60 protein-coding genes (1 of these 60 cut by a window edge) are annotated in these 55,441 nt (G+C 72.4%); 21 read left to right on the top strand and 39 right to left on the bottom strand.

The window, feature by feature from the left end; genetic code table 11:
• The 4 genes from AC507J_RS26210 to AC507J_RS26195 form a co-directional block, all read left to right on the top strand.
• Window positions 1-231, top strand: the end of a protein-coding gene (locus AC507J_RS26210; protein WP_496292046.1) for a sensor histidine kinase. The gene continues 1,050 nt to the left of window position 1, outside the view; only the last 231 of its 1,281 coding nucleotides appear in the window; the start codon falls outside the window, past its left edge; its stop codon occupies window positions 229-231.
• Entirely contained in the window at window positions 228-932 is a 705-nt protein-coding gene (locus AC507J_RS26205) for a response regulator (RefSeq protein ID WP_496292044.1), read from the top strand. The genes AC507J_RS26210 and AC507J_RS26205 overlap by 4 nt, the downstream gene beginning before the upstream one ends.
• A gap of 82 nt (window positions 933-1,014) precedes the next feature.
• The gene (locus AC507J_RS26200) at window positions 1,015-1,908 is read left to right on the top strand and encodes an ABC transporter ATP-binding protein (RefSeq protein WP_496292042.1); all 894 of its coding nucleotides are present in this window, start codon (window positions 1,015-1,017) and stop codon (window positions 1,906-1,908) included.
• Window positions 1,905-2,966: an ABC transporter permease gene (locus AC507J_RS26195; protein ID WP_496292040.1), complete on the top strand. Its 1,062-nt coding sequence runs from the start codon at window positions 1,905-1,907 to the stop codon at window positions 2,964-2,966. The genes AC507J_RS26200 and AC507J_RS26195 overlap by 4 nt, the downstream gene beginning before the upstream one ends.
• Window positions 2,967-3,048: 82 nt before the next feature.
• Here AC507J_RS26195 and AC507J_RS26190 read toward each other — a convergent pair whose 3' ends face one another.
• From AC507J_RS26190 to AC507J_RS26175, 4 genes are all read right to left on the bottom strand, one after another.
• A complete protein-coding gene (locus AC507J_RS26190; RefSeq protein WP_496292038.1) occupies window positions 3,049-3,669 on the bottom strand; it encodes a ribonuclease FAU-1 family protein in 621 nt (206 codons plus the stop codon).
• Window positions 3,666-3,839, bottom strand: coding sequence for a hypothetical protein (locus AC507J_RS26185; protein ID WP_496292036.1), 174 nt, complete (start codon window positions 3,837-3,839; stop codon window positions 3,666-3,668). Before AC507J_RS26185 ends, AC507J_RS26190 begins: the two co-directional genes overlap by 4 nt.
• 617 nt (window positions 3,840-4,456) lie before the next feature.
• On the bottom strand, window positions 4,457-5,740 hold the full coding sequence (locus AC507J_RS26180; protein WP_496292034.1) for an MFS transporter: 1,284 nt from the start codon (window positions 5,738-5,740) through the stop codon (window positions 4,457-4,459).
• Window positions 5,737-6,351 (bottom strand): winged helix-turn-helix domain-containing protein, encoded by a 615-nt coding sequence (locus AC507J_RS26175; RefSeq protein WP_496292032.1) that lies wholly within the window; start codon window positions 6,349-6,351, stop codon window positions 5,737-5,739. Before AC507J_RS26175 ends, AC507J_RS26180 begins: the two co-directional genes overlap by 4 nt.
• Before the next feature lie 163 nt (window positions 6,352-6,514).
• Here AC507J_RS26175 and AC507J_RS26170 point away from each other — a divergent pair, with 163 nt between their 5' ends.
• Entirely contained in the window at window positions 6,515-8,785 is a 2,271-nt protein-coding gene (locus AC507J_RS26170; protein ID WP_496292030.1) for a hypothetical protein, read from the top strand.
• A 75-nt stretch (window positions 8,786-8,860) separates the two neighbouring features.
• Here AC507J_RS26170 and AC507J_RS26165 read toward each other — a convergent pair whose 3' ends face one another.
• From AC507J_RS26165 to AC507J_RS26155, 3 genes are all read right to left on the bottom strand, one after another.
• Window positions 8,861-9,610, bottom strand: a complete 750-nt coding sequence (locus AC507J_RS26165) for a YebC/PmpR family DNA-binding transcriptional regulator (protein WP_496292028.1) — start codon at window positions 9,608-9,610, stop codon at window positions 8,861-8,863.
• A gap of 224 nt (window positions 9,611-9,834) precedes the next feature.
• The gene (locus tag AC507J_RS26160) at window positions 9,835-10,131 is read right to left on the bottom strand and encodes a hypothetical protein (RefSeq protein WP_496292026.1); all 297 of its coding nucleotides are present in this window, start codon (window positions 10,129-10,131) and stop codon (window positions 9,835-9,837) included.
• Between the two features lie 2 nt (window positions 10,132-10,133).
• Entirely contained in the window at window positions 10,134-10,748 is a 615-nt protein-coding gene (locus AC507J_RS26155) for an NADPH-dependent FMN reductase (protein WP_496292024.1), read from the bottom strand.
• Window positions 10,749-10,851: 103 nt separating this feature from the next.
• Between AC507J_RS26155 and AC507J_RS26150 the strand changes: the two genes are divergently transcribed.
• Window positions 10,852-11,760, top strand: a complete 909-nt coding sequence (locus AC507J_RS26150; RefSeq protein WP_496292079.1) for a helix-turn-helix transcriptional regulator — start codon at window positions 10,852-10,854, stop codon at window positions 11,758-11,760.
• A 110-nt stretch (window positions 11,761-11,870) separates the two neighbouring features.
• On the opposite strand, the gene pdxT is transcribed toward AC507J_RS26150, so the two are convergent.
• From pdxT to pgsA, 6 genes are all read right to left on the bottom strand, one after another.
• Window positions 11,871-12,479, bottom strand: a complete 609-nt coding sequence (gene pdxT, locus AC507J_RS26145; protein WP_496292022.1) for a pyridoxal 5'-phosphate synthase glutaminase subunit PdxT — start codon at window positions 12,477-12,479, stop codon at window positions 11,871-11,873.
• A 97-nt stretch (window positions 12,480-12,576) separates the two neighbouring features.
• Complete coding sequence (pdxS, locus tag AC507J_RS26140) at window positions 12,577-13,494, bottom strand: pyridoxal 5'-phosphate synthase lyase subunit PdxS (RefSeq protein ID WP_496292020.1); 918 nt, start codon at window positions 13,492-13,494, stop codon at window positions 12,577-12,579.
• A 226-nt stretch (window positions 13,495-13,720) separates the two neighbouring features.
• The gene (locus AC507J_RS26135; protein WP_496292077.1) at window positions 13,721-14,218 is read right to left on the bottom strand and encodes a hypothetical protein; all 498 of its coding nucleotides are present in this window, start codon (window positions 14,216-14,218) and stop codon (window positions 13,721-13,723) included.
• A gap of 35 nt (window positions 14,219-14,253) precedes the next feature.
• Window positions 14,254-15,414, bottom strand: coding sequence for a glycosyltransferase family 4 protein (locus AC507J_RS26130; protein WP_496292018.1), 1,161 nt, complete (start codon window positions 15,412-15,414; stop codon window positions 14,254-14,256).
• Window positions 15,415-15,428: 14 nt separating this feature from the next.
• A complete protein-coding gene (locus AC507J_RS26125) occupies window positions 15,429-16,307 on the bottom strand; it encodes a phosphatidylinositol mannoside acyltransferase (RefSeq protein WP_496292016.1) in 879 nt (292 codons plus the stop codon).
• Window positions 16,308-16,320: 13 nt separating this feature from the next.
• Window positions 16,321-16,953 carry a phosphatidylinositol phosphate synthase gene (gene pgsA / locus AC507J_RS26120; RefSeq protein WP_496292014.1) on the bottom strand — a complete coding sequence of 211 codons (633 nt, stop codon included), beginning with the start codon at window positions 16,951-16,953 and terminating at the stop codon, window positions 16,321-16,323.
• A 246-nt stretch (window positions 16,954-17,199) separates the two neighbouring features.
• On the opposite strand from pgsA, the gene AC507J_RS26115 reads away from it, so the two are divergent.
• Window positions 17,200-19,344 (top strand): elongation factor G-like protein EF-G2, encoded by a 2,145-nt coding sequence (locus AC507J_RS26115; RefSeq protein ID WP_496292012.1) that lies wholly within the window; start codon window positions 17,200-17,202, stop codon window positions 19,342-19,344.
• Between the two features lie 77 nt (window positions 19,345-19,421).
• Here AC507J_RS26115 and AC507J_RS26110 read toward each other — a convergent pair whose 3' ends face one another.
• The 3 genes from AC507J_RS26110 to thrS form a co-directional block, all read right to left on the bottom strand.
• On the bottom strand, window positions 19,422-20,480 hold the full coding sequence (locus AC507J_RS26110) for an aldo/keto reductase (RefSeq protein ID WP_496292010.1): 1,059 nt from the start codon (window positions 20,478-20,480) through the stop codon (window positions 19,422-19,424).
• Window positions 20,481-20,736: 256 nt separating this feature from the next.
• Complete coding sequence (locus AC507J_RS26105; RefSeq protein ID WP_496292075.1) at window positions 20,737-21,249, bottom strand: HIT family protein; 513 nt, start codon at window positions 21,247-21,249, stop codon at window positions 20,737-20,739.
• A 52-nt stretch (window positions 21,250-21,301) separates the two neighbouring features.
• The gene (thrS, locus tag AC507J_RS26100; protein ID WP_496292008.1) at window positions 21,302-23,305 is read right to left on the bottom strand and encodes a threonine--tRNA ligase; all 2,004 of its coding nucleotides are present in this window, start codon (window positions 23,303-23,305) and stop codon (window positions 21,302-21,304) included.
• Window positions 23,306-23,506: 201 nt separating this feature from the next.
• Between thrS and AC507J_RS26095 the strand changes: the two genes are divergently transcribed.
• Window positions 23,507-24,349 (top strand): DUF1775 domain-containing protein, encoded by an 843-nt coding sequence (locus AC507J_RS26095; RefSeq protein ID WP_496292006.1) that lies wholly within the window; start codon window positions 23,507-23,509, stop codon window positions 24,347-24,349.
• 111 nt (window positions 24,350-24,460) lie between these two features.
• On the opposite strand, the gene AC507J_RS26090 is transcribed toward AC507J_RS26095, so the two are convergent.
• The gene (locus AC507J_RS26090) at window positions 24,461-25,381 is read right to left on the bottom strand and encodes an ADP-ribosylglycohydrolase family protein (RefSeq protein ID WP_496292073.1); all 921 of its coding nucleotides are present in this window, start codon (window positions 25,379-25,381) and stop codon (window positions 24,461-24,463) included.
• Between the two features lie 73 nt (window positions 25,382-25,454).
• Between AC507J_RS26090 and AC507J_RS26085 the strand changes: the two genes are divergently transcribed.
• Complete coding sequence (locus tag AC507J_RS26085; protein WP_496292004.1) at window positions 25,455-26,144, top strand: response regulator transcription factor; 690 nt, start codon at window positions 25,455-25,457, stop codon at window positions 26,142-26,144.
• Between the two features lie 29 nt (window positions 26,145-26,173).
• Window positions 26,174-27,574 carry a HAMP domain-containing sensor histidine kinase gene (locus tag AC507J_RS26080; RefSeq protein ID WP_496292002.1) on the top strand — a complete coding sequence of 467 codons (1,401 nt, stop codon included), beginning with the start codon at window positions 26,174-26,176 and terminating at the stop codon, window positions 27,572-27,574.
• A 361-nt stretch (window positions 27,575-27,935) separates the two neighbouring features.
• Here the strand turns inward: AC507J_RS26080 and AC507J_RS26075 are convergent, their stop codons facing one another.
• Entirely contained in the window at window positions 27,936-28,958 is a 1,023-nt protein-coding gene (locus AC507J_RS26075; protein ID WP_496292000.1) for an adenosine deaminase, read from the bottom strand.
• Between the two features lie 43 nt (window positions 28,959-29,001).
• Window positions 29,002-29,790, bottom strand: a complete 789-nt coding sequence (locus AC507J_RS26070) for a trans-aconitate 2-methyltransferase (protein ID WP_496291998.1) — start codon at window positions 29,788-29,790, stop codon at window positions 29,002-29,004.
• 23 nt (window positions 29,791-29,813) lie between these two features.
• On the opposite strand from AC507J_RS26070, the gene AC507J_RS26065 reads away from it, so the two are divergent.
• Both AC507J_RS26065 and AC507J_RS26060 read left to right on the top strand, forming a co-directional pair.
• Window positions 29,814-30,797, top strand: coding sequence for an aldo/keto reductase (locus AC507J_RS26065; protein WP_496291996.1), 984 nt, complete (start codon window positions 29,814-29,816; stop codon window positions 30,795-30,797).
• Between the two features lie 44 nt (window positions 30,798-30,841).
• Window positions 30,842-31,036 (top strand): hypothetical protein, encoded by a 195-nt coding sequence (locus AC507J_RS26060; RefSeq protein ID WP_496291994.1) that lies wholly within the window; start codon window positions 30,842-30,844, stop codon window positions 31,034-31,036.
• 201 nt (window positions 31,037-31,237) lie between these two features.
• Here AC507J_RS26060 and AC507J_RS26055 read toward each other — a convergent pair whose 3' ends face one another.
• The 7 genes from AC507J_RS26055 to AC507J_RS26025 all read right to left on the bottom strand — a co-directional run bounded on the left by AC507J_RS26055 (window position 31,238) and on the right by AC507J_RS26025 (window position 35,562).
• Window positions 31,238-31,441, bottom strand: a complete 204-nt coding sequence (locus AC507J_RS26055) for a cold-shock protein (RefSeq protein WP_011905669.1) — start codon at window positions 31,439-31,441, stop codon at window positions 31,238-31,240.
• Between the two features lie 301 nt (window positions 31,442-31,742).
• Window positions 31,743-32,015, bottom strand: coding sequence for a DUF4235 domain-containing protein (locus AC507J_RS26050; RefSeq protein WP_496291990.1), 273 nt, complete (start codon window positions 32,013-32,015; stop codon window positions 31,743-31,745).
• Window positions 32,012-32,341 carry a DUF3618 domain-containing protein gene (locus AC507J_RS26045; RefSeq protein ID WP_496291988.1) on the bottom strand — a complete coding sequence of 110 codons (330 nt, stop codon included), beginning with the start codon at window positions 32,339-32,341 and terminating at the stop codon, window positions 32,012-32,014. The genes AC507J_RS26050 and AC507J_RS26045 overlap by 4 nt, the downstream gene beginning before the upstream one ends.
• Window positions 32,338-32,772, bottom strand: a complete 435-nt coding sequence (locus tag AC507J_RS26040; RefSeq protein ID WP_496291986.1) for a phage holin family protein — start codon at window positions 32,770-32,772, stop codon at window positions 32,338-32,340. The genes AC507J_RS26045 and AC507J_RS26040 overlap by 4 nt, the downstream gene beginning before the upstream one ends.
• 253 nt (window positions 32,773-33,025) lie before the next feature.
• The gene (locus AC507J_RS26035) at window positions 33,026-34,225 is read right to left on the bottom strand and encodes a mechanosensitive ion channel family protein (protein WP_496291984.1); all 1,200 of its coding nucleotides are present in this window, start codon (window positions 34,223-34,225) and stop codon (window positions 33,026-33,028) included.
• A gap of 93 nt (window positions 34,226-34,318) precedes the next feature.
• The gene (locus AC507J_RS26030) at window positions 34,319-35,140 is read right to left on the bottom strand and encodes a DUF1206 domain-containing protein (protein WP_496291982.1); all 822 of its coding nucleotides are present in this window, start codon (window positions 35,138-35,140) and stop codon (window positions 34,319-34,321) included.
• 59 nt (window positions 35,141-35,199) lie between these two features.
• Window positions 35,200-35,562: a hypothetical protein gene (locus tag AC507J_RS26025; RefSeq protein ID WP_496292071.1), complete on the bottom strand. Its 363-nt coding sequence runs from the start codon at window positions 35,560-35,562 to the stop codon at window positions 35,200-35,202.
• A 78-nt stretch (window positions 35,563-35,640) separates the two neighbouring features.
• On the opposite strand from AC507J_RS26025, the gene AC507J_RS26020 reads away from it, so the two are divergent.
• Window positions 35,641-35,922 carry a GNAT family N-acetyltransferase gene (locus AC507J_RS26020; RefSeq protein ID WP_496292070.1) on the top strand — a complete coding sequence of 94 codons (282 nt, stop codon included), beginning with the start codon at window positions 35,641-35,643 and terminating at the stop codon, window positions 35,920-35,922.
• On the opposite strand, the gene AC507J_RS26015 is transcribed toward AC507J_RS26020, so the two are convergent.
• Entirely contained in the window at window positions 35,906-37,411 is a 1,506-nt protein-coding gene (locus AC507J_RS26015) for a glycoside hydrolase family 3 protein (RefSeq protein ID WP_496291980.1), read from the bottom strand. The genes AC507J_RS26020 and AC507J_RS26015 overlap by 17 nt on opposite strands.
• Window positions 37,412-37,548: 137 nt before the next feature.
• Here AC507J_RS26015 and AC507J_RS26010 point away from each other — a divergent pair, with 137 nt between their 5' ends.
• From AC507J_RS26010 to AC507J_RS25995, 4 genes are all read left to right on the top strand, one after another.
• Window positions 37,549-37,671 (top strand): hypothetical protein, encoded by a 123-nt coding sequence (locus AC507J_RS26010; RefSeq protein ID WP_496291978.1) that lies wholly within the window; start codon window positions 37,549-37,551, stop codon window positions 37,669-37,671.
• 68 nt (window positions 37,672-37,739) lie between these two features.
• Window positions 37,740-38,690: a TIGR03557 family F420-dependent LLM class oxidoreductase gene (locus AC507J_RS26005; RefSeq protein ID WP_496291976.1), complete on the top strand. Its 951-nt coding sequence runs from the start codon at window positions 37,740-37,742 to the stop codon at window positions 38,688-38,690.
• A gap of 73 nt (window positions 38,691-38,763) precedes the next feature.
• The gene (locus tag AC507J_RS26000) at window positions 38,764-40,395 is read left to right on the top strand and encodes a RecQ family ATP-dependent DNA helicase (RefSeq protein ID WP_496291974.1); all 1,632 of its coding nucleotides are present in this window, start codon (window positions 38,764-38,766) and stop codon (window positions 40,393-40,395) included.
• A gap of 97 nt (window positions 40,396-40,492) precedes the next feature.
• Window positions 40,493-40,996, top strand: a complete 504-nt coding sequence (locus tag AC507J_RS25995) for a hypothetical protein (RefSeq protein WP_496291972.1) — start codon at window positions 40,493-40,495, stop codon at window positions 40,994-40,996.
• 159 nt (window positions 40,997-41,155) lie between these two features.
• Here the strand turns inward: AC507J_RS25995 and AC507J_RS25990 are convergent, their stop codons facing one another.
• Window positions 41,156-41,920 carry an ABC transporter permease gene (locus AC507J_RS25990; RefSeq protein WP_496291970.1) on the bottom strand — a complete coding sequence of 255 codons (765 nt, stop codon included), beginning with the start codon at window positions 41,918-41,920 and terminating at the stop codon, window positions 41,156-41,158.
• Window positions 41,913-42,875, bottom strand: coding sequence for an ATP-binding cassette domain-containing protein (locus tag AC507J_RS25985; RefSeq protein WP_496291968.1), 963 nt, complete (start codon window positions 42,873-42,875; stop codon window positions 41,913-41,915). The genes AC507J_RS25990 and AC507J_RS25985 overlap by 8 nt, the downstream gene beginning before the upstream one ends.
• A gap of 64 nt (window positions 42,876-42,939) precedes the next feature.
• On the opposite strand from AC507J_RS25985, the gene AC507J_RS25980 reads away from it, so the two are divergent.
• Window positions 42,940-43,752, top strand: a complete 813-nt coding sequence (locus AC507J_RS25980; protein WP_496291966.1) for a TetR/AcrR family transcriptional regulator — start codon at window positions 42,940-42,942, stop codon at window positions 43,750-43,752.
• 108 nt (window positions 43,753-43,860) lie between these two features.
• On the opposite strand, the gene AC507J_RS25975 is transcribed toward AC507J_RS25980, so the two are convergent.
• A complete protein-coding gene (locus tag AC507J_RS25975) occupies window positions 43,861-44,259 on the bottom strand; it encodes a nuclear transport factor 2 family protein (RefSeq protein ID WP_496291964.1) in 399 nt (132 codons plus the stop codon).
• Between the two features lie 2 nt (window positions 44,260-44,261).
• Window positions 44,262-44,480, bottom strand: a complete 219-nt coding sequence (locus tag AC507J_RS25970) for a hypothetical protein (RefSeq protein ID WP_496291962.1) — start codon at window positions 44,478-44,480, stop codon at window positions 44,262-44,264.
• Window positions 44,481-44,700: 220 nt separating this feature from the next.
• Here AC507J_RS25970 and AC507J_RS25965 point away from each other — a divergent pair, with 220 nt between their 5' ends.
• The gene (locus AC507J_RS25965) at window positions 44,701-44,892 is read left to right on the top strand and encodes a hypothetical protein (RefSeq protein WP_496291960.1); all 192 of its coding nucleotides are present in this window, start codon (window positions 44,701-44,703) and stop codon (window positions 44,890-44,892) included.
• A gap of 61 nt (window positions 44,893-44,953) precedes the next feature.
• On the opposite strand, the gene AC507J_RS25960 is transcribed toward AC507J_RS25965, so the two are convergent.
• The 8 genes from AC507J_RS25960 to AC507J_RS25925 form a co-directional block, all read right to left on the bottom strand.
• The gene (locus AC507J_RS25960) at window positions 44,954-45,937 is read right to left on the bottom strand and encodes a DNA topoisomerase IB (RefSeq protein ID WP_496292068.1); all 984 of its coding nucleotides are present in this window, start codon (window positions 45,935-45,937) and stop codon (window positions 44,954-44,956) included.
• A complete protein-coding gene (locus AC507J_RS25955; RefSeq protein WP_496291958.1) occupies window positions 45,921-46,874 on the bottom strand; it encodes a glycosyltransferase family 9 protein in 954 nt (317 codons plus the stop codon). The genes AC507J_RS25960 and AC507J_RS25955 overlap by 17 nt, the downstream gene beginning before the upstream one ends.
• A complete protein-coding gene (locus AC507J_RS25950; RefSeq protein ID WP_496291956.1) occupies window positions 46,871-47,560 on the bottom strand; it encodes an SDR family oxidoreductase in 690 nt (229 codons plus the stop codon). The genes AC507J_RS25955 and AC507J_RS25950 overlap by 4 nt, the downstream gene beginning before the upstream one ends.
• Window positions 47,561-47,716: 156 nt before the next feature.
• Window positions 47,717-49,138 carry a PfkB family carbohydrate kinase gene (locus tag AC507J_RS25945; RefSeq protein WP_496291954.1) on the bottom strand — a complete coding sequence of 474 codons (1,422 nt, stop codon included), beginning with the start codon at window positions 49,136-49,138 and terminating at the stop codon, window positions 47,717-47,719.
• Window positions 49,139-49,148: 10 nt separating this feature from the next.
• Entirely contained in the window at window positions 49,149-49,823 is a 675-nt protein-coding gene (locus tag AC507J_RS25940; RefSeq protein WP_496292066.1) for a D-sedoheptulose-7-phosphate isomerase, read from the bottom strand.
• Window positions 49,820-51,037: a glycosyltransferase gene (locus AC507J_RS25935; protein WP_496291952.1), complete on the bottom strand. Its 1,218-nt coding sequence runs from the start codon at window positions 51,035-51,037 to the stop codon at window positions 49,820-49,822. The genes AC507J_RS25940 and AC507J_RS25935 overlap by 4 nt, the downstream gene beginning before the upstream one ends.
• Window positions 51,028-51,999, bottom strand: a complete 972-nt coding sequence (locus AC507J_RS25930) for a glycosyltransferase (RefSeq protein ID WP_496291950.1) — start codon at window positions 51,997-51,999, stop codon at window positions 51,028-51,030. The genes AC507J_RS25935 and AC507J_RS25930 overlap by 10 nt, the downstream gene beginning before the upstream one ends.
• Window positions 51,996-53,777 carry an HAD-IIIA family hydrolase gene (locus AC507J_RS25925; protein ID WP_496292064.1) on the bottom strand — a complete coding sequence of 594 codons (1,782 nt, stop codon included), beginning with the start codon at window positions 53,775-53,777 and terminating at the stop codon, window positions 51,996-51,998. Before AC507J_RS25925 ends, AC507J_RS25930 begins: the two co-directional genes overlap by 4 nt.
• 388 nt (window positions 53,778-54,165) lie before the next feature.
• Between AC507J_RS25925 and AC507J_RS25920 the strand changes: the two genes are divergently transcribed.
• Both AC507J_RS25920 and AC507J_RS25915 read left to right on the top strand, forming a co-directional pair.
• Entirely contained in the window at window positions 54,166-54,603 is a 438-nt protein-coding gene (locus AC507J_RS25920) for an SRPBCC family protein (RefSeq protein WP_496291948.1), read from the top strand.
• A gap of 96 nt (window positions 54,604-54,699) precedes the next feature.
• Window positions 54,700-55,441 (top strand): polyprenol monophosphomannose synthase (locus tag AC507J_RS25915; RefSeq protein ID WP_496291946.1); only part of this gene is annotated, 742 nt, incomplete at its 3' end.

The raw sequence follows: 55,441 nt of genomic DNA, 5'->3' as shown, positions 1-55,441 counted from the left end.
GCGAGAATGCTCGACGTACGGATCCGCTATCTGGCATACGAGGTGGAGGTCGAGGTGACCGACGACGGCCGGGCCACCCGCCCGACGAACGCCGATGGGCTGGGCCTGATCGGGATGCGGGAACGGGTCGCCGCGCACGGCGGCGAGTTCGAGGCGGGTCCGCGTACCGGCGGTGGTTGGCGGGTACGGGTCCGCTTCCCGCTGCCGGTCGGGGCGGGGACGCCGGCATGAGCACGGAGAGCGTCGCCGACGCCGGCCGGCCGATCCGGATACTGCTCGCCGACGACCAGCATCTGGTCCGCACCGGTTTCCGGGTCATCCTGGAGGTGGAGGACGACATCGAGGTGGTGGGCGAGGCCGCGGACGGTGACCGGGCGGTCGGCATGACCCGGGCACTGCGCCCGGACGTGGTGCTGATGGACGTGGAGATGCCCGGGGTCGACGGCCTGGAGGCCACCCGACAGATCGTCGCCGACGCGACCGAACCGGGTGGACCGGCGGTGCTGATCCTCACCACCTTCGACCGGGACGACTACCTCTTCGCCGCGTTGCGCGCCGGAGCCAGCGGCTTCCTGCTCAAGAACGGCACACCGGAGTCGCTGGTCGAGGCGATCCGGGTGGTGGCCCGGGGCGACGGACTGCTCGCCCCCGAACTCACCCGGCGGGTGATCGCCACCTTCGCCCGGCCGGGCGGCGCCGCCGTCGGGACCTCGCCGGAGGCGGCCCTGCGCGACCTCACGCCCCGGGAACGGGAGGTGCTGGTGCTGGTCGCCGGGGGTGCCAGCAACGCCGAGATCGCCGGTGCCCTGCACCTCGGCGAGGCGACCGTGAAGTCGCACGTCAGTCGGGTGCTGGGCAAGCTGGGTCTGCGCGACCGGGTGCAGGCGGTGGTCTTCGCGTACGAACACGGGGTGGTCCGGCCCGGCGGGTGAGCGACCTCCGTCGGGAGAGGGAGACCTGATCTCCGTCGGCGGGCGGACGGCAGCTGGCGCTCGGCGACCTAGCGTTTACGCCGTGACCAGTGTGCTCCGCCTCGACGGCGTCGACCGCAGCTTCGGCGACCGTCAGGTACTCAAAGACGTGTCCTTCGACGTCGCCGCCGGCCGGATGACCGGCTTCGTCGGCGGCAACGGTGCCGGCAAGACCACAACCATGCGCATCATCCTCGGGGTGCTCGCCCCCGACGCCGGCCAGGTGACGTGGCGCGGCACGGCGCTGAGCCGGGACGCCCGGCGGCGGTTCGGCTACATGCCCGAGGAACGCGGCCTCTACCCCAAGATGACCGTCCGTGAACAGGTGACCTACCTGGGCCGGCTGCACGGGCTCGGCGCCGAGAGCGCCCGGCGGGCCACCGACAGCCTGCTGGAGCGGGTCGGGCTCGCCGAGCGCGGCGACGACCTGCTGGAGACGCTGTCGCTCGGCAACCAGCAGCGCGCCCAGATCGCCGCCGCGCTGGTGCACGAGCCCGAGGTGCTGGTGCTCGACGAACCCTTCTCCGGCCTGGACCCGCTGGCCGTGGACACCGTCGTCGCCGTGCTGCGCGAACGGGCCGCCGCCGGTGCCCCGGTGCTCTTCTCCAGCCACCAGTTGGACGTCGTCGAGCGGCTCTGCGACGACCTGGTGATCATCGCCGATGGTGCCATCCGTGCCGCCGGCAGCCGGGAGGAGTTGCGCGCCGCGTACACCACCCCCCGGTACGAGCTGGTGGTGGCAGCCGACGCCGGCTGGCTGCGCGACCAGCCCGGGGTGAGCCTGGTCGACCTCGACGGCGCCCGCGCCCTCTTCGACCTGGCACCCGGCACCGACGAGCAGCCGGTACTGCGGGCCGCCCTGGAACGCGGCCCGGTGCGCGCGTTCCGTCCGGTCAGCCCTTCCCTCGCCGAGATCTTCCGAGAGGTCACCCAGTGAACACCTTCGAGGCCACCCGGCTCGTCGCCGCCCGGGAGATCCGGGTCAAGCTGCGCGACCGTACCTTCCTGATCAGCACCCTGATCTTCCTGCTGATCGCCGCGGCAGCGACCATCCTGCCGCCGCTGCTGTCCGGCGGGCCGCCAAGCGTGGCGGCGACCGAGGCGGTGGCCGGTCCGCTGCGCGAGGCCGGCCTGGAGGTGCGTACGGTGCCCGACGACGCCGCCGCGGAGCAGGCGGTACGCGACGGCGACGTGGACGCCGCGGTCGTCACCGGCCCGGCCGTGCTCGCCATGACCGAGGCGCCCCGCGAGGTGGTCTCCGCGCTGAGCAGCTCACCCCCGGTCCAACTGCTGGATCCCGACGCGCTGGACCCGGCGCTGGCCTTCCTCGTTCCGTTCGCCTTCGCCTTCGTCTTCTTCATCACCTCACAGACCTTCGGCGTGCAGATCGCGCAGAGCATCATCGAGGAGAAGCAGACCCGGATCGTGGAGATCCTGGTCGCCGCCGTGTCGGTCCGGGCGCTGCTGGCCGGCAAGATGCTCGCCGGCACCCTCCTGGCGCTCGGGCAGATCGCGCTGGTGGCCCTGGTCGCGGTGGCCGGCGTGGCGTTCGGCGGCGACACCGGGCTGCTCTCGCTGCTCGCCCCGGCGATCGGCTGGTTCATCCCGTTCTTCCTGCTCGGCTTCGTGCTGATCGCGGCCATGTGGGCGGCGGCTGGCGCGCTGGTCAACCGGCTGGAGGACATCGGCGGGGTGTCCATGCCGGTGCAGCTCGCGGTGATGCTGCCGTTCTTCGCGGTGGTCTTCCTCAACGACAACGCGTTCGCCATGCGGGTGCTGTCCTACCTGCCGTTCTCCTCGCCCACGGCGATGCCGCTGCGGCTGTTCAGCGGGGACGCGGCCGGCTGGGAACTGCCGGTGTCGCTGGTCCTGCTGCTGGTGACGGCGGTCGGGTTCCTGCTCGCCGGGGCGCGGGTCTACGAGGGGTCGCTGCTGCGCACCAACGGCCGTACCTCGCTGCGCACCGCCTGGCGCGAGCGCGAGACGGTGAGCTGAGCCCTGCTTGACCTGCCCGTCTTGATCGTCTGCACTTCGGTGACTCGACACGCCGCTGTCGTGGTCACTGAAGTGCAGACGATCATCGGTGCGGCGGGACCGCCGCCCAACCGGCGGGCAGGCGTGGGGTGGGCCAGGTCGGGTCGGGGTGCCAGGCCGCCCAGGACTCGTCCCACCAGCGTTCACCCGCGTCCAGCAGGGCGGCGATCCGGTCGCCCTCGGCGCGGATCGCCGCACCCATCCCCGGGTAACGCCCCTCCACCAACCGCTTGGCGAACATCTCCACGTCCTTAAAGACGTACCGGTCGGCGTCCGCCGCCCACCACAGGTCAAGCTCATGATCGAGGGTGTCCACCCCGATGGGCGTACGCCGGAACGGATCCTGAAGGTTGAAGTACCAGCCGGCGAAGGAGCGCTCCGGGCCGGACCAGAACACGTCGACCGAGTGCGCCTCCCCCGGGCGCTGCAACATCAGCTTGCCGTGCCCGGTCCAGGCGGTGTGCCCGGCGACCTGCCAGGGGTGCCGGCCGCACGGGAAGCTTCCCTCGTCGGGGAAAGCGAACTCGGCCCCCGTCGGCAGGTAGAGCGCGAGCAGTTCGGGCGAATCCTCGACGCAGATCGTCGGGCAGCCGAACCACACCTCACCGCGCAGGATCTCCCGCCGCACGACCACCTCGCCCGGGGCGAAGCGCCCAGTTGTCACTCCCCCGCCAGCTCGGGCCGGTGCTCCCTGATCCACGCCTCCACATCCGACTTCCGCCACACCTTGCCCATGGCCAGTACGGCAAGCGGCTCCGGGAAGTTCCGCTGGTTGGCGATGACGGAGGCACGCTGCCGGGAGACGTTCCCCAGCATCGTCCTGATCTCCGACACGCCTACCAGCTCCACAGGTTGACAATGACAGCGTCAACATCATTCGACTCCGACAACTACGCAAACTGTTGACGCAGACAATACACTTCGTAAGCATGGAGGCATTACCTCATCCGCCCAGCCGCCACCCCGCGACCAGCCGTTGAGTGGGTTGCATCCGGTGCATCGGCATCTGCCGGAGCGGCCTGGGTGGCGGTGTCGGGCGTGTGGCGGGGCCTGGCCGTGCCCGGTGGCTCGGATGTTGCTCCGGGTCGAGTTCGGCGCGGATCGGGTGGGTCTTCCGGTCTACCTGGCCGGGCTTCTCTTCGACGCGACCGGGGACCTGATGCACGAGGCTTTCCCGCCCACGCCGGCGGAGTTGTTCGAGCGCTTCCTGGCCTGGACCACGCCGAGGGCAACCCGCCCGGAAGGTGGCCAGAGCGCGGGGCGGGCGGCAGGCGACCCGAGGGTGGGGCGGCCGGGAGGCGTGTCGTACTGGGCCATCACCTACCCCTACGACCGCCCACTCACCACCTCCGGCTGCACCGTCCTGCGCTTCGACACCGCTGGACTGGTGACCGCATCCCGCGACTACTCCCACACCACCGAAGGCCGCCTCCCCCCACCCCCCACCCTCTTCACCTGTCTTCATCGCTCTCGGGCAGGGCGCGCATGGCGCGCAGCGGGGAGAAGACAACCCAGCACACCCCGAGCAGGGCCCCAAGGCTGGCGATCCAGAGGGCCGGACGTACCCCGATCGCGGCACCGAGGGCCCCGCCGATCAGGGCACCGATCGGCCGGATGCCGTGGTTGACCGTACGTCTGAAGCCGGAGACCACGGCGAGCATCGCCACCGGAGTCGCGGCGATCTGCACTGACCCGACCGCAATGTCCAGCACCATGACGCCCAGTGCGGAGACGAACTCGGCGGCGAACAGCAGCCCGATTACCAGCGGCTGCGGCCCTCCGGCCAGCGGCACGAGGAGCAGTGGGGCCGGAAAGGCGACGAAGCCAAGGAGCACCGCAGGACCGATGCCGATCCGGCGACTGACCGGTCCGGTGACCGCCGCGCCGAGCAGCCCACCGAACGCGCCAGCCCCCATGATCAGGCCCAGCATCCCAGGGGCGACCCCAAGTTCGGTGGTCACGTACAGCACGAAGAGCGCAGCGAACATGTAGTTGAACAGGTTGAGCGTGGTGGTGCCGAGCAGCGTCGCCCGGAGTACCGCGGATCTGGCCACGTACCGCACGCCAGCGGCCATGCCCAGGCTAGCGCCGGCCGGTACGGGATGCTCGGTGACCCTGGTCCGGGCCAGGAAGAGCGCCGACGTCAGGTAGGTGGGCACGCCGGAGAAGAGGGTGACCGGGGCGGTGAGCACCTGCACAAGCAGGCCACCGATGCTCGGGCCGGCAATGTGCGCCATGGCTCTGCTGCCGTTGACCAGGCTGTTGGCCTGCACGTAGTCCGGCCGCTGGACCAGAGCGGCGAACAGGCTGCTGTGCGCCACCTCGAAGAACACCGAGAGGATCCCGATCAGGAAGGCCACGCCGCAGAGCAGCAGCAGGTTCAACGCGTCCATCCACCACAACAGCGGCACGACAAGCAGCAGGGCCGCTCGACCGAGGTCGGCAACGATCATTACTCGACGTCGACGCGGGCGCTGGTCCACCCAGGCGCCGGCCGGCAGGGAGAAGAACAGGTTCGGCAACAGCGAGGCGGCGGTCAGATAGCCCATCTCGGCGGGTCCGGCACCGAGGGCGAGCAGGGCCAGCAACGGTACGGCGAGCATGGTGATCTGGTCGCCGAAGAGCGAGACGGTCTGCGCGGTCCAGTAGCGGCGAAAGGCGGCGTGCTGGAGCAGTCGTGGGATGCCCGGTCGGCCCGGCGGTGCCGGGCCGGTCAGCACGAGCGGTTCGGTCACGCTTCGTCTCCGCCCGTCGACTCCGGCGCGGGTGCGGCTGCCCGTGGTAGTGCCATCTGGACGAACGTCACCGGGCGCGAGCCGGGTGGGCGTTTCGCCGGGTCGGCGACCCGTTCGTCGTACCGGGCCAGCAGCGCGTCGATCTCCTCCGTGACCTGCCGTAGTTCGGCGGCGGTGACGTGCAGCAACGCGTCGCCGAAGCCAGCGGCGGCCCGCCATTCGGCGGGCTCGTCGGCGCGGATCGCGAGATAGTCCTGCGCGCGTTGCAGATAGAGCGCGACCATCACGCCGTTGATCTGGTCCGTGGCGGCCCGCATTGCCGGATCGTCGGAGTCGTCGTCCCAGGACGTGTACTGCGTGGTGGCCCGCCAGGGCCGTTCCCGACCATCCGCCCCGGGAACCCGTTCGGCGAACCCGTACTTCGCGAGTTGGCGCAGGTGGAACGAGCAGTTCGGCACGTTGTCATCGAGCCGAGCTGCCGCCTGCGTCGCGGTCATCGGCCCTTCACCGCGCAGCAGCCCGATCAGACGCATCCGCAGCGGGTGCGCGTACGCGCGCAGGGCGCGCGGGTCGTTGACCTTGATGGAACGCCGGGGCACCTCTTCAGACATACAGTAGAGAATGCTTTAGAAAGCTATCTCTAGCAACTGCCTAAGCTCTGGGTCGGGTCACCCGATCGCCCTCGCGCGGCGCTGAGCTGGGGTTATTCTGCCGATGATCCTTCGGGAAGGTCCCCAGCCCAGCCGAGCCCGACGGTGGCCCGGGAGGAAACTCGTGAGTGGCACGGACTGGAGCGAACGCCTGGACTTCGAGCCCGACGACCGCGAATGGTTGATGCTCGACCAGGTTGCCGGCGGCAAGCGGGCCGAACCCGACGACCAACTCGGCACCGAGGTCGGCGCCACCGCCGTCAGCTACCTCTGCGCAGACCCCGGCGCGCCGGTCAAGGATCGCGTGGTAATCGTCGGCGCCAAGATCCGGGGCCGGTTGGACCTCTCCAGACTCCACCTCTGCCACGGCCTGTCGTTCCGCGACTGCGAGTTTCCCGACGGTGTCGACCTGTCCGGAGCGGTCTGCGACGAGCCGATCCAGTTCCTCCGCTGCCGGATCGACGGTCTCACCGCCGACAGCATCCGTGGCTGCAAGGACATCAGCGCCCTCGAGTGCGACATCATCGGCGTGAGTTTCGCCGACGCCCACCTGGAGCACGACCTGATACTCAGCGGCAGCCGGCTGACCCACCGGCCCAGCTGCGCGGCGTTCCACGGGCCCGACATGGTCATCGAGGGCGGGCTCTTTCTGAACGGTACGACGGTCACCGGCGGCGTCACCCTGGACTCCAGCTACATCGCGGCTGATCTGGACTGCCGGGGCGGGCAGTTCAGCAACGCTCCGGCACCGGCCATCGACGCGACCTGGGTGACGGTCGGCCGGGAACTGCGCTGCGACGAAGGGTTCCGCGCCGACGGGGAGGTCCGGCTCTGCTGGGCGCAGGCGGAACTGGTCTCGTTCCGCAACGCCACCCTGCACAACCCGAACGGGCTGGCGCTGCACGCCGATTCGCTGCGCGTCACCATCGGCTGCTACCTCGATCGAGATTTCCAGGCCACCGGCCCCGTACGCCTGTCCGGTGCGCAGATCGACGGTGAGTTGAGCTGCACCGGCGGGTCGTTCGACGGCCGGGCCGGCGCGGCGATCGAGGCGGAGCGGCTGGCCGCCAGGGACGCGTACCTCGATCGGGGCTTCACGGCCCACGGCGCGGTACGCCTGGTCGGCGCGCTGCTGGCGCGTCAACTCACCTGCACCGGCGGACACTTCGAGAATCAGGCCGACACCGCCCTGGACGCCACCGGGCTGATCTGCCAGGGCAGCGTCTACCTCAACTGGGATCCCAGACTCGAAGCGGGCTTCACCGCCCACGGTCAGGTCCGGTTCTCCGGCGCCAGTGTCACCGAGGCGGTCGTCTGCTCGGGCGGACTCTTCGAGTGCGACAACGGCGTCGCGCTGGACGCGGACGGCTTGACCACAGCTGGGGACGTCATGCTCGACGCCGGCTGCCGGGCGATCGGTGGAGTCCGGCTCGCCCGAGCCACTGTCGGCCGGCAACTCGACTGCCGACGGAGCACCTTCCGGGCAGGGGGACCCATCGCTCTCGACCTGACCGGCCTGGTCGGGCACGGTGACGTGCTGCTCACCGACGACTTCCGGGCAATCGGCGAAGTATCGCTCCGGGACGCGGACATCGCTCGGAACGTGGACCTGGGTGGGGGGCATTTCAGCGAGGTCGGAAGAATGTCGATCAACGCCTTCGGGCTGCGAGCCGGCGGGTCGCTCGTCCTGCCGACCGAGAAGCCGCTCCAGCTCGTCGACCTGCGGTACGCGAGCGTGCGGCGACTCCACGACAGTACGACGAGCTACCCGGAAGACCTCGTCGAACTCGAAGGTCTCACCTACCAGAGCATCGAGAACGACCCGCCGTACGAAGAGCGCATCAAGATACTCAGCCGAATGCGCACCTACTCGCGCCAGCCCTATCTGCAACTCAGCAAGATCTACCGGGAAGCCGGCCAGGAGATCGCAGAACGTGAGGTGGCGGTCGCCGGCCTGAAGCAGCTCCGCAAGAAGGACAAACTTCCGCGCCACTCGAAGCTGTGGAACATCTTCATGTGGTTGACCGTCAGGTACGGCTACCGGCTTTACCAGCCATTCCTGATCGCGCTCCCGTTCGTCCTGCTCAACATGATCTTCTACCACTCAGCCGAGCATCACAACCTCATGGAGCCGGTGGGCGCGCGGACCGCCGAAAGGCCGCACACCGACACCACACACTGCCCCGAGAACTACCCCTGCTTCAATCCGGTCGCCTACTCGGTCCAGTTGCTGGTCCCCGGCGTGAACCTGTATCAGATCGACAAGTGGGTACCCGATGCCAGCAAAGCCTGGGGCACTCCGCTGCTCTTCTGGACCTGGGCCATGATTCTGGCCGGCTGGGTGCTCGGCTTCTCGTTCGCCGCCGCGATCAACCAGGCAATCCGCAAGGAATAGCCACTGCACCTCGAGATAGAAACACCTCCCGGATGACAGTGTCCGGGAGGTGTCCTGCATCCAGGCTGCGGAACGTCAGCCGACGGCGGCCATCACCTCGTCGGAGACGTCGAAGTTGGCGTAGACGTTCTGCACGTCGTCGCTGTCCTCCAGAACGTCGATCAGCTTGAAGATCTTGCGCGCGCCCTCTTCGTCAAGCGGCACGGTGACGCTGGGGATGAGCGAGGACTCGGCCGACTCGTACTCGATGCCGGCGTCCTGCAACGCGGTGCGTACGGTCAGCAGGTCGCCCGGCTCGGAGACCACCTCGAACGCCTCGCCCAGGTCGTTGACCTCCTCGGCGCCCGCGTCCAGCACCGCAAGCATCACGTCGTCCTCGGTGGTGCCCGCCTTCGGCACGATCACCACGCCCTTGCGGGAGAACATGTACGACACCGAGCCGGCGTCGGCGAAGGAGCCGCCGTTGCGGGTCAGCGCGGTGCGTACCTCGGTGGCGGCGCGGTTGCGGTTGTCGGTCAGGCACTCGATCAGCAGCGCGACGCCGTTCGGGCCGTACCCCTCATACATGATCGTCTGGTAGTCGGCGCCGCCGGCTTCCAGGCCGGAGCCGCGCTTGACCGCGCGGTCGATGTTGTCGTTGGGAACCGAGTTCTTCTTGGCCTTCTGGATCGCGTCGTAGAGCGTCGGGTTGCCGGCGGGGTCGCCGCCTCCGGTCCGCGCCGCGACCTCGACGTTCTTGATCAGCTTGGCGAACATCTTGCCGCGCTTGGCGTCGATGACCGCCTTCTTGTGCTTGGTCGTCGCCCACTTTGAGTGGCCGGACATCTGTTACCTCCGTTGCTACCCGCCGGCTGCATCGACCGCACCGCGCACGCCCCCGCTCCCCACCGGCGCACACGGTGGTGCCGGTCAGCTCTGGTGAGAAGCCGTGACGGCCAGATGGCCCTGCCGAATCTCGACAATCCTACCGACGTACGACGGGCGGCCGTCACCCGCCGCACGCCGGCAGTCCTGTGGATCACCGCAGACAGGCGCATAGCGGACGCAGGCTACTCCCCCATGCCGTACGACTCCAGCAGGTCGGCCTCCGACATCTCGAACCGCTCGCAGCGCTCCTCCAGCCCGGCCCGGTATCGGCCGAACGCCGCCAGTGACGGCAGCGGATCGGGCAGGTGCGGGCCGGTCACCACGTCGACGAAGGTGTGCCCGTCATCGAGCCGCAGGGTGAGCTGGCGCAGTCCGGGCGGCCGGGTCCGGGCCAGTTCCTCGTGGACCGCGTCGAGCAGGGTCAGGTGCTCGGCGAGGCGGTCCGGACGGACCCGGTACGTGATCAGCATCGTCGTCATGATCATGCCACCGTCACGACGTCGCGGGCCGCCTCGAGCAGGTCGGTGAGCATCGCCTGCACCGCCGCCGCCCGACCCTCGCCGGGCGCGATCCGTCCCCCCGCCGTCGGGTCGGACGTATCCTCGCCGGACCAGTCGAAGTCGGTGAAGAGCTCCAGCTCGACGTGCTCGCGTACCACCTCCATCCCCACTTCGGTGAGGATGTCCCGCAGGTGACCGGCCGCCCGGCCACCGCCGCGTACACCGTAGCTGAGCATCCCGGCGGGCTTGCCGCGCCACTCGGCGTCCAGATAGTCAATGCCGTTCTTGAGAATGGCGGGGATCGAGTGGTTGTACTCCGGGGCGACGAAGACGAAGGCGTCACACCCCGCCACCACCGCCGACCAGCGGCGGGTGTGTTCGTGCCGGTAGTCGCCGAACCGGGCCGGTACCGGTTCGTCCAGCAGCGGCAGAGGGCTCTCCGCCAAGTCGATGGTCCTGATCGTCGCCGCGCCGGCCCGTACCGCCGGGTGCTCGGCCGCCACCTCGGTCACCCAGCCGGCCACCGTCGGCCCCCGTCGGCCCGGACGGCTGCTGCCCACGATCACGCCGATGACGAAAGGTTGTTGCTCTCTCATGACTCCACCTCACCGGCGGACCGGCCGCCCGGGGAGACCGGCGGGAGGGTAGCCCTGGCGGGGTCACCCTTGCCGGCACTACGCGCGGCAGACTGGGGGCGTGATGGACGGAGAGTTGGGCGCGTTCCTGCGCAGCCGGCGGGAGGCCCTACGCCCCGAGCAGGTGGGACTCCCCGCCGGCCCCCGACGTCGTACCCCGGGGCTGCGCCGGGCGGAGGTCGCCACGCTGGCGCAGGTGAGCGTGGAGTATCTGACCCGACTCGAACAGGGCCGCGACAACCGCCCCTCACCGGAGATCCTCGCCGCGCTGGCCAATGCGCTGCGCCTCGATCCGGCCGACCGGCGGCACCTGCAACAACTGGCGTCGGTCGACCACCGCCGGCAGTTGTGCACGGGGCAGCGTCCGGCGGTCTCGCGTACCGTCCGCCCTGAGGTTCGAGGGCTGCTGGACGCGCTGCGGGACCGACCCGCGTACCTGCTCAACCGGGTCGGCGATGTGCTGGCCTGGAACGATCCGTTCGACCGGCTGGCCCGCCCACTCGGGCTGTTCGACGGCGACCGGCCCAACCTGGTGTGGTTCGTCTTCACCGACGAACGCGCCCGGGTGCACTTTCCCGACTGGGCGGAGCTGGCCGACCAGCAGGTCGCCGAGCTGCACCGGCTGCGCCAGGGCGACCCCGCCACGGATGCCTTCGCCGAACGGCTCGGCAGCATCGTGGGGGCACCGTTCACCTCGCGGTGGCGACGCCGTCCGGTCGCCGCCCGGTCCAGCGCCGTGCGCCGGTTACGGCATCCGGAGGTCGGCCCGCTGCGCCTGGCGTACGAGACCCTGGAACTCCCCGACGACCAGCAGCGCCTCGTCGTCCACCTCCCCGCCGACCCCGCCACCGCAACCGCCCTCACCCGCCTCCTCCTAACCCACTCCTCCTACCCCCACCCCCACCCCTCCCCCCACCCCTCCCCTCACCCCTCCTCTCCCATCCCCCGCACCCTCCGCCCGGTCGCCAGCTGACTCGTTGATCATGAAGTTATTGCCATTCGTCCCGGCGTGTCGGGACAACAACTTCATGGTCAACGGCGCTGGGGGCGGCCGGAGGGTGGGGTGGCCGGAGGGTGGGGCGGTTAGGTGGGGGTGGTGCGGACGAGGTGGGTGAAGTAGCGGTGCAGGCGGAGGTCGTGGGTGAGTTCGGGGTGGAAGGAGGTGGCCAGCAGGTTGCCCTGGCGTACGGCGACGATCCGGCCGGCGGACGGACCCTCGGTGACCGTGCCGAGCACCTCGACGCCCGCGCCGACCCGTTCAACCCAGGGCGCGCGGATGAAGACCGCGTGCAGCGGCCCGCCGTCGATCCCGGTGATCTCCACCGGCGCCTCGAACGAGTCGACCTGCCGGCCGAACGCGTTGCGCCGTACCGTCATCTCGATGCCGTCGAAGCCGCGCTGGTCCGGCCGCCCGTCAAGCACCTCGGTGGCCAGCATGATCATGCCGGCGCAGGAGCCGTAGACCGGCAGGCCGGCGGCGATCCGCTTGTCGATCGGTTCACGCAGCTCGAAGAGGTCGACCAGTTTGCTGATCGTGGTGGACTCCCCGCCCGGGATGACCAGGCCGTCGACCGCGTCCAGCTCCGCCGGGCGGCGGACCGGGCGGGCCTGCGCGCCCGCGCCGGTCAGGGCGGTGAGATGTTCGCGTACGTCTCCCTGGAGGGCGAGCACGCCAATCACGGGTGTTGTCACGTGCCTTCCTTCCCGAGCGCCACCGCTCAGACCTCGGCGTGTTAAGAAGGGGCCCTTCCTCTACCGGAGGCGTTAACAAGGGGCCCTTCCTTGCAAGTCACCAGCCGCGGTCGGCGAGGCGGTGCGGGACGGGGATGTCGTCGACGTTGATGCCGACCATCGCCTCGCCGAGGCCCCGGGAGACCTTGGCCAGCACGTCCGGGTCGTCGTGGAAGGTGGTCGCCTTGACGATGGCGGCGGCCCGCTGGGCCGGGTTGCCGGACTTGAAGATGCCGGAGCCGACGAAGACGCCTTCCGCGCCGAGCTGCATCATCATCGCCGCGTCGGCGGGGGTGGCGATGCCACCGGCGGTGAAGAGCACCACGGGCAGCTTGCCGGTCTCGGCGATTTCCTTGACCAGCTCGTACGGCGCCTGAAGCTCCTTCGCCGCGACGAACAGCTCGTCGGTCGGCAGCGAGGACAACCGGCGGATCTCCTGGCGGATCTTCCGCATGTGGGTGGTGGCGTTGGAGACGTCGCCGGTGCCGGCCTCGCCCTTGGAGCGGATCATGGCGGCGCCCTCGGTGATCCGGCGCAGCGCCTCGCCCAGGTTGGTCGCACCGCAGACGAACGGGACGGTGAACGCCCACTTGTCGATGTGGTTGGCGTAGTCGGCCGGGGTGAGCACCTCGGACTCGTCGACGTAGTCGACGCCGAGCGACTGGAGGATCTGCGCCTCGACGAAGTGGCCGATGCGGGCCTTGGCCATCACCGGGATCGAGACGGCGTTGATGATGCCGTCGATCATGTCGGGGTCGCTCATCCGGGACACCCCGCCCTGGGCGCGGATGTCTGCGGGCACCCGCTCCAGCGCCATCACCGCGACCGCGCCGGCGTCCTCGGCGATCCTGGCCTGCTCCGCGGTGACCACGTCCATGATCACACCGCCCTTGAGCATCTCGGCCATGCCGCGCTTCACGCGGGCGGTGCCGACGACGGGGGTGGCGTCGGGGTTCGGGGAAGTCGTCTCGGACACGGGTTCATCGCTCCTCGGGCAGCTCGGGGCGGGACGGCGAAATGCTACGTCCGGCCGGCGGGCGTTCCGACAGCCAATCGAACCCGTGGTGGCCTGCTCTGTGGCCGCCGTCACCGCAGCGGGCGCGGCGGCGGGGACCATGCCGGGATCGGGCTGTCGCCGGGACGGCGGGGATCATGCCGGCAGCGCGGCGTCGGGGATCATGCCGGCAGCGGGACGGCGGAGATCATCTGGTGGTGACGTCGACGGGCGGCACGGCGAGGGTCGGGTCGTCGATGTCGAAGTAGCGCGGCCAGGAGTGCCGCCGCCCCATCCGCAGCAGGCGGACCAGCGGCCGGCCGCGCGCCGTACGCGCGTCCCGGACCAGGTCGGTGTGCACCTGCCGGGCCAGGGCGAGCCGCCGGCTGGCGGCGATCACCGCCTCGCAGTCCGGGTCGGTGGGGTCCAGCTCGACCGCCCGCAGCTGGCGGGTCAGGTCGTTCTCGGCCGCCTCCCGCTCCTCCGGCTGTGCGTCGAGGGCGATCCGCGCGGCCGCGTACAGCTCGACGCCGTAGCGGCGCTCGGCCAGCACCGCCGCCGCGGCGGCCCGGCGCAGCAGGTGGGCGTCCAGGGCGCGGGCGGCGAGCTGCGCACGGGACTGGAGCCGCTCGACCCGGCCGGCGGTCCAGATCAGGTACGCCGCCACCAGGGCGACGACCACCGTCGTGCCCACCACCCACCACATGCCCGGCATCGTAGTGCTGCTCACGTTCCTCCCGGTCAGTCCGGCCCCACCCACTCCTGGTCGATCACCCGCCCATCGGTCGCCTCGATCGCCGCTGCGTATACCTCCAGAACCCGGCGGGCAACCACGGGCCAGTCGAAATTCGCCACCACCTGGTTACCGCAGGTGGTCAACTCGGCCCGTTGGTCCGGATCGTCAAGCAGTTCGGCGATCGTCCGCCGGAGCGCCACCGCGTCACCTGTGGGAAACAACCGCCCGGCCCGGCCACCGTCGAGCACCCGGCGGAAGGCGTCGAGATCGCTGGCGACGACTGTGGTGCCGGCGGCCAGCGCCTCGGTGAGAATCATGCCGAACGACTCGCCGCCGGTGTTCGGCGCCACGTACAGGTGCACGCTGCGCAGCATGCGCGCCTTCTCCTGCTCGGGTACCAGACCGAGAAAAGTCACCCGATCCCGCAGATCGGGCGGAAACTGGTCGAACAGGTCGTCCGGGTCGCCGGGGCCCGCCACCAGCAGGCGCAGCCCGGCGCGCTGCCGGGCCAGCTCCACGAAGGCGTCGCGCAGGATCGGGAAACCCTTGCGGGGCTCGGTGAACCGGCCCAGGAAACCGAGGGTGCCGCCGCTGCCCGCCGGCGCCTCCCCCGGCCAGCCGGGCAGCGGCTCGACACCGGCGAACTTGGCCACCGCGACCCCGTTGGGAATCTCCACCGCGCCGCCGTCCAGGTGCTCGACCTGCACCTTGCGGGCCAGCGCACTGACCGCGATCCGGGCGGTGATCCGCTCCAGCACGATCTGGAGTACGCCCTGGGCGGCGGCGAGTACCCGGGACCGGGTCATCGCGGTGTGAAAGGTGGCGACCACCGGGCCCCGGGCGGAGAGCACGGCGAGCATGGAGAGGCTCAGCGCCAGCGGCTCGTGCACGTGCAGCACGTCGAAGTCGCCCCGGATGATCCACCGGCGGACCCGGGCGGTGGAGACCGGACCGAAGGCGATCCGGGCCACCGAGCCGTTGTACGGCAGCGGCACCGCCCGCCCGGCCGGCACCACGTACGGCGGCAGCGGCGAGTCCTCGTCCGCCGGGGCGAGCACGCTCACCTCGTGCCCGAGCCCGATCAACGCCTCGGCGAGGTCCATGACGTGGTTCTGTACCCCGCCCGGGACGTCGAAGGAGTACGGGCAGACGATGCCGATCCGCATTGCGCCCGTCCCCCTCAGTCCAGCCACATCCGCTGCAACATGTGCCAGTCTTGCGGATGCCGGGCGATGCCCGCCGCGAGACCGTCGGCGATCCGCTGGGTCAGCGACCGCACCCGTACGTCAAGCGTGCCCTCCTGCGGCCCCGGCACCGGCAGCGGGCCCTCGATCGAGGCGCACGCCGCGTCCGGTTCGTACCACATCGAGGCGACGTAGAGCGGCGCGCCGGTGCGCAGGGCGAGCAGGGCCGGGCCGGCCGGCATCCGGGTCCGGCCGTCGAAGAACTTCACCTCCACCCCGCGGGCGGAGAGGTCCCGGTCGGCGAGCAGCGGCACCACCGCCCCGTCGGTCACCCGCTCGGTGAGCACGTCGAGCGGGGGCCGGACGCCTCCGGTGGCGGGCAGGATCTCCATCCCCAGCCGCTCCCGGAACGCCACGAACCGCTCGTAGACGCCCTCCGGCTTGAGCCGTTCCATGACGGTGGACAGCGGCCACTCGTTGGCCACCACCCACGCGCCGGCCAGGTCCCAGTTGCCGGCGTGCGGCAACGCCACCACCGCGCCCCGGCCGGCCGCCACGTCGGCGGCGAGCAGTTCGGCGCCGTCCAGCCGGAACCCGGCGAGGATCTGCTTTCGGCTCAGCGACGGCAGCCGGAACGCCTCCATCCAGTACCGGGCGTACGAACGCATGCCTCGCCGGACCAGTTCGTCGAGTTCGGCCTCGGGCAGTTCCGGGCCGACCACCCGGCGCAGGTTGGCGCGCAGCCGCTTGACGCCGGCACCACGCCGGCGGTGGGCCCGGTCCGCCACGGCGTTGAAGCCAGCGGCGGCGACCGGCCGGGGCAGTGCGCGGACCAGCCGCCAGCCGGCGGCGAAGCCGAGTTCGGTGAGGTTCACGCGCAGCTGCCGCTCATCGCTGACCGCCCGGCACGTCGACTTGCCGGGCCTGCTGGTGGACGTGCCGCATCCGCTGCCCCACGGTGAACAGCGACACCGCCGCCAACAGCCAGAGCGCGACCGGCAGCGCCGCTTCGACGCCGAGGCCGGTGAGCAGGCCACCGACGCCGACGATCAGCAGCCGTTCGGTACGTTCGGCGACGCCGACGTTGGCGCTCATGCCGAGCCCCTCGGCGCGGGCCTTGACGTACGAGACCAGTCCGCCCGCGGCCAGGCAGATCAGCGCGGCGGCCATTCCGGGCCGGTCGCCCTCGCTGGCCAGATAGAAGGCGACCGCGCCGAACACCGCGCTGTCGGCGACCCGGTCCATGCTGGAGTCGAGGAAGGCACCGAACCGGGTGGAGCCGCCGCTCATCCGGGCCATCGTGCCGTCGAGCAGGTCGGTCAGCGCGAAGACCGTCACGATCAGCGCTCCGGCGACCAGGTGACCGCGGGCGCCGAAACCGAGCGCACCGACGAGCACCCCGAGGGTGCCGGTCACGGTGACCGCGTTGGGGGACACGCCCGCGCGCAGCAGGCGGCGGGCAATCGGCTCCACGACGCGGGTCATCCCCGCGCGGGCCGACACTTGGAAGATCTTCGCCATGGCGGTCCCACGATAACGGTCGGCCGCTGACCGGCGACAGCACCGTCCGAACACGGAGGGTTGTGCCGGCCCCGCATCGGGTGTGAGATCGAGCCGGGAGGGTGACCCGGCTCACCCGAACGCCCGTTGATCGCTCGGCTCCAAGCGCTCCACCGGAGGATATCGCCGCAGTATTCCGCCCGGGCCGCATCCCCGTCGCGCGCGGCGGTCGCCACCCACCACCACCGGCTGAGGGAGGTGCGCCCGATGGCGCAGAGGAATCAGGACAAGGGGGTCACCGACGTACCGACGGTGACCGACCCCGCGAAGATCCGCAACGTGGTGCTCGTCGGGCACTCGGGAGCGGGTAAGACCAGCCTGGTCGAGGCCCTGCTCGCGGCGACCGGCACGATCGCCCGGGCCGGCTCGATCGCCGACGGCAACACCGTCTGCGACCACGACCCGGCGGCCGTACGCCAACAGCGGTCGGTCTCGCTGGCCTGCGCTCCGTTGTGGCACGACGGATTCAAGGTCAACCTGCTGGACACGCCCGGCTACGCCGATTTCGTCGGCGAGTTGCGGGCCGGCCTGCGCGCGGCGGACGCCGCGTTGTTCGTGGTCTCCGCCGTCGACGGGATGGACGCGGCCACCGCCGCGCTCTGGGAGGAGTGCGCCGCGGTCGACATGCCCCGGGCGGTCGCCGTCGCCCGGCTGGACCACCCGCGCGCCGACTTCGACGAGGCGGTGGCGCTCTGCCAGCGGGTCTTCGGTGACAACGTGCTCCCGCTCTACCTGCCCATGCTCGGCGACGACGGCATCTCCACCGTCGGCCTGCTCGGACTGATCACCCGGCGGGTCTTCGACTACACCGACGGCCTGCCGCCGCAGGTACGCGAGCCCGATCCGGAGCACCTGCCGGCGATCGTGGAGTCCCGCAACGAGCTGATCGAGGGGATCATCGCGGAGAGCGAGGACGAGACCCTGATGGACCGGTACCTCGGTGGCGAGGAGATCGGCACCGAGCTGCTCATCGAGGACCTGGAGAAGGCGGTGGCCCGGGGCCACTTCTACCCGGTGGTGCCGGTCTGCGCGGCGACCGGGGTCGGGTTGGACGCGCTGTTGGAGGTGCTCACCGCCGGCTTCCCGTCGCCGCCGGAGCACGCGCTGCCCGCGGTCACCGGGATCGACGGCACGCCCCGCCCACCGCTCACCTGCGACCCGGACGGTCCGCTGGTCGCCGAGGTGGTCAAGACCACCATCGACCGGCACGTCGGGCGGGTCTGCGTGGTCCGCGTCTTCTCCGGTACGCTGCGCCCCGAGCAGACGGTGCACATCTGCGGACACGGCCTGGCCGACCGGGGCCACCCCGACCACGACGCCGACGAGCGGATCGCCCATCTCTACAGCCCGCTGGGGGCCACCCTGCGCGAGGTGGGCGTCGCCGTGGCCGGTGACATCTGCGCGATCACCAAGTCCGGCAGCGCGGAGACCGGCGACACCATCTCCGCCAAGGACGACCCGCTGCTGGTCGCCCCGTGGGAGATGCCGGAGCCACTGCTACCGGTGGCGATCGTGGCGAAGTCCCGCTCGGACGAGGACGCCCTGGCCCGCAACCTGGCCCGGCTGGTGGCCGGTGACCCGACGATGCGGCTGGAGCGCAACCCGGAGACCCACCAGTTGGTGCTCTGGTGCATGGGCGAGGCGCACGCCGACGTGGTCCTCGACCGGCTGCGCGCCGGGGGCGTGGAGCTGGACACCGAGCCGGTGCAGGTGGCGCTCCGGGAGACCCTGACCGCCCCGGCGCGGGGTCACGGCCGGCACGTCAAGCAGTCCGGCGGGCACGGCCAGTACGCCGTCTGCGACATCGAGGTGGAGCCGCTGCCGCGCGGCGCCGGCTTCGAGTTCGTCGACCGGGTCGTCGGCGGTGCGGTGCCGCACAACTACATCCCCTCCGTCGAGAAGGGGGTACGCGCCCAGATGGAGCGCGGCCTGGTCGCCGGCCACCCGGTGGTGGACCTGCGGGTGACCCTGGTCGACGGCAAGGCGCACAGCGTGGACTCCTCCGACGCGGCGTTCCAGACCGCGGGGGCGCTGGCCCTGCGCGACGCCGCCGAGCGGGGCCAGCCGACGCTGCTGGAGCCGATCGACGAGGTGACCGTCCGGGTGCCCGACGGCAACGTGGGCGCGGTGATGGGCGACCTGTCCGGCCGCCGGGGCCGGGTGCTCGGCACCGAACCGGACCCGGACGCCGAGGGCCGCACGTTGGTCCGCGCCGAGGTGCCCGCCCTGGAACTGCTGCGCTACGCCGTCGAGCTGCGCGCAATAACCGCTGGCGCCGCCACCTTCCGCCGCCACTACATCCGCCACGACCCCCTCCCCACCCACCTCGCCACCGCCCACCACCACGGTTGATCATGAGGTTAGCGGCAGTTTGAAGATCAACAGCTGCCGCTAACCTCATGATCGCCGGGGTGGGGCAGGGGTGGGGATTAGGGGCGGGCGGTGGGGAGCATGGGGCTGGGCCAGTAGGGGCGGTCGACCTCGCGGAGCGCGGCGGCCCGCAGGGCGGCGAGCTGCCGTTCCACCTCGGCGAAGTGGTCGGGGCGCAGCGGACCGAGGGCCAGCGCGGCGGCGTTCTCCGCCACCTGCTCGACGGTGCGGCAGCCGGGGATCGGGATCGCGCGCGGGCTGCGGGCCCAGATCCAGCCCAGTGCCCCCTGAGCCAGGGTGCGCCCGTCAGCGGTCAGCGCCGCCCGCACGGCCTGCACCCGGCGCAGCCACTCCGGGGCGGGCCGGCCGCCGCGGAACCACTCCAGCCAGCCAGAGGTCATGCCCCGCACGTCGTCGTAGGGCAGGGTCGAGGCGGCGTGGTACTTCCCGGTGAGCAGACCCATGCCGAGCGGACCGCAGCTGATGCTGGCCAGGTCGTACTTCTCGCAGAGGTCGAGCAGGTCGGGGGCGTCGCGCAGCACCGAGAGGCTGTGCTGCACGGCGGCGGCGTGCGGGGCGTCCTGGCCGAAGGCGGTGGCCCGGTCGGCCCGGTCGGTGCTCCAGCCGTACGCCCGGATCAGGCCGTCGGTCACCAGTTCCTCAAGCGCGCCGACGAGCGCCTGCGCCCGGTGCACCGGCAGGTCGGCCAGGTGCAGCTGGTAGAGGTCGATCCGGTCGGTGCCCAGCCGGCGCAGCGAGTCCCGCACCGCCCGGTGCAGGTACGCCGGTGAGGGGTCCGCCCCGGTGGCCTGCCGGGTCCGCTCGTCGAACGTGTAGCCCCACTTGGTGGCGATGACCGCCTCGTCACGCCTGCCCGCCAGCGCCCGCCCGAGCACGCGTTCGCCGTGCCCGGCGCCGTACGTGTCAGCGGTGTCGAACAGGGTGACGCCGAGGTCGAGCGCTCGGCGGACCGTACGGATGGATTCCTCGTCGTCGACCGCACCCCAGCCCAGCGGGGTGTGTCCCTCGGCCCAGGGGCCGGCTATCGCCCAGCAGCCCATGCCGAGGGCACTCACCTCGATGCCGCTGCGGCCCAGGGTCCGCGTCGACTGCACCATCGGCGCATCGTGCCATCCTGCGAGCGGAATTTGGCAGAGGTCCATCACGATCATCCGTACGGGTCGCCCGGTCCCACGGATCACCCCGAACCGGCCCCGGTTTCGCCGCCGTACCGGCCCTGGCCACGCCGCCGCAGCTCACGGCCGTGAACGTCGGGCCGCCGTACGCCACCGCCGCTGACGGAGCGTATCCCGCAGCGTCACCGTCACCATCACCGCCGCCGTGCGCGGTCGCGCGGTCCCGGCGGCCCGACGGTCAGCCGGGCCAGGCGCGGACGAGAAGGTCGCGGGTGTCGCCGAGGAGTTGCGGCAGGACCTTGGTGCGCCCGATCACGGGCATGAAGTTGGCGTCGCCGCCCCATCGGGGCACCACGTGCTGATGCAGGTGGGCGGCGATGCCGGCACCGGCCACCCCGCCCTGGTTCATGCCCAGGTTGAAGCCGTGCGCGCTGCTGACCTTGCGGATCACCCGCATGGCGGTCTGGGTGAACGACGCCAGCTCGGCCGTCTCGGGCCCGTCCAGGTCGGTGTAGTCGGCCACGTGCCGGTAGGGACAGACCAGCAGGTGCCCCGGGTTGTACGGGTAGAGGTTGAGCACCACGAAGACGTGCTCGCCCCGCGCGACCACCAGACTCTCCTCCGGCGGCCGGCGCGGGGCCAGGCAGAACGGGCAGCCGGCCGGCTTGTCGTAGCCGCCCTCGGGCCGGTCGGCACCGGAGATGTAGGTCATCCGGTGGGGCGTCCAGAGCCGGTCCAGCCCGTCGGCCATGTCCCTGTCGATGTGCTCCTCCGCCCCAGTCACACCGGCGATCCTACGGCCCTCACATCTCGGCGGAGGGGCCGGAGTTGGTGCGGGAGCGGACCACGTCGAGGACGTGGGTGACCGCGTCGGCGAGCGGTACGCCGTTGCGCTGGGAACCGTCGCGGTAGCGGAACGAGACCGTGCCGGCGGCCACGTCGTCGTCACCGGCGATCACCATGAACGGGATCTTCTGCTGCTGCGCGGTGCGGATCTTCTTCTGCATCCGGTCGTCACCGGCGTCGACCTGGGCACGGATGCCCTCGGCCCGCAGCGCGGCCACGAAACCGTGCAGGTAGTCGACGTGCTCGTCGCGGATCGGGATGCCGACCACCTGCACCGGGGCCAACCAGGCCGGGAACGCGCCCGCGTAGTGCTCGATGAGCACGCCGAAGAAGCGCTCGATGGAACCGAAGAGCGCCCGGTGGATCATGACCGGCCGCTGCCGGGTGCCGTCGGCCGCCTGGTACTCCAGGCCGAACCGCTCCGGCAGGTTGAAGTCGACCTGGATGGTGGACATCTGCCAGGTACGCCCGATGGCGTCCTTGGCCTGCACGGAGATCTTCGGGCCGTAGAAGGCCGCGCCGCCCGGGTCGGGCACCAGGTCCAGGCCGGACTCCTCGGCGGCCGAGCGCAGCGCCTCGGTGGCCCGCTCCCAGTTCTCGTCGGTGCCCACCGACTTCTCCGGGTTGCGGGTGGACAGCTCCAGGTAGAAGTCGTCCAGCCCGTAGTCGCGCAGCAGTTCGAGCACGAAGGCGAGCAGCGACTTCAGCTCCCCCGCCATCTGCTCCTCGGTGCAGAAGATGTGCGCGTCGTCCTGGGTCATGCCGCGCACCCGGGTCAGCCCGTGCACCACACCGGACTTCTCGTACCGGTAGACGGTGCCGAACTCGAACATCCGCAGCGGCAGCTCCCGGTAGGAACGACCGCGGGAGCGGAAGATCAGGTCGTGCATCGGGCAGTTCATCGGCTTGAGGTAGTAGTTCGCGCCCTCCACCTCCATGGGCGGGAACATCCCGTCGGCGTACCAGTCGAGGTGCCCGGAGACCTCGTACAGGTGGCCCTTGGTGATGTGCGGGGTGTTTACGAAGTCGTACCCGGCCTGCTCGTGCTTGATCCGCGAGTAGTTCTCCATCTCGCGGCGGATGATGCCGCCCTTGGGGTGGAAGACCGCGAGGCCGGAGCCCAACTCGTCGGGGAAGCTGAACAGGTCGAGGTCCGCGCCGAGCTTGCGGTGGTCGCGCCGGGCGGCCTCCTCCAGCAGCTTCAGGTACGCCTTGAGCGCGTCCCGGGTCGGCCAGGCGGTGCCGTAGACCCGTTGCAGCTGCGGGTTCTTCTCCGACCCCCGCCAGTACGCGGCGGCCGAACGCATCAGCTTGAACGCGCCGATCAGCCGGGTGTTCGGCAGGTGCGGGCCGCGGCACAGGTCCGACCAGCAGACCTTGTCCTCGTCGGCGGCGAGGTTGTCGTAGATGGTCAGCTCGCCGCCGCCGACCTCCATCACCTCGGAGGAATCCAGCCCTTCGCCCTTGACCTCGATGAGTTCCAGCTTGAACGGCTCGGCGGCCAGCTCGGCCTTGGCCTCGTCCAGGCTGTCGAAGCGACGCCGCCGGAACCGCTGCCCGGACTTGACGATCTCCTGCATCCGCTTCTCGAGCTTGGCCAGGTCGTCGGGCTGGAACGGCTTCTCCACCGAGAAGTCGTAGTAGAAGCCGTTCTCGATCGGCGGGCCGATGCCGAGCTTCGCCTCGGGGAAGACGTCCTGCACGGCCTGGGCGAGCACGTGCGCCGTCGAGTGGCGCAGCACGTTGAGCCCGTCCGGCGAGTCCAGCGCGACCGGCTCGACGACGGTCTCCTCGGCCGGGCGCCAGTCCAGGTCGCGCAGCATGCCCTGCGGGTCGCGGACCACCACGATCGCCTTGGGGCCCGAGTTGGGCAGCCCGGCCGCGGCCACCGCGTCGGCCGCCGTCGTCCCGGCGGCAACGACGACGGGGTCGGCCACGGCGGGGGTACGGGGTGCGGACACGGGTGACTCCTCTGGGCAGATGTGACGGTAGGTGCCGAGGTCGGCTCTCCTGCGATGCTATCGGTCGCCGATCGAGGGCCGCCGCCCGATATCGGCCGCACGAGATCGGGCCGGCCGTTGAACCATTTCGGCCCGGCATCCGAACTACCAGGTGTGGCCGGAGCCCGTTCCGGCTCTGCCGAGACGGATGGGGAACCCAGGATGGCGATGACGCGCGGCGGGAGCCGTCGACGCCGGGGCGCTCTGGTGGCCGCCCTGGCCACGGCCGGGGTGCTGCTCTGGCCCGCTACGGCGTGGGCGGACGGCGTGACCTTCACACCGACCGAGGCCCAGCAGGGCAACTCGGTGAAGCTCGAATTCGTGGTGCCCGACGAACGGCCCGGTGTCCGTACCGAGCGGATCGAGATCCGGATGCCGGCCGACCCCCCGGTCGCCGAGGTGTGGCCGCTGTCGGTGCCGGGCTGGGCGCCGAAGATCACCACTCGGAAGCTGGACGCGCCGGTGACGGGCATGCACGGTCCCGCCACCGATGTGGTGACCGCCACACTCACCTGGACCCGGGCCCCCGGCCCGGCGGACGCCGGTCCGGCCCGGCTGGTCTTCTCGATGGCCCCGCTGCCGCAGACCGACCGGCTGACCTTCGAGCTGACCCAGACGTACGCCGACGGATTGCAGGTGCACTGGGGCGGCGGCCCCGGTCAGCGCCCGCTGCCGGCGCTGATCCTGACCCCGGGCGACCCGGCCTATCCGGGCGGCGGCCACGGTGGGCACGGCGCTCCGGCACCGGGTGCCGGCGCGCCGGCCGAGGCTCCGCCGGCACCGGCCGCCTCCGACGGCGGCCCGAACCCCAACAGCCTGCTCGCCGCCGGACTGGTCGCCGGCCTCGGCGGCGGCGCGGTGGTGGGCTGGCTGATCAGCCGGCGGCGCCGGTCCAGCGCCGACGAGGTCGACCGCTCGGTGCTCGAAGCGCCGGTCAGCACCGACGACGCCCCGACGCCGGCTCGCCCGACCGGCGAGGTGGTCGAGGCCGCCGCGCCGCGCTGACCCGAGCCTGCCCCGCTGGGCCGACCCCGCCCCGCTGACCCGAGCCTGCCCCGCTGACCCGACCCCGCCCCGCTGGGCCGGGTCACCGCGCTGGGCCGGGGCCGGGCGGCCTCAGCCGGCCCAGTCGGGTAGCGACTCCCGGGCCGCCAACCACATTCCGGGCACCCCGCCCGGCGTGCCCACCCCGGCGTACGCGGCGACCACCCCGCCGACGATCGCGGCGGTGGTGTCCACGTCTCCGCCCGCCTCGACGCAGGCCCGCACCGCCGCCGGATAGTCGTGCAGGTGGGTAGCCGCCACCCAGCAGGTGAAGGCGACGGTGTCCTGGGCCGTGACCCGGGAGCCGTTGCCGACCGCCGCCACGATCTCCGCCAGCGGGCGACCGAGCAGGCCGGCGACCCGGCGTACGCCCCGACACACCTCGGTCGCCGGGTCCAGCGCAGCCGCCACCCCCGCGAGCAGGCGGGCCGGTGCGGGGCGGTCCCCGTCCAGGCGGGCGCGGGCCGCCAGCGCGGCGGCCACCGCCACCGCCTCCGCCCCGGCGATCCCCTCGGGGTGGGCATGGGTCACCTCGGCCGATGCCCGGGCCTGTGCGACGGCCCGGCTGGTCGAGTCGGCGAAGTACGCCCCCAACGGCGCCACCCGCATCGCCGCGCCGTTGCCGCAGGAGCCCTGCCCGTCGAAGGCGGACGCGGCGGCGACCGGCCACGGCGTGCCGGTGCGGATCAGGCGCAGGATGCGTACCGCGCCGGGGCCGTAGCCGCGGTAGGGCTCGCACCGCTCGGCGAAGGCCAGGGCGAGGGCGTCCCGGTCGATCCGGCCCGCCTCGGCCAGCGCCGCCAGCACCGAGCAGGCCATCTCGGTGTCGTCGGTCCACTGCCAGGGCGCGGGCGGTAGCCGGCCGGCGGCCAGGTCGCCCGGCCCGCGGCCGGGCACGAAGAACTGGGAGCCGAGGGCGTCGCCGACCGACAGGCCGGCGAGCGCGTCGCGGGCCAGGGCCAGCCGGGTGTCCGGATAGAGGGTGAAGGACATGGTCATGCCATCTTGTGCGGAACGTCGGGTGGGCCGCAATGACCCCGCTCGCGACGGCGAGTACCGTGCTTGGGTGGCCACCGTCCTCCTGGTCGAAGATGATCACGTCGTACGCGGCGCGATGCTTCGGTCACTCACCGACCGGGGTCATGCCGTGCACGCGGTCGGCACCGCCTTGGACGCGCTGCGCCGGGTCGCCGCGGAAACCCCCGACCTGGTCGTGCTCGACCTCGGCCTGCCGGACCTGGACGGCTCCGACGCTCTGCGGATGCTGCGCGGCATCACCGACGTACCGATCATCATCGCCACCGCCCGCGACGACGAGCAGTCCGTGGTCCGGCTGCTGCGGGCCGGTGCCGACGACTACATGGTCAAGCCGTTCACCGGCGCGCATCTGGACGCCCGGATCACCACCGTGCTGCGCCGGGTGGGCCGGGCCAGCCGGGCGGTGCAGCCGGCCGTGCACAGCGTCGGTGGGCTGCGGGTGGACATCGGCGAACGCAGCGCCCACCTCGACGGGGCGGCGCTGGCGTTGACCCGCAAGGAATTCGACCTGTTGGCGTATCTCGCCGCCCGTCCTGGCCGGGTAGTGTCCCGGCGGGAGCTCTTGGAGGAGGTATGGCGGCAGCCATCGGTCGGCGAGGACCAGACCATCGACGTTCACCTGTACTGGCTCCGCCGCAAAATGGGCGAGTCCGCGGCGAAGCCACGCTACCTGCGCACCGTGCGGGGGGTGGGCTTTCGGCTGGTGGCGCCGGACTGAGGCGGTCCCTTGCCCTGCTGACGGCGGGGGTGGGCGCGCTACTGGCGTTGACCTTCCTGGTTCCGCTCGGGCTGACCCTCGACGGCCAGACCCGCGAGGAGGCGATCGCGGACGCGGCCCGCCGCAGCGCCCTGGTCACCGGCGCGCTCGCGGTGAGTACCGACCCGGAGGTGGTCGCCCGCGCGATCGAGGCCACCGGCACCGATCCGGCGACCCGGCCGGTCGTGCACGGCCTGGCGGTGGAGGCCGCCGCCGGACGGGCCGACGCCGCGCAGTTGGAGCGGGCCCGGGCCGAGGGACGTTCCTTGGTCGTCGACGTCGACGGTGGCGCGTTGCGGCTGGATCCGGTGGTGCTCGGCGAGCAGACCGCGGTGGTCGAGGTCTTCGTCCCGGACTCCGCGCTCGGCGACGGCCGGGACAGTTGGCTGCTGCTGGCCGGGGTCGCGGTCGCCCTGGTGGGTGCGGCGGTGCTGGTGGTGGACCGGGTCGCGGCCCGGACCGTGGACGCCGCCCGGGGTCTGGTGCGGGCCGCGCTCGCGGTGGGCGATGGCGAGTTGGGCGTACGCGTCGAGCCGAGCGGCCCGCGCGAGCTGACCGAGGCCGGTCACGCCTTCAACCGGATGGCGGAACGGTTGGTCGCGGCCCGCACCGAGGAGCGGGAACTCGTGGCGGACCTGTCGCACCGGCTGCGGACCCCGCTAACCGTGCTGCGGCTGGACGCGGAGGCGTTGGAGTCCGACGACACAAGCGTGGGCGCGTTCAGCCAGGCGGAGCTGGACTACCGGCGCGGCATCAGGCGAATCCGGCAGGCGATCGTCACCCTGGAGGGTGAGATCGACACGCTGATCAAGACCACCCGCAAGGCGGTGGCCACCGAGGCGGGCCCGGCGATCTGCGACGTGAGCGAGGTGGTCCGGGAGCGGATGGTCTTCTGGGCGGCGCTTGCCGGCGACCAGAACCGCCCGCACCGGGTCAGCGGCGCCCAGCTGCGGATCCCCGTGCCGGTGCCCCGGGCCGAGTTGGCCGCCGCGCTGGACGCGGTGATCGGCAACGTCTTCCGCTACACCCCGCAGGGCACCGCGTTCGAGGTGGCGGTCTCCCGCCGCGACGGGTACGTGGCCATCCGCATCGACGACGCCGGGCCGGGCATCGCCAACCCGGACCGGGCGCTGCGCCGGGGTGCCAGCGACCAGGGCTCCACCGGGTTGGGGTTGGACATCGCCAAGCGGGTGGCGTTGCAGGCGAACGGTTCGGTAAGCATCGACCGGGCCCGGCTCGGCGGCGCCAGCGTGGTGATGCTGCTCGCCGACCCGGAGGCGACGCCGCGCCAGGTCAGTCGGTTCGGCCTGGTGGGCCGGATGGCCCGGGAGGGCCGGGAGGCGAAGAGCGCCGGGCGCCGATGGCCCCGGCAGCGGCCGTCGGACGGCTGAACCGAACCCACGCCGGCCACCGGTGCCAGGCCGGATGGCGCGGGCTTTGCCGGGCTCGACGGGGCGGGCTGTGCCGGGCTCGACGGCGCGGGCTGTGGGGTGGCACAAGTCTTCCTTAGATCCGACTTAACGCCGCCCCATCGGAGGCATCGGGCTGCCAGGATCAGTCACCGAACCCAGCAGTTCCACCGGCCCTTCGCTCCCAGCGCAATCGGCCGGTGGGGCCGTGCGCGCGGCGGGAGAAACGGTCCCCCCACACCACACCCTCCCGCCGCGCGCCACTTCGGTTCCGCCCGCCGCCACCGCCCGGCCCGCCCGGCGGGAACAGGCCCACCGCCCGCTCGCCGGGGCGCTCGACGCCTCAGCCGTGGGTGGTCAGGTAGGTGTCGATCTCCGCGCTGATCCGCCGCTTGCCGGCCTCGTCGAGGAACGAGACGCCGACCGCCGTGCGGGCCAGCTCCGCCACCTGCGCCGGGCCCGCGTCGAGCAGGCCGGCGGCCACCGCGTACTCGTCGTCGAGGGTGGTGCCGAACATCGGCGGGTCGTCCGAGTTGATGGTGACCAGCACCCCGGCCTCGACCAGGCGGGGCAGCGGGTGCTCCTCGATCGTTGGCACCGCGCGGGTCCGCACGTTTGAGGTCGGGCAGACCTCCAACGGGATCTGCCGCTCGGCGAGGTAGGCGAGCAGTTCCGGATCCTCGGCGGCGGAGATGCCATGGCCGATCCGCTCGGCGCCCAGCTCGCGCAGCGCGTCCCAGACGGTCTGCGGGCCGGTGGTCTCCCCGGCGTGTGGCACGGAGTGCAGCCCGGCCGCCCGGGCCCGGTCGAAGTACGGCTTGAACTGCGGCCTCGGCACCCCGATCTCGGGGCCACCCAGGCCGAAGCTGATCAGCCCGTCCGGGCGCTCGTCGAGGCAGATCCGCAGCGTCTCCTCGGCCGCCGGCAGGCCCGCCTCGCCCGGAATGTCGAAACACCACCGCAGCTCGATGCCGAAGTCCGCGGCGGCGCGCTTGCGGGCGTCCTCGATCGCCTCACAGAACGCCGGTGCGGGGATGCCGCGCTTGACGTGCGAGTACGGCGTGACCGTCAGCTCGGCGTAGCGGACCTGCTGGCGGGCCAGCTCCCGGGCCACCTCGTGGGTGAGGATCCAGACGTCCTCCTGGTCCCGGATGAGATCCACGACGCTGAGGTACAGCTCGATGAAGTGTGCGAAGTCGCGGAAGACGAAGTAGTCGGCCAGCAGCTGCGGGTCGGCGGGGACCGGGCTCTGCCCCTCGTGCCGGGCGGCCAACTCGGCCACGATCCGGGGCGAGGCGGAGCCGACGTGGTGCACGTGCAGCTCCACCTTGGGCAGTCCGGCGATGAAGGTACGCAGCTCGGTCACGGGGTTCTCCTGACGCAGGGTCGGTTGGCGCGGTCCGGGCGGTTCACCCGGGCCCGGCGCCGGTACGGGCAACGACGAAGATCCGGCGGAACGGGAAGTACACCCACCTGCGCCGCACCGGGTACGCCTCGGCGAGGCGTACCCCCAGGGCGGCGCGGAAGGCGGCCCAGCCGGCGGCGTCCAGCGCGGCCCGGACCGGGCGCAGCGCGGTGCCCTCCAGCCAGCTCAGTACCGGGTGATCGGCGTCGGGACGGGCCGGCAACAGGTGCACGTAGGTAGTCTCCCAGGCGTCGACGGCGCAGCCGGCATCGGCCAGTGACGCGGCGTACTCGACCGGCTCGGCCACCGGCGTGACGCGCAGCAGCCCGGTCAGCTCCGCCCGCCACTGCGGGCGCGCGGCCACCTCGCGCAGCAGGCGGTGCGAGGCCGCGTCGAAGTTGCCGGGTACCTGCACCGCAAGCCAGGCACCTGCGGGCAGCTGACCGGCCCAGCGGGTGAGCAGCTCGCGGTGACCGGGCACCCACTGCAGCGCCGCGTTGCTGACCACCACGTCGGTGCTCGCATCGGGGTGCCAGTGGCGTAGGTCGGCCAGCTCGAAGGTGACCGGGGCGGACAGCTCGGCGGCGCGCGCGATCATCTGCGCCGAGGAGTCCAGCCCGACGATCCGGCTACCGGGCCAACGCTCGGCGAGGGTGACGGTCAGGGTGCCGGGGCCGCACCCGAGGTCGACCACCGTGCGGGGACGCTCGGCGCCCACCCGGGCGAGCAGGTCATGGAAGGGTCGGGACCGCTCGTCGCCGTAGCGCAGGTACGCCGCCGGATCCCAGTTCACCCTCCCACACTAGGCTCACCCGCATGGAACAACGCAGCTTCCCCCGGCTGGGTCGGCAGGTAGGCGTGGTCGGCCTCGGCGCCTGGCAGCTCGGTGCCGACTGGGGCACGGTCACCGAGGATGACGCGATGGCGGTGCTTGACGCCGCGGTCGAGGCCGGCGTCACCTTCCTGGACACCGCGGACGTCTACGGCGACGGGCGCAGCGAGCAGCTGATCGGCCGGTTCCTCGCGGCGCATCCGGACGCCGGGTTGACGGTGGCGACCAAGATGGGCCGCCGCGTGCCGCAGACCCCCGAGGCGTACACCCTGGACAATTTCCGCCGGTGGACCGACCGGTCCCGGAGCAACCTCGGGGTGGACACCCTGGACCTGGTGCAGTTGCACTGCCCACCGACGGTGGTCTTCGCCGACGACGCGGTCTTCGACGCGCTCGACACCCTGGTCGCCGAGAAGCGGATCGCCGCGTACGGCGTCAGCGTGGAGACCTGCGACGAGGCGCTCACCGCGATCGCCCGCCCAGGGGTGGCCAGCGTCCAGATCATCCTGAACGCGTTGCGCCACAAGCCGCTGGAGCGGGTGCTGCCGGCCGCTGCCGCCGCCGGGGTCGGCATCATCGCCCGGGTACCGCTGGCCAGCGGCCTGCTCTCCGGCCGTTACGACGAGCAGACCACCTTTCCCGCCGACGACCACCGCTCGTACAACCGGCACGGCGAGGCGTTCGACGTGGGCGAGACCTTCTCCGGCGTCGACTTCACCACCGGGCTGGCCGCCGTCCGTCGGCTCGCCCCGCTGGTCGGTGGGGATCGCACGACGGCCCAGTTCGCGCTGCGCTGGGTGCTCGACCAGGCAGGGGTCACAGTGGTCATCCCCGGTGCCCGCGACGCGGCACAGGCCCGCGCCAACGCCGCCGTGGCCGACCAACCGGCACTGTCCACAGCGGAACTGGCGCAGGTCCGCGCGGTCTACGACGAGCTGGTCCGTCCGCAGGTGCACCACAGGTGGTGAACGGCGAAGCGACCGCCGACGGGACCCGGCAGAGGGAGGTCGCGATGAGTGGCTGGTTCCGCCTCACCCTCGGCCTGCTGGCCGTGGTCGTGGGCGCGCTCTTGACCGTGCAGGGCCTCGGCTACGTCGAGGGCAGCGTGCTCACCGACCAGCGGATCTGGGCGGTGGTCGGCCCGGTGCTGATGCTGGTCGGCGGGATCCTGCTCTGGCTCGGCGCCCGGGCCCGCAGCCGGCGCTGAGCGAGGCGTGGGCGCAGCATCAAGCTCGACCGCGACGAGCCCTGCAAGCCGGCGATTCCGGGGCAGGCGTTTCCCACCGGGCCCGGTGCCGCCGGGCCAGGTTCCGGCATGGAAAAAGCCCCGCATCCCGGAGGGAATGCGGGGCTTCGCTCGATCCGAGTGGTCGGATCACCCATCGCCGGCGGTCGCCGGCCGCACCGCTCAGAGGGGGCGGACCTGCTCGGCCTGCGGACCCTTCTGGCCCTGGGCGATCTCGAACTCCACCCGCTGGTTCTCCTCCAGCGTGCGGTAGCCGCTGGTCTGGATGGCCGAGAAGTGGACGAACACGTCAGCACCCCCGCCGTCGACGGTGATGAAGCCGAAGCCCTTGTCAGCGTTGAACCACTTCACGGTTCCCTGCGCCATGTGTATCTCCTTCTAAAACTGGCGGCCGAGCACGCCGTGCGGCCGGTTGGCCGTTTTCGAGCAGCGGTGCCTGAGGCGGCCCCCAGTGAAGGGAACTTCTCTCAACCCACGCCATCTCGCAACAGCGTGGAACAGCAAACCACGTACGCAAAAACTTCGCACAGCCTACCCGACGAAATTCTCCGACATGTGACCTGAAGGTTGCGTCAGGTCCGCCGGGCGGCGCTGTCCCGGTACGGCGAAAGGCCCCCTCACCAGCGAACTGGCGAGCGGGCCTGACCACGCGTTTTTCCGTTTTTGACTAGTCCGGCCAGCGGCCGGTGAGCCGGCGTACGCCGACCGCGCCGCCCCGGTCCACAGCGGCCCGGACGACGGAGAAGATGGCCCCTTGCAGGGCCGCCGCCGCGAGGATCTCGCCCCAGCGACGGTCCTCGTCGGTCGGGTTGGGGGCTTCGCCGTCGCCGGCGGTCATCTTCCACACCTGGCGGAAGATCGCGCCCGCGACCGCACCGGCGGCGAATCCGGCCAGGATGCCGACCGGCCGGTAGGCGACCTTGCCGATTCCCTTGCTCACCCACGCCTCCCTCTGATGATCAGCAATACCACCGCGGCGACCACCGCGCCGGCCGCGAGAGCCACGAACGGCGCCGGACCCGACCGCACCGCGACCTCGCCCCCGCCGGCCTGCTCGTGCCGGATCCCGGCCTGCGCGCGGACCCGGGCGACGGTCTGCGCGGCCTGCTCCCGCACCCGGTCGCGGGCCTGGTCCGCCGAGGACTTCAGTCGCTTCTTGACGTCGGCCTTGGCGGCCAACGCCTCCATGGTCTCGCCCAACTCGACCCGGGTACGCCGGATCTCCTCCCGCAGCGCCTCGGTGTCGCCGGTTCCGTTGCGTGTCATGCCCGTCCCCTGTCCTTGACCGCGGCGCTGAGCACGTCGACGTCGGCGCGCAGGCTGCGTACGGTCGCCTGTGGCACCGGCGGAACCGCCCGGTTCACCTGCCGCTTGCCGATCAGGGCGAGCACACCGGCGATCAGGAACAGGGCACCCGCCACGATCAGGGCCGCCGCCCACGCGGGCAGCACCAGGGCCAGCAGCAGGATCGCGGCGGTGATCAGCGCACCGAGACCGAAGAAGGCGAGCGCACCGCCGCCGGCGAGCAGACCGGCGCCGATACCTGCGTGTTTGCCCTTCTCGGTCAGCTCCGCGCGGGCCAGCGCGAGTTCGTCACGCACCAGGCGGGACACCTGCTCGGCCGCCCGCTGGACCAGCTCGGCGGTGGACGGTTCGCTCCCGTTCTGGGAGACGCGGACGTTCGCCACATCAGCCATGCTGTCCCCCTCTCATCGTTCCCGCGCTGTATGCCCGAAGTCGCCGCCCGCCAATCCTGTCCAGCGGAAAGGAGCAGAAGCGTCGTCGCAGCAGGTCCCCACCAAACGGCCCGTCAAACGTCCTGGACCGTCGCCGTTCGGGCGCAATGGCGGTAATCCGGCGAACCGGATAGCGTCCGCCCGGCGGACCGATGCGCCGACGACGGCGCGGACCGAAACAGCCGCACCGCCCGGCGGACCGATGCGCTGGCGGTCAGCGGCGGGCCTCGGCGGTCTCGTCGGGGCCGACGAAGGCTTCGCTGCGGGCCTCGCCGTCGTCGCTGCCGCCGAAGAGGCGGGCGTCGTCGGGAACGTCGCCCTCGGCGGGACGGCGGACGGCGGGACGCCGAGCCTTCACCCACTGCCACGGCAGGTTGCCGGCGGCGTCGCCGACCTCGGTACGCAGCCGGGGCATCGCGGTGGGCCGCTGGTCGCGTACCCAGGCCACCAGATGCTCGCGGACCAGGCAGCGCAGGTCCCACAGGGCACCGGCGCTGCCGGCGCTGACCAACGCCCGGACCTTGATCATGCCGCCGGTCGCGTCGGTCACCTGGAGTACGCAGACCCGGCCGTCCCACAGCTCGGTGCTCTCCACCAGGCGGCGCAGCTCCTCCCGCATGGCCTGCACCGGAACCGACCAGTCGACCTCGAACTCGGCCGTGCCGAGCACCTTCGCCTCGGTACGCGTCCAGTTCTGGAACGGGGTGCTGGTGAAGTAGGAGGTGGGCAGGATCAGCCGCCGGTCGTCCCAGATCTGCACCACCACGTAGCTGAGCGTCAGCTCCTCGATCCGGCCCCACTCCCCCTCGACCACCACCACGTCGTCGAGGCGGACCGCGTCGCTGAAGGCGAGTTGCAGGCCGGCGAAGACGTTGCCCAGCAGGCTCTGCGCGGCAAGCGCGGCGACGATACCGACCACACCGGCACTTGTCAGTACGCCGGCACCGATGCCACGTACGGCGGGGAAGGTCATCAGCATCACGCCGAGGGTGATCACCACGATCACCACGATGGTCACCCGGCGCAGCATCACGACCTGGGTGCGGACCCGGCGGGCGTGCCGGTTGTCCGGCACGTCCACCCGGAATCGGGCCAGCGCGGTGTCCTCCACCACCACCAGCAGTGAGGCGACCAGCCAGGCGGTGGCCGCGATGACCGCGAGCACCATCATGTGCAGCAGGGCCTGTCGCCATCCGGTGCCGACCGCGTACCCGGTGCTGAACCGGATGGCGAACTGCACGGCGAGCACGGTGGCGGCGACCTGGAAGGAGCGGTGCGCGTGCTCCGTCAGCTCGGTCAACAGCAGCGACCGGCGACCCCACCGCTTGATGAGGCGATGAACCACCTCGACCACGGCAAGGGCGATCGCCGCCGCGGCGAGCACGGCGACGACCGTCACGAGGTAGCTGTGCACGTGTCCTTCTCCTTCTGACCCGACGGCAAGATCCGCACAAAGGGGCAATGTTGCCTCGGATCTCCGCCACCGGCCAGCGGGGCGCTGGAGAAGTCAGACCTTACGGTAGCGGGACTGGAGGAAGCAGTAGACCCCGAAGGCGGCGATGCCCAGGCCGATCAGCACCAGCAGGATGGTGCCGAACGGCTGGTCCCGCAGCGTGCGCAGCGCGGCGTCCAGGCCACGGGCCCGCTCCGGGTCGTAGTTGACCGCAGCCAGCACGACCAGCAGGCCGGTCACCGCGAACGCGCTGCCCCGGGAGATGTAGCCGGCCATGCCGAGCCGACGCGCGAGCTGGCGGGTCTTGCCGTTCATCTCGCCGGTCTTCAGCCGCTTCATGAACTTCTTCTTGAAGCCGTAGATGCTCATGCCGATGCCGAGCCCGATCAGCGCTACACCGGCCAGCCCGACCAGCCAGCGACCGCCGGTGGACTCCATCATCCGGGCGGTCAGCTCCTCCTGCTGCGAGGCGCTGTCGGAGTTGGCGTTGGAGAAGACCTTCCAGGCCGTCCAGGCCAACCAGAGGTAGATGACCGTCCGGGCGCCCGAGACGATCCGCTCCTTGAGGCGGTCGTTGCCTCGTTCGGTCTGGTGCCCGACGGCCGCTTCGAGGGCCTGCCAGATGGCCATCGCGAGCATGCCGACCGCGATGGCGATGACCAGGAACTGGCCCATGGGTTGCGCGGCGAGGGTACGCAGCGCGCCGGACTGGTCGCCGTCGTCGGCGGAGTTGCCGAAGGCGATCTGCAGCGCCAGCCAGCCGAAGAGCAGGTGCACGATCCCGTAGCCGATGAAACCGGCCCGGGCGAGGAGTTCCAGCCACCGGCTGTCGGCCGTACGGGCAGCGGTGGCTTCGGCGTTCCGGGTGAGAGACATGGGCCCTCAATCTCCGAACGTGAAGATTTCCAAACGTGCCACCGCTGCCCCGGCCGAGGTCAGCCCGGGTTGCGCGAGATATCCACCTTCACCTCGGAGTCGGTGACGCTGTCCAGGGTCACCGCGAGCCCGCCGACCTCGGCGGCCTGCTGGCCGACGGTGAGGGAGACCTGCTGGCCCGCCACCTCGATGGTGACCACGTCGTCCTGGGCCTCGACCAACCGGGCCTCGACGCCGAAGATGCTGGCCCGGGCGTCCACGCCCCGGTCGAAGGTGACCGTGCAGGCGTCCAGGCGACAGTCGGTGCTGGCACCCTCGCTGCTGCACCCGGCGAGCAGGGCCGCGCCGAGCGCGAGGCCGGCCAGCAGCCCGGCGGTCTTTCGGAGGGGGACACGGAGGAAATTGCCGGCAAAGGGCGTCATCGTCACGCCGCCAAGGGTACGACTCACCCGCGAACGGTGCCGGCGGCGCCGACGGCCGGTGACAATGGGCAGGTGAGCATGCTGATCGAGGACGATCCCGCGAAGCGCCGCTACGAGATCCTGGTCGACGACGCGCTGGCCGGGTTCACCCAGTACCTGCCGCGGAACGGGGTGCTGATCTTCACGCACACGGAGGTCGACCCGGGCTTCCAGAACAAGGGCGTCGGCTCGGCGCTGATGCGCGGCACGCTGGACCAGGTCCGCGCGCGGGGGCAGCGGGTCGTGCCGCGCTGCCCGTTCATGGCGACCTTCATCGAACGGCATCCCGAGTACGCCGACCTGGTCACCAGCCTGGGCTGAGCGCGCCGCCGCCGAGCAGTTCGGCCACCGCCCGGCCGGCGGCCCGGGTGGCGCCATGGGTCGCCACGTGCACCGCGCCGACGACAAGCGCCGGCACCCCCAGCTCCACCACCACCGTGTCGGGCCGCCCGGCCAGCGCCCGGTCGACGGCGGCGCGCATCCAGCCGTGCCGGTGCAGATCACGGACGACCAGCACCAGCGGGCGGCCGGCGGCGCCGGCGGCCGGGTCGGCGGGCACCGTGGCCTCGCTCCAGCGGACGCTGGTGGTGCCCGGCACCAGTTCGGCAAGCGGCGCGGCCACCCCCCACGGGGTCTCGGTCCCGATCGCGATGTTGTGCGGCGGCTCGAACTCCACCACGTGCGGCGCTCCGGCCAGTGGCAGCGGGGTGGCCGCCGCGCCGGTGGTGGTGACCCGGACCGCGCGCCGCGCCGCCAGCAACCCGACCGGCGAGCCGCCGCCGGTTCGGGTGACGCCGGAACGATCCGCCCGGGCGGTGACCGTCCACGCCGCCAGTTGGCCGACCCGCTTCGCCGCCTCGGCCAGCCGTTCCTCCGGCAGTTCCCCGGCGATGACCGCCGCCACGATCGCGTCCCGCAGGTGCCGCGCCGTCTCCTCGTCGGCGTGCTCACCGCCGACACAGATCGCGTCCGCCCCGGCGACCAGGGCGCGGACCGTGGCACCGGCGAAGCCGTACCGACCGGCGACCGCGCGCATCTCCATCGCGTCGGTCACCACCACGCCGTTGAAGCCCATCTCCTCGCGGAGCAGCCCGCCCAGGATCCGTTCGCTGAGCGTGGCCGGCAGCCCGGGATCCAGCGCCGGCACCAGCAGGTGCCCGGTCATCACCGCCTGCACGCCGGCCGCCACGGCGGCCCGGAACGGCGCTAGTTCGACGGCGTGCAACCGGTCCCGGTCCACGGTGATCCGGGGCAGGTCGTGGTGCGAGTCGACCCGGGTGTCGCCGTGGCCGGGAAAGTGTTTCGCGCAGGCCGCTACGCCGGATGCCTGGAGGCCGCGTACCCAGGCGGTGGTGTGCCGGGCGACCAGCGCGGGGTCGGCGCCGAACGAGCGGACGCCGATCACCGGGTTGTCCGGGTTGGAGTTGACGTCGACGTCCGGCGCGTAGTTCAGCGTGATGCCGGCGGCGGCGAGGTCGCCGCCGAGGTCGCTGGCGACCTCCTCGGTCAGTGCCGGATCGTCCACCGCGCCGAGGGCGAGGTTGCCCGGCCGGGAGCTGCCCCGGCCCGACTCGATGCGGGTGACGTCCCCGGCCTCCTCGTCGATGGCGACGATCACGTCGGGCCGCTCCGCGCGCAGCGCGGCGGTGAGCGCGGCCACCTGCGCCGGGTCCACCACGTTGCGGCTGAACAGCACGACCGACCCGAGACCCGTGCCGAGCCAGCGGCAGACCCAGGCCGGCGGGACGGTGCCGACAAAGCCCGGTTGCAGGACGGCAGCTGCCAGCCCCGCCAGATTGCTCTCGCCCATGCGAGCGTCGCCCCCCGCCTTCTCCGCCGTGGACTGCACCGCCACCCGGCGGTGCAGACATGGTCACATTGCGCCACCCAATTAGTCAATAAACCTTACAGTTGCCTTGGGAGCGCTCCGCCGGGAAAGTGCGGGCTATGGATCCGCTGCTGCTGGCCGACGCGACGAGCGAGGCCGACATCCCCGGCGTACGCCTGCTCGGCCTGGTCGTCGGCGGTCTGCTGCTGCTCATCGCGATCCGGGCGATGTTCCGGCGCTGACCGCGACCGGGTGTGACCCGCCCCCGCCTGGGTACCGCCGCAGGCATCACCACGGCGAGGGGGAAGAGATGAGGATCGGCTATTTCCTGTCCACTGAGGAGTACGCGCCCGCCGAGCTGCTGGCGCAGGCACGCGCCGCCGAACGGGCCGGGTTCGAGGCGCTGTGGATCTCGGATCACTACCATCCCTGGATCGACGCTCAGGGGCAGAGCCCCTTCGTCTGGTCGATGATCGGCGCGCTGAGCCAGACCGTCACGCTGCCCGTCACCACGGCGGTGACCTGCCCGACCACGCGGATCCATCCGGCGGTGCTGGCCCAGGCGGCAGCCACCAGCGCGGTGCTGCACGGCGGCCGGTTCGTCCTCGGGGTGGGCTCCGGCGAGGCGCTCAACGAGCACATCCTGGGTGACCCGTGGCCGCAGGCCGGCGTCCGGTTGGAGATGCTGGAGGAGGCGGTCGAGGTGATGCGGAAGCTGTGGGAGGGCGGTTTCGTCAACCATTACGGCCGCCACTACCGGGTGGAACACGCGCGGATCTACACGCTGCCGGAGACGCCCCCGCCGGTCTACGTCTCCGCGTTCGGCCCCAAGGCGGTGCGGCTCGCCGCCCGGATCGGCGACGGCTTCATCAACACCATGCCCGACGCCGACCTGGTCCGCCGGTTCCGGGAGGAGGGCGGCGGCGACAAGCCGTGCCAGGCCGGCTTCAAGGCCGCCTACGCACCGACCGAGGAAGAGGGCGTACGGCTGGCGTACGAGCGCTGGCCGACCGAGGCGATCCCGGGCGAGCTGTTGCAGGTGCTGCCCTCGCCGCGCCACTTCGAGCAGGCCGCCCAGCTGGTCGACCCGGCGGCGATGCGCGAGGCGTTCGTCTGCGGCAACGACGCCGACGCGCACCTGGCGAAGATCGACACGTACGCGAAGGCCGGCTTCGACGAGGTCTACGTCGCCAACACCGGACCGAACTGGCAGGGGCTGCTCGACCTGTACCAGCGCGAGGTGCTGCCCCGGCTGCGCTGAATCTCACCGGGGTTGCACACTCGCCCGGCCGACGGGTTTCGCCGCCGGAGCACCCGGGTACCTGCGGCCCTCGATGAAGCTGACCACGCACTCGATGTCGTTGCGCCGCGCGGCACGCAGCCTGTTCGGCTGGACCGCCCTGCGTCCCAACCAACTGGCCGCCATGCGGGCGGTGATGAAACGGCGCGACGCCCTGGTGGTGCTCCCCACCGGTGCCGGCAAGTCGGCGATCTACCAGATCCCGGCCAGCCTGATCCCCGGCCCGACCGTGGTGATCTCGCCGCTGCTCGCCCTCCAGCAGGACCAGATAGCGGCGCTCAACGAGCGGCAGCGGCCGGAGCTGCGGGCGGTGCGGATCTCCTCGGACGAGAGCCCGGCCCAGCAGGCCGAGGCGATCGCCGAGGTGCGCGACGGCCGGGCCGAATTCCTCTTCATCACCCCGGAGCAACTGGCCAACCCGGACCGGCTCGCCGAGGTACGCGCCCTCAAACCCGCCCTGGTCGCGATCGACGAGGCGCACTGCATCTCCGCCTGGGGGCACGACTTCCGCCCCGACTACCTGGCGCTCGGTCAGCTCATCGACGGCATGGGCCGGCCGCCGGTGGTCGCGCTCACCGCCACCGCCTCCCCGCCGGTACGCGACGACATCGTCGCCCGGCTGCGGCTGCGCCAGCCGGAGATCGTGGTCTCCGGGCTGGACCGGCCCAACCTCTTCCTGGAGGTGGCGCACTGCCCCACCGAGGACTACCGGTGGCGGCGGTTGGTCGCCCTGCTCCGCGACGACGAGCGGCCCGGCATCATCTACGTGCCGACCCGCCGGGCAGCCGAGGAGTTGGCCGTCCGGCTCACCGAGGCCGGCTTCCCCGCCCAGCACTACCACGGCGGCATGTCGAGCGGCGCCCGCGCCCGGCTGCACGAGGACTTCCTCGCCGACCAGGTGCCGATCATGGTGGCGACCTCGGCCTTCGGCATGGGCATCGACAAGCCGAACATCGCCTGGGTGGTGCACATGGCGCTGCCCGACTCGCCGGACAGCTACTTCCAGGAGATCGGCCGCGCCGGACGGGACGGCCAGCCGGCCCGCGTACTGCTGCTCTGGCAGGCCGAGGATGTCGGCCTGCAACGCTACTTCAGCGGCGGCCTGCCCGACGCCACCGAGCTGCGGGACCTGGCCGCGCTGCTGCGCCGGACCCCGGTCACCCGCAAGAAGCTGCGCGAGCTGACCGGGCTCGGGCCGCGCAAGCTCGGGCAGTACCTCGCCCTGCTGGAGCAGGTGGGTGCCGCCGAACCGCGTACCGGGCAGCGGGTCGGCGCCCCGCGCTACTCCCCCGCTCCGGTCGACGCCGCCGCAGCCGCCCTGGCGGAGGCCGAGCGCCAGCAGAACCTGACCCGGTCGCGCACCGACATGATGCGCGCCTTCGCCGAGACCACCACCTGCCGGGGGCAGACGCTGCTGGCCTACTTCGGCGAGCAGATGACCGAGATCTGCGGGCACTGCGACAACTGCCACGCCGGCACCAGCGTCGCCGACGACGGCGCGGTCGGGCCGTTCCCGGTGCACAGCCAGGTGCGGCATCCGGAGTGGGGGTCCGGTCTGGTGCTCAGCTACGAGGAAGGCCGGATGACGGTGCTCTTCGACGAGGTCGGGTACAAGACCCTGTCGGTGAGCGTGGTGTCCGAACAAGGACTACTGACGCTGAACTAACCTGAGCCGGCCGCCTGCGGCGGCTCAGGCCGGCCGCGACGCGCCGCATCGGCGCGGGCCGGCGAGAAGGTGGACGACGAGCGGGAGGAACACAGCCGTGATCGAAGAGCCGGCGTACACCGGTTTTGGTTTCTCGGACGAGGAATGGGGGCTGCTGGTCGGCCTGCCGCAGTCGGTACTCACCGCGGCGAGCGCCGCCGAGTCCGACGGCACCCGGGCGACGATGGCCGAGGGCGCCGCCGGCCTGGAGAGCATCTCGGCCGGCCGGGAGTCGGCCAGCCCACTTGTGGCGGCCGTGGCCGGCGAGATCGTGACCCGGGTGGGCGACCCGGAGGCCGGCGAGGAACTTCCGGTCATCGCCCCCGACGACCCCCGCGCCTACGCAGAGGACGTGCTGGGCCGGGCCAAGGAGGCCGCGGCGCTACTGGCGGCCAAGGTGGACGAGGGCGAGGCCGGCGCGTACCGGCACTGGCTTGTGGAGATCGCCGAGCAGGTGGTCGGCGCGGCCAGCAGCGGCGGCATCCTCGGCCTGGGCGGCAGCACCGTCACCCCTTCGGAGCGCCGCTTCCGCGACCGCCTAGCCGAAATCCTCAACGACTAACCCCACCCCCTCTCCCCCTCTCCCCCTCTCCCCCCCTTTCTCCCCGTTGATCATGAGGTTAGCGGCACTAGTTGATCTTCAAAGTGCCGCTAACCTCATGATCAACACGGGCGGGGGGTGGGGTGGGGTGGGGGTGGGGTGGGTGGGTGGGGGTGGGGGTTAGGTGGTGCGGCGGTGGAAGAGGAGGGTGGCTAGCAGGATGGCCAGGGTGAGGAAGCCGAGGCACCAGGCCGCTGCCCGGGCCGGTGCCGAGCCGACCGGGAGGTCCAGCAACAGCCCGCGCAGCGACTCGATGACCGGCGTGACGGGCTGGTGCTGCGCGAAGCCACGCAGCCAGCTCGGCATCGTCTCCACCGGCACGAAGGCGCTGCTGGGATAGGGCAGGAACATCACCAGGAAGGTGTAGCCGCTGGCCGCCTCGGGGGTACGGGCGAGCAACCCGAACGCCGCCGAGAGCCAGGAGACCGCCAGCAGGAACAGCAGCAACACCCCGGCGGCGGCGAGCCAGCGCAGTGGTTCGACGGCCGGCCGGAAGCCGATGGCGACCGCCACCCCCAGCACCAGCACCGTGGAGACGCTGTTGCGCACCACGCTCGCAATCACGTGCCCGCCGAGGATCGACGTGGCTCCCACGTCCATCGTGCGCAGCCGTTCGACCATGCCGGTGGTCAGGTCCGTGGTCACGCTTATCGCGGTGCCCGCGGCACCGTAGCCGGCGCAGAGCAGCAGCACGCCGGGGACCACGTAGGTCACGTACGCCGAACCGGTCTGGATCGCCCCGCCGAAGAGGTAGACGAAGAGCAGCATCATCAGCACCGGCAACAGCAGCGAGGTGAGCAGCGCGTCGACGTTGCGCCGGGACAACCGTACGCAGCGACCGATAAGCACGGCGGCGTGCGTCGGCCGGAGACTCAGCTCAGACACCGGCCACCTCCCGTTCGGCGCGTACCTCGGGGCCGGTGAGGGTGAAGAAGACGTCGTCAAGGGTCGCCTCCCGCACGGCGAACCGGACCACCCCGTGCCGGTCCGGGTCGACCTCGTCGAGCAGGCGGCGTACCTGCGGGGCGCTGCCGTCGGTGGCCACGGCCAGCTGCCGGCGGGTTGGGTCGCGGTGGCTGACCCGGTCGCCCAGCCGCTGCTGCGCGTCGGCGTAGCCGGTCGCGTCGCGCCAGGTCAGCTCCAGCCGCTGGGCACCGAACCGGCGCTTGAGGTCGGCCGCCGTCCCCTCGGCGGCGAGCCGCCCGCCGTGCAGCACCGCGATCCGGTCGGCGAGACGATCGGCCTCCTCCAGGTACTGCGTGGTGAGCAGCACCGTCACCCCGGCACCGGCCAGCTCACCGATCAGCTCCCACAGCCCCACCCGGCTGCGCGGATCCAGGCCGGTGGTGGGCTCGTCGAGGAAGATCACCGAGGGCGTGCCGACCAGGCTGGCCGCCAGGTCGAGGCGACGCCGCATGCCACCGGAGTACGTAAGCACCCGTCGACCGGCGGCGGCGGTCAGGTCGAAGCGCTCCAGCAGCGCGCTGGCCCGCTCGCGGGCGGCCCGTCGGGACAGCCCGGCGAGCCGGGCCAGCATTGTGAGGTTCTCCTGGCCGGTCTGTCCGTCGTCGAGGGCCGCGTGCTGGCCGGCGAGGCTGATCGTCCGCCGTACCCGCCGCCGCTCGCGCAGCACGTCGTGCCCGGCGACCCGGACAGTGCCCGAATCCGGTCGGGTCAGGGTGGCCAGGATCCGCACGGTGGTGGTCTTGCCGGCGCCGTTGGCACCGAGCAGGGCGTGCACCCCACCTCTCGGCACCCGCATGGAGAGCCCGTCGAGCACGACGAGATCGGCGAAGGATTTACGCAGGTCGACAAGTTCGACCGCGGGAGGTTCAGGCATGTTCCACACTCCGTTTCTGCGTATGGCATACGCTTTAATGCGTAGACCGTACGCAGAAGCTAGGATGATCGTCAAGACCGGCCTGGGAGGTGGAGTGGGCGACCCCGACGACGACCCGCCCGAGGCGGCGTTGCCCGAGAATGTGGCGCTCGCCTGGGGGCTGCGGGACCGCCCCGCCCGAGGTCCGAAGCGCAGCCTCAGCCTGGAGCAGGTGGTCGCCACCGGGATCCGGGTGGCCCAGGCCGAGGGGCTCACCGCCGTGTCGATGAGCCGGGTCGCCAGCGAGCTGGGCGCGGGCACCATGTCGCTCTACCGGTACGTGCCGACCAAACACGACCTGCTCGACCTCATGGCCGACACCGCGTACGGGCCGCCACCGCCACCGCGCGCCCCGGGCGAGGGCTGGCGGCCGGCGCTGGCCCGCTGGAGCGAGGGGAACCTCGCCGCGCTCCGCCGCCAGCCGTGGATCCGGCACGTACCGATCAGCGGTCCGCCGATCCACCCGAACTCGGTGCGCTGGATGGAGTACGGGCTCGTCGCGCTCCGTGGCACCGGGCTACGGGCCGCCGAGCGGATCTCCACCATCATGCTGGTCAGCGGGTACGCCCGCAGCTGGGCCGTGACCAGCGCCGACCTCGCCGAGGCAGCCGCGCGGACTGGGCAGACTCCGGAGGAGGTGGGCCAGCGCTACTGGCAGCATCTGGCTACGGTCACCGCCCCCGGTCCGTACCCGGCCCTCCACGAACTGATGGCCGAGGCGGGCGCGGACGACGAGGAGGTCGAGGCCGAGTGGCGGTTCGGGCTCGACCGGATACTCGACGGCGTCGAGGCGCTGATCCGCTCCCGCGTCGCCGACCAGCCCCAGCCGGGACGCTGACGAACGCCCACCCGCGCCCCCACCCCTCATGATCGTTGACGTCGGAGCGACTCGACACGCCGAGAAACCAGCAGCCAGAACGTCAACGATCGCCACCCACCGACACCCTCAGGTGAAGAGGGTGGGGGGTGGGGGGAGGCGGCCTTCGGTGGTGTGGGAGTAGTCGCGGGATGCGGTCACCAGTCCAGCGGTGCCGAAGCGCAGGACGGTGCAGCCGGAGGTGGTGAGTGGGCGGTCGTAGGGGTAGGTGATCGCCCAGTACTCGACGGTTGCCAGGTCGCCGTCGACCTGTGGTTCGCCGAACCAGACCTCGGCCGGGCGGGTTTCCTCCGCGAAACACTCCGCCACGTACGCCCGCAGCTCGGCCCGCCCCCGGCAGGGGTGGAACAGCGAGGCCCAGTGGTCGGCGTGCTCCGCGTGCAGGTTGACGATGCGTTCCACGTCCCTGGCGGGCCAGCCGTGCGCCCAGGCATCCGCCCAGCGTCGGGCCGCCTCCCGTACCTCCATGATCATGCTCCTCGGCTCGGTGGTTTCCGCTCTCGACCCCTCGACACGCCTCCCGGCCGGGTTGCCCTCGGCGTGGTCCAGGCCAGAAAGCGCTCGAACAACTCCGCCGGAGTGGGCGGGAAAGCCTCGTGCATCAGGTCCCCGGTCGCGTCGAAGAGAAGCCCGGCCAGGTAGACCGAGAGACCCACCCGGTCCGCGCCGAACTCGACCCGGAGCAACATCCGAGCCACCGGGCACGGCCAAGCCCCGCCGCACGCCCGACACCGCCACCCAGGCCGCTCCGGCAGATGCCGATGCACTGGATGTAACCGACTGAGTGGTTCATGACCGGGTGGCGTGCTCGGAGAGGTCACCCATCCATCCTGCACTCGTAGACTACGATCGTCAACAGCGATCCCGGTTAACGATCGATGATCGATCGGCGCTGCCTACCGTCAACGTGTGGTCGAGTTCGTGGGGATCGCCGAGATCCGGCAGATGCTGGGCGGCGTCAGCCGCGCCCGCGCGTCTGTGGTCGCGTCTCGACGCGATTTCCCGGCCCCGTACCAAGTACTGATCATGGGCCAGATCTGGCGGAAGTCGGATGTGGAGGCGTGGATCAGGAAGCATCGGCCCGAGCTGACGGCGGAGTGACCTCGGCCCGGTGGTAGCTCATGACGAGCACCCCGGCATGCCGAGCCCGCCGGGGTCCCAGTCAGGCTCGCTCCAGCAGGGTGAGCACCGCCTCTTCGGCCTGTTCGCGTGGGGTGTCCGGGGTGACCGGTGCGACCACGCCATCGTGGAAGAGGTCCACCACCCGGGGATCCACGTATGACGTACGCGCCACCGTCGGGGTGTTGCCCAGCAGCTGCGCCACCTCCCGCATCACCCCCGCGACCGCGCGCCGCCGCGCCGTCGCGGAGCGGGCCGAGGTGACCCCGGCCAGTTCGGTGGCGGCCCGTACCGTCGCGTGCCAGGTGCGGAAGTCCTTCGCGGTCATCTCGCCGCCGCTTGCGGTACGCAGGTAATCGTTGATCTCGTCGGCGCGGACGTCCCGCCAGGCGGTCCCGTCCCAGTAGCCGAAGAGTCGCTCGGCCGCCCGGCGTCGGCGGCGCAGGTTCACCAGCACCCGGCACAGCTCCGGATCCTCGACCAGTCGTACCTGCTCGATGCCGCCCTTGGCCGGGAACTCGAAGAGCACGCAGCCGCGCCGGGACCGGGCGTGCTCGGGGCGCAGGGTGGCCACCCCGAACGTCGGGTCATCGCCGGAGGCGTACTGGTCGCTGCCGACCCGGAAGATGCCGGTGTCCAGGAGCCGGGTCACCGTCGCCAGCACCCGCTCCCGGCGCAGCCCCCGCCCGGCCAGGTGGTGACCGACCCGTTCCCGCAGCACCGGCAGCCGGCGCGCCACCTCCAGCACGTGGTCGAACTTCGCTTCGTCCTGCCGCTGCCTCCAGACCGGGTGGTAGAGGTACTGCTTGCGGCCGGCGGCGTCGATGCCGGTGGCCTGGATGTGCCCGTTCGGGTACGGCGATATCCAGACCTCCCGCCACGCGGGCGGGATCACCAGCGCCCGCAACCGGGCCAGCTGGTCGGGGTCGCGCACCGGCTCGCCGCGCGGGTCCAGAAACGACCAGCCCGCACCCCGCCGGCGCCGCGCGTACCCCGGCCGGCCCGGATCGCTACGCCGCAACCGCACGGTCGGCACGTACCACCCGTTCCACCTCGTCCACGGCGGCCAGCACCTCGTCCACGCCGAGCGCGGCCATCGCGGGATGGCTACCTACCCCGTCCCAGCCCGGCCATTCCGCCGGGCCGGCCCAGAGCGCCCGGTGCCGCCGACGCTCCGGCGGCGGCCCCCACCGGCTCGGCGGGACCGGACCGAAGAGCACCACCGAGGCGACGTGGTAGCCGGTGGCCAGGTGCGCCACCCCGGTGTCCCCGCTGACCACCAGGCGGGCGTCGGCGACCAGGGCGGCCAGTTCGTCGAGATCGGTCCGCCCGGCCAGCACCGCCTCCGGCGGCAGTCCGGCGTCGGCGGCCACCCGGGCGGCAGCCTCCCGCTCCCCCGCGCTGCCGGTCAGCACCACCCGGTGCCCCCGGGCGGTCAGCTCCCGGGCCAGCGCCGTGTACCGGCCCGCAGGCCAGCGCTTGGCGGCGACCTTGGAGCCGGGATGCAGCACGGTGACGCCGGTGGGCACACCGGCCCGCTCCGGGCGGCGTAGCTTCAGGTCGCCCGGGTCGGCCGGGATGCCGTACGCGGTCAGCAGCCGGCACCAGCGCGTCACCTCGTGCTCGTCGTCGTCCCACGGTGGCCCGTCGAGGTGCCCGGCGGCGGCGTTGGCGAAGGCGAGCAGGCGGCCGGGCCGGGTGGTGGCGAGCAGCCGGTGCGAGTCCGGTCCCCGGCCGTGCAGGTTGACCGCGACCTCGACCGGCCCGGCGGGGCGGTCCAGCCGGTCCAGCCCGCCGGTCGGCAGCAGCCGGTCGACGCCGCCGACCAGTTCGACAAGCGGCCCCAGCCAGGCCGGCGCGGCGAGCGCCAACTCCCGGTCGGGGTGGGCCGCGCGCAACGCCCGCAACGCCGGGACCCCGGTGGCGAGGTCACCGACGCCCAGGGCACGCAGCGCCAGGATCACGGGTACGACGTCTCCTGCTCGGCGCAGACCACCAGCTCACGAACCGCGCAGCCGGCGGGCTGGGAGAGCGCGAAGAGCACCGCGGCGGCGGTGTCTGCCGGGTCGTTGAGCTTCGCGTCCGGCCCCGGGCGGTACTGCGGATCCCGCTCGTCGAAGAACGCGGTACGCATCCCGCCCGGCACCAGCAGCGTGACGCCGACCCGGCCGGCCAGCTCGGCGGCGAGTGCCCGGGTGAACCCGACCACCCCGAACTTGGCCGCGCAGTACGCCGTCGCGTCACTTACCGCCTTCAGCCCCAGCGTGGACGCGACCGTGACCACGCTGCCCCGGGACGCCTCAAGGAACGGCAGCGCGGCCCGGATCACCGCCGCGGTGGCGAGCAGGTCCACTGTGACGATCCGGTCCCACGTCTCGCCCGGTACGTCGGCGAGCCGGCCGGGCACGTCGATGCCGGCCGCCGTGACCACTGCGTCGAGCCCGCCCACCCGCTCGACGAGCCGCCGGGTGGCCTCCTCCGCGCCCCGGGTGTCGGCCAGGTCGCACTCGATCCACGGCACCCCGTCGGCGGGAGCGCGCCGGTCCAGCACCAGCGGCCGGCCGCCGGCACCGGCCACCGCCGCGACCACCGCCGCACCCAGCCCGCTCGACCCCCCGGTGACAAGCACCGTTTTTCCGACACCGTTCATGCCGGCACTCCGCTTCGCTCCGTGCCGCCATGAGGCACCAACGCACTGAACCGATGACTCGCTCGCTGACGCTCGCTCATGCCGGCACTCCGCTTCGCTCCGTGCCGCCATGAGGCACCAACGCACTGAACCGATGATTCGCTCGCTGACGCTCGCTCATGCCGGCACTCCGGCGGCGCGGGCGGCGGCGATCATCTGGCTGGTGGAACGCCCGTCCAGGTAGGGCACCACAACGGTGTGCCCGCCCCAGCGGTGCAGGATCTCCGCCTCCGGCAGTGCGTCGTCGTCGCCGGTGGCGTAGTCCCCGCCCTTGACCCAGATGTCGGGGCGCAGCCAGGACAGGGCCGCCGCCGGTGTCGGCTCGTCGAAGATCATGACCGCGTCGACGCAGCCCAGCGCGGCCAGCAGCCGGCTGCGGTCGTCCTGGCGCATCACCGGGCGGTCCGGCCCCTTCAGCCCTCGGACACTGGCGTCGGAGTTGAGGCACACCACCAGGCAGTCACCGAGCTGCCGGGCGGCCTGGAGGGTCGCCACGTGACCGGCGTGCAGCAGGTCGAAGCAGCCGCCGGTGGCGACCACAGTTCCGCCGGTGCCCCGGACCCGGGTCACCACAGCGGCGGCCGCGGCCACCCCGACCCGGTCACCGGCGGCCGCCGCGTGCACCGCCTGCGGCGCCCGGCGTACCGGCGGTGGCAGCGCGGTCGCCACACCACCGTCCGCCACATAGGCGGAGGCGTCGGCCACCGCCTCCTGCACCGCCTCGGAGACCACCGCGCCCCGGGCCAGGGCGAGCCCGGCGGTGGCGGCGAAGCGGTCCCCGGCCCCGCAGGTGTCCCCCTCGGCGGCGAGCGGCGCGGGCACCATCAGCGGCGTCGATCCGGCGTGGCTGAGCAGGGCCCCGTCCGCGCCCAGCGTGACCGCGACCGCGCCCGCCCGCCACCGCTGCCGCAGCCGCTCGGCACCCTCGGCGGCACTGGCCAGCCGGGTGGCGGCGGCCGGTACCTCCACCAGCTCGCGTACCTCCGTCTCGTTCGGGGTGACCAGGTGCGCCCCCGACACCGCCGCCGGCCCGCGCGGATGCGGATCCCAGACCAGCGGGGCGCGGGTCGCCGCCAGCGCCGCCCGCAGCGCCGGCTGCCGGGCCACCCCCCGGCCGTAGTCGCTTACCAGCACCACCGACGCCCGCTCGATCGCACGCAGCACCGCCTCGGCGGGTTCACCCGGCTCCCCGGCCCCGCCGCCCCGGTCGTGCCGCAGCAACACCCGTCCCCCGGCCCGCAGCCGGATCTTCTCCGGGGTGGCACCGGCCAGCGGCAGCGGATACACCTGCACCCCGGCGGCGGCCAGCAGCACGCCGAGCCGGGCCCCGCCCGCGTCGTCGGCAAGCGCGGTGACCAGCACCACCTCGGCGTCGTGCAACGCGGCGAAGACGGCGGCAAGTCCCGCGCCCCCGGGCCGGTCGACGTGCACCATCTCGTCGAGCACCGGTGCCGGCGAGTCCGGACAGAGCCGGTTGACGATGCCCTCGACGTCCCGGTCGAGCAGGGTGTCGCCGACCACCACCACGGGTCCCGTCACGGTTGCCTCCTCACGCCTCGACCGCCCGTCCGACGCCGCCGTCCAGCACCACCTCGACCCCGGCCCGTACCGGGCCGGCGGCCGGCGCGGCGGGGACCGTCGGTTCGAGCTGCTCCCGCATCGCCTGTTCGACGTACTCGCAGAGCAGGTGGCTGGAGACCAGATGCAGCTCCTGGACGACCTGGCTCTCCGGCGAGTCCACGGCCAGCACCTCGTGGCAGGCGTCGGCGAGCGGATTCGGTGCCGGTCCGGTGAAGGCCCAGCAGCGCAGTCCGGCGTCCCGCCCGGCGCGGGCGGCGGCGAGCAGGTTGCCACTGCCGCCGCTGGTGGAGAGGAGCAGCAGCACGTCGTCGGGGCGGCCATGGGCGCGGACCTGGCGGGCGAAGACCTCGTCGTAGCCGTAGTCGTTGCCGATCGCGGTAAGTGCCGAGGTCTCGGCGTGCAGCGCGATCGCCGACAGCGGCTGCCGGTCCTCACGCAGCTTGCCGACCAGTTCGGCGGTGAGGTGCTGCGCCTCGGCGGCGCTGCCGCCGTTGCCGGCCACCAGCAGCCGGCCGCCCGCCGTGAGCCGGCGCGCCAGCGCGGCACCCCAGCGGGCGAGCAGCGGCTCGCACCGGCGGTACGGCGGCAGCGCCGCCGCCAGCTGTGCCAGGTGCTCCTCCAGCGGGTTCCCCGTCGGCATCAGGCCACCACCCGGCTCGGCCGGTGCACGGCGGCAACCTCGGCGTAGACCTCGGCGAGCCGCTCGGCGGTGACCGTCCAGGAGTAGTGCTGCCGGGCGCGGGCGCGGGCCGCGCCCGCGTAGGCGAACCGGCGGATCCGGTCGTCGAGCAGCCGTCGCAGCGCCTGGCCCAGCGCCCTCGGGTCCCGGGCCGGCACCAGGTCCCCGGTCACCCCGTCGACCACCGTGTCCCGCAGCCCACCGACGGCGGTGGCCACCACCGGCACCCCGCACGCCATCGCCTCCAGCGGGGTCAGGCCGAAGGGCTCGTACCAGGGCGCGGCGACCAGGATGTCCGCCGACCGGTACCAGCGGCCCATCTCCTCGCGGGGCACCGCGCCGACCAGGCGGACCCGGTCGGCCACGCCACAGCTGCGGGCCAGGGCACGCAGCCGGCGGGCGTACGGGTCGGTCTCCAGCAGGCCGGCCGGCGGCCCGCCCACCACCACGCACTCCGCATCGGGTACGTGCGTCATGGCCCGCACCACGGTCTGGAAGCCCTTGCGTTCCACCAGCCGGCCGACGGTGAGGATCCGGGACCGTCCGGGTTCCTGTTCGGCGGCCGGTCCCAGCGGGGCGAAGGTGGCCAGGTTGACCCCGGACGGGATGACCGTGATCCGGGACCGGGGCACCCCCATCCGGACCAGTTCGCCGACCTCGTCGCGGCACTGGGCGATCACCCGGTCGACGGTGCGGCCCAGCTGGAGTTCGTAGCCGATCCGCCGCGCCGGGCTGGTGTCCTGCACGCCCTGGTGGCGGCGCTTGACGGTGCCGAGCGCGTGGTACGTCTGCACCACAGGTATCCCGGTCTGCCGGCTGGCCTCCAGCGCCGCCAGCCCGCTCATCCAGAAGTGCGCGTGGATCACCTCGGGTGCCCAGTCCCCGCCGCGCCAGCGCTCCACCAGCCACGCGCTGAACGGCCGCATGTGCGGCAGTAGCGCGTCCTTCGCCACCGGCTCGGCGGGCCCGGCCGGCACGTGCACCACGTCGTAGCCGTCCGGGGCGCGTACGGTCACCGGCAGGTCGACCGCGTCCCGGCGGGTGTAGACGCGTACGTCGTGCCCGGCGGCGACGAGCGCGGCCGACAGCTCCGCGACGTGCGTGTTCTGGCCGCCGGCGTCCTCTCCGCCGAGGATGGCGAGCGGGCTGGCGTGCTCCGAGATCATCGCTATCCGCATACTTCCTCCTCCAGGAGCCGGTCCCAGTCGGCGAGGAAACGGTCGAGGCCGTAGCGTTCGCGGGCGGCGGCGTGCGCCTCGGCCCCCGCCCGGCGCGCCCGCTCCGGTTCGGCGACGAGCCGCTCGGCTGCCGCCAGCAGGGCGTCGACCCGGGTGGAGAGGGCACCCGCGCCCGGCGGCACCGCCATCACCGCCTCGGTGGTGGCAAGCGCCACCACCGGCATGCCGATGCTCATCGCCTCGATCAGGCTCAGCCCGAGCGAGGTCCACCGGCACAGGTGTAGGTACGCCCGCCGCCGGGCCAACTCGGCGTGCATCCGGTGCTGCGGCACGTCGTCGTGGCTGGTCAGCCGGTCGGCGGGCAGGCCGAGGTGTTCGGCCAGCCCGGCCACCTTCAGGCCGAAGACGTCAAGCGGGGCGATCTCGGCGAACCGGGGCAGCAGGTCGGTGCCGGTGACCCGCCAGCGGCGTACCGGCTCGTTGATCACCACGGCCAGCCGGTCCAGCTCGCCGGTGTACGCCACGGTCGGCGGCACGATGCCGTGGTCGACGACTGTGGTCCGGGTCGAGCCGGTGTCCCAGAAGAGTTCGTTGAACGCGGTCACGTGCGCGACGAGCAGATCGTCCCGGTCGGCCATCGGATGGCGGCTCTGCGGGACCTGCCCGTCCTTCGGGGTGTTGTGCTCCACGTAGATCGCCGGCAGGTCGCGACCCGGGCGGCGGCCGAGCCACTGGGCCGCCAGGTCGATCTCCTCGGGCCGTTGCAGGATGACCAGGTCCACCTCGGCGTCGCGCAGTTGCTCGGGGCTCACCTCGGCCGCGCTCTCCGGCCAGGTGTAGGTGCGCGCCCGCCCGAGGCCGTACGGCCCCCGGTCCGGGGTGGCCGGTACCAGGTAGCGGTGCTTGCCGTGCACGAACGAGGTGGTCCAGGAGCCGTGCACGTGCCAGAGCAGGATGTTCATCGCGCCCTCCCACCGCCGGCCGGCACCGGTGGCGCGGCCCGCGACACCGCGCCGAGCAGGGCCGCCGGGAGTCCCGCCGGAGCGTGCTGCGGTGTCACGCCCAGCAGCCGCAGGGCGTCGAGGACGGCGTCCGGCTCGACGCCGCTGAGGCAGGGGTGCCCGGGCACCGGGCAGTGCGCGGCCCGGGTGTCGCGGCAGGCGGCGGTGGCGTCACCGAGGCGTACCGTCGGCACCCGCCAGGGCCCCCACTGTCCGAACGGGACGGTCGGGGCGAAGAGACTCACCACCGGTACGCCGTGCGCGGCGGCCAGGTGCGCCGGGCCGGTGTTGCCGACCACCACGGCACCGGCGGCGGCCACGACCGCGGCCAGCTCAGCCAGCCCGGTGCCGCCGCCGAGGTCCACGGCGTGCCGGCCGGCGACCCGGGCGGTGAGTTCCCGCTCCGTCGGGCCGCCGGTGACCACCACACGGTGACCGGCCCCGGCCAACCGCCGGGCGATCCGCTCGGCCACCTCCGGCGGACAGCCCCGGGCCGGCGCGGCCGACCCGGGATGCAGCACCACGTATCCCGGCGCACCGGCCTCGGGTGGCGGCGGTGGCGCCGGACGCAGTCGAAGGTACGGCTCGTCACCGGCGGGTAGCGCGTAGCCGGCCGCGGCGGCCAGCGACAGGGCACGTTCGGCCTCGGGCACGCCGGTCGGCACCCGGTGCCGTACGTCCAGCAGACTTCCCGGATAGTCGTCGCTGATCGCGGCGATCCGCCCGACGCCGGCCATCCGCAGCAGCAGCGCCAGCGGCAGCGGCGACTGGTGGAACGAGGTGAAGATGACCGCCTCGTCGGCGGCGACGGCGGTGAGCCGGTCGACAAGTGCGGCCAGCTCAGCCGGGTCGACCGGGGCGGGCACCGGGTCGATCCACGGCAACGCGTGCTCGACCACCTCGTCGACGCCGGGCAGCAGCTCGGCGGCGGCCCGCCCGCGCGGGCCGCAGAGCAGCACCACCCGTTCCGCACCGGCCGCGACCGCCCGGATGCCCGGCCCGGTCACCAACACGTCGCCCGCCGAGTCCGACCGCACCACAAGCACCGTCCGCCGGGCGGTGGCTCGGGCAGCGGTACGCACCGGCGTACCACCGGCAACGGTGCCGACCGGCGCGGCGGTGGACGGCGCGGTGTCGGTCGGAGCGATGGATGGCGCGGTGTCGACCGGCGTCGCGGACGGCGCGGTGTCGACCGGCGTCGCGGACGGTGCCGATCGCAGCGCCGCCTGGCGACGCAGCAGCTCCGCCACCGCCGACGGCAGGTCGCCGGCCACCCAGGGCGCGGCGGCGATCTCCTCGGCCCGGGTCACCGGCGTCGGCACCAGCAGGCCCGTGGCACCGGCGGCCAGCGCGGCCGTGATGTCGCGGCCGATGTCGCCGATCAGGACGCAGCGGGCCGGTACGGTGCCCAGCGCTTCGGCGGCGGCGTGCACCAGCCCCGGCGCCGGCTTGCGGCAGGCGCAGCCGTCCCCGTCGTCGTGCGGGCACACCTGCCAGGAGTCGAAGGGGCCGAGCAGGGTCTCGATCCGGCGGTGCACCCGGTCCAGTTGCCGCTCGGTGAACAGGCCCCGGGCGAGCCCGGACTGGTTGGTCACCACGGCGAGCTTGAATCCGGCCGCCCGCAACCGATCCAGCGCGGCGCGAGTGCCCGGCATCGGGCGTACCTTGTCCGGATCGCCGTTGTACGGCACGTCCTCGACCAGGGTGCCGTCCCGGTCCAGCAGGACCGCGTCGAACAGGACCGGCCCAGCGTCGGACAGGACCGGCCCAGCGTCGGTGCGGACCGGCCCAGCGTCGGACAGGACCGGCCCAGCGTCGGTGCGGACCGGCCCAGCGTCGGACAGGACCGGCCCGGCGTCGGTGCGGACCGGCCCCGGCCCGGCCCGGCCAGCAGCGGCCAGCACCTCGGCTGACCTACGCTGATCCGACTCCCCATGGTCCTGTCGCACGGGCGGCGGGTTCCCGGCGCCCCGGGGAGTAAACGTCGGTCGCGGCGCGGTGGACGGTACGCGCGTCGGCGGCGCTCGACCGCCGCCCGCGGTGGCCTTACCCACGGCCCCCGAGAAGCTAACCCGCCGGCCCTGTTAGCCAGCGTTGATGCGTGGGTAGGGCAAGGCGGTGGCGATCGTGGAGAGAGTGATCGAGGCCCCCGTCAAGCAGGTCTGGGCGGTACTCGCGGACGGATGGACCTACAGCGACTGGGTGGTCGGCACGGCACACATGCGGGACGTGGACGAGGACTGGCCCCGGGTCGGCTCCCGGCTGCACCACCGCGCCGGACCGTGGCCGTTGTCCCTGGAGGACTCCTCGACCGTGCTCGCCTGCGAACCGGAACGCCAGCTCGTGCTGCGGGCCAAGCTCTGGCCGGCCGGCGAGGCGGTCGTGGTCTTCACTCTCGAACCGGCCGGGCCGAACTCGACCCGGGTGCTGTTGGGCGAGGACTTCGCCGCCGGTCCACTGCGCTGGCTGCGTACCAAGCTCAACGACCTGGTGCTGCACCAGCGCAACAAGGAGACGTTGCGCCGGCTCTCCGACATCGCCCGACGGCAGAAGACCCCGGACTGACCAGGCGCAACGAGCGGGCCGGGGAGCCATTTCCCCCTGGAAGGGACAACTGGCTACGCTCTGGGGGACCCTGTCCGCTGACCGAGGATGTCCCCCATGATCGAACCCGTCCAGTTACCCTCGCCGTGGCGGGACGTGCGGCTGACCGTCGTGGTGCCGACCTACAACGAGGCGGGCAACCTGCCGACGCTTGTCGAGCGACTGCTCGCGTTGCCGCTGCCCGGCCTGAAGGTACTGGTCGCCGACGACAACTCCCCGGACGGCACCGGCGAGGTCGCCGACAAGCTCGCGATCGAGCATCCGGAGCGGATCGAGGTGGTGCACCGGCCGGGCAAGGAGGGCCTCGGCCGGGCGTACGTGGACGGGATCGGCCGGGCACTCGACGGCGGGGCCGAGTACGTGGCCCAGATGGACGCCGACCTGTCCCACCCGCCGGAGGCGCTGCCGGGCATGCTCGGCGCCCTGCTCTCCACCCAGGCCGGCGTGGTCATCGGCTCCCGCTACGTCCCCGGCGGTGAGTTGGACGAGAACTGGCCGCTGTACCGGCGGGCGCTCAGCGGCTGGGCGAACCTCTACGTGCACACGCTGCTGCGGGTGCGGATCCGGGACCTGACCGCCGGTTTCAAGATCTGGCGGGCCGACGCGCTGCGCGACATCGGGCTGGAGCGGGTCCAGTCCAACGGCTACAGCTTCCAGGTCGAGATGCACTACCTCGCCACCAAGCTGGGGCACACCATCCTCGAGGTGCCGATCCGGTTCGAGGAGCGCCGCGACGGCGCCTCGAAGATGACCACCGCCACCAAGATCGAGAGCGCGCTGATGCCCTTCAAACTCCGAA

Source organism: Micromonospora sp. PRAS1, from assembly GCF_059553435.1.
The sequence above is the reverse complement of the archived record's forward strand: the minus strand, read 5'-3'. Positions and strand labels throughout refer to the sequence as shown.

Bases quoted from the DNA above. Each gene is read 5' to 3' on its own strand.
- AC507J_RS26205 (WP_496292044.1), top strand. From the start codon at position 228: ATGAGCACGGAGAGCGTCGCCGACGCCGGCCGGCCGATCCGGATACTG.
- AC507J_RS26175 (WP_496292032.1), bottom strand. From the start codon at position 6,351: ATGTCTGAAGAGGTGCCCCGGCGTTCCATCAAGGTCAACGACCCGCGC.
- AC507J_RS26165 (WP_496292028.1), bottom strand. From the start codon at position 9,610: ATGTCCGGCCACTCAAAGTGGGCGACGACCAAGCACAAGAAGGCGGTC.
- AC507J_RS26160 (WP_496292026.1), bottom strand. From the start codon at position 10,131: ATGACGACGATGCTGATCACGTACCGGGTCCGTCCGGACCGCCTCGCC.
- AC507J_RS26155 (WP_496292024.1), bottom strand. From the start codon at position 10,748: ATGAGAGAGCAACAACCTTTCGTCATCGGCGTGATCGTGGGCAGCAGC.
- AC507J_RS26150 (WP_496292079.1), top strand. From the start codon at position 10,852: ATGGACGGAGAGTTGGGCGCGTTCCTGCGCAGCCGGCGGGAGGCCCTA.
- AC507J_RS26135 (WP_496292077.1), bottom strand. From the start codon at position 14,218: ATGTGGTGGGTGGTGGGCACGACGGTGGTCGTCGCCCTGGTGGCGGCG.
- AC507J_RS26130 (WP_496292018.1), bottom strand. From the start codon at position 15,414: ATGCGGATCGGCATCGTCTGCCCGTACTCCTTCGACGTCCCGGGCGGG.
- pgsA (WP_496292014.1), bottom strand. From the start codon at position 16,953: ATGGCGAAGATCTTCCAAGTGTCGGCCCGCGCGGGGATGACCCGCGTC.
- AC507J_RS26115 (WP_496292012.1), top strand. From the start codon at position 17,200: ATGGCGCAGAGGAATCAGGACAAGGGGGTCACCGACGTACCGACGGTG.
- AC507J_RS26110 (WP_496292010.1), bottom strand. From the start codon at position 20,480: ATGGTGCAGTCGACGCGGACCCTGGGCCGCAGCGGCATCGAGGTGAGT.
- AC507J_RS26105 (WP_496292075.1), bottom strand. From the start codon at position 21,249: ATGGCCGACGGGCTGGACCGGCTCTGGACGCCCCACCGGATGACCTAC.
- AC507J_RS26095 (WP_496292006.1), top strand. From the start codon at position 23,507: ATGGCGATGACGCGCGGCGGGAGCCGTCGACGCCGGGGCGCTCTGGTG.
- AC507J_RS26090 (WP_496292073.1), bottom strand. From the start codon at position 25,381: ATGTCCTTCACCCTCTATCCGGACACCCGGCTGGCCCTGGCCCGCGAC.
- AC507J_RS26065 (WP_496291996.1), top strand. From the start codon at position 29,814: ATGGAACAACGCAGCTTCCCCCGGCTGGGTCGGCAGGTAGGCGTGGTC.
- AC507J_RS26060 (WP_496291994.1), top strand. From the start codon at position 30,842: ATGAGTGGCTGGTTCCGCCTCACCCTCGGCCTGCTGGCCGTGGTCGTG.
- AC507J_RS26055 (WP_011905669.1), bottom strand. From the start codon at position 31,441: ATGGCGCAGGGAACCGTGAAGTGGTTCAACGCTGACAAGGGCTTCGGC.
- AC507J_RS26045 (WP_496291988.1), bottom strand. From the start codon at position 32,341: ATGACACGCAACGGAACCGGCGACACCGAGGCGCTGCGGGAGGAGATC.
- AC507J_RS26040 (WP_496291986.1), bottom strand. From the start codon at position 32,772: ATGGCTGATGTGGCGAACGTCCGCGTCTCCCAGAACGGGAGCGAACCG.
- AC507J_RS26030 (WP_496291982.1), bottom strand. From the start codon at position 35,140: ATGTCTCTCACCCGGAACGCCGAAGCCACCGCTGCCCGTACGGCCGAC.
- AC507J_RS26025 (WP_496292071.1), bottom strand. From the start codon at position 35,562: ATGACGCCCTTTGCCGGCAATTTCCTCCGTGTCCCCCTCCGAAAGACC.
- AC507J_RS26020 (WP_496292070.1), top strand. From the start codon at position 35,641: ATGCTGATCGAGGACGATCCCGCGAAGCGCCGCTACGAGATCCTGGTC.
- AC507J_RS26015 (WP_496291980.1), bottom strand. From the start codon at position 37,411: ATGGGCGAGAGCAATCTGGCGGGGCTGGCAGCTGCCGTCCTGCAACCG.
- AC507J_RS26010 (WP_496291978.1), top strand. From the start codon at position 37,549: ATGGATCCGCTGCTGCTGGCCGACGCGACGAGCGAGGCCGACATCCCC.
- AC507J_RS26005 (WP_496291976.1), top strand. From the start codon at position 37,740: ATGAGGATCGGCTATTTCCTGTCCACTGAGGAGTACGCGCCCGCCGAG.
- AC507J_RS26000 (WP_496291974.1), top strand. From the start codon at position 38,764: ATGAAGCTGACCACGCACTCGATGTCGTTGCGCCGCGCGGCACGCAGC.
- AC507J_RS25985 (WP_496291968.1), bottom strand. From the start codon at position 42,875: ATGCCTGAACCTCCCGCGGTCGAACTTGTCGACCTGCGTAAATCCTTC.
- AC507J_RS25980 (WP_496291966.1), top strand. From the start codon at position 42,940: ATGATCGTCAAGACCGGCCTGGGAGGTGGAGTGGGCGACCCCGACGAC.
- AC507J_RS25975 (WP_496291964.1), bottom strand. From the start codon at position 44,259: ATGGAGGTACGGGAGGCGGCCCGACGCTGGGCGGATGCCTGGGCGCAC.
- AC507J_RS25970 (WP_496291962.1), bottom strand. From the start codon at position 44,480: ATGTTGCTCCGGGTCGAGTTCGGCGCGGACCGGGTGGGTCTCTCGGTC.
- AC507J_RS25950 (WP_496291956.1), bottom strand. From the start codon at position 47,560: ATGAACGGTGTCGGAAAAACGGTGCTTGTCACCGGGGGGTCGAGCGGG.
- AC507J_RS25935 (WP_496291952.1), bottom strand. From the start codon at position 51,037: ATGCGGATAGCGATGATCTCGGAGCACGCCAGCCCGCTCGCCATCCTC.
- AC507J_RS25930 (WP_496291950.1), bottom strand. From the start codon at position 51,999: ATGAACATCCTGCTCTGGCACGTGCACGGCTCCTGGACCACCTCGTTC.